Raw genomic sequence first — 57,671 nt, forward strand, 5'->3', positions numbered from 1 at the left:
ACTTTGTTGCTTCTCTCGAAGCGACCTCTTAATCATAACATTTTCAGTTTGCTAGGTCAATACTTTTTTTAAAAATATTTTCGCTAGGCTTGCCTTTCTATTAAAAAGACAACAAAAAGAATTATATCAGTATCATCGCTATGTGTCAAAGCTTTTTTCATTTCTTTATATAATAAAAGCGCAGCCTGTTACAGCTGCGCTTTTACTTTATACTTCTTCCGTTTCTTCCGGCTCTTCTTCATTCTTTTCCACAAGTGCCACAGTGGCTACATGCTCTTGATCAGACATGCGGATCAGACGGACGCCTTGTGTTACGCGTCCCGTAGTGGAGATATCATTAATATCCATTCTGATTAACACGCCGCTTGCCGTAATAATCATTAAGTCCTCTTCGCCTTTTGTTGCTTTCACGGTTACTAACGGACCGTTGCTGTCAGTGATTTTACATGTTTTAAGGCCTTTTCCGCCCCGGCTTTGAACTCTGTATTCTGAAGCCGGTGTGCGTTTGCCGTAGCCGTTTTCTGTCACTATGAGGACGTGGGAGTCTTCTTCAAGAATCTCCATGCCTACCACAACATCATCGTCTGTCAGCGTGATGCCTTTAACACCCGCAGCTGTTCGCCCCATTTGTCTTACATCTTCTTCAGGGAAACGGATCAGCAAACCGTTCTGCGTTCCGATGATGATTTGTTTCTTGCCGTCAGTCAGGCGGACGGCCATCAGTTCATCGTCTTCCCGGAGACCCAGGGCGATCAGCCCGTTATTCCGTATATTCGCAAACTGGGACAGTGCCGTACGTTTCGACACCCCTTGTTTGGTCGTAAAGAAGAGATATTGCTCCTCATCAAACGTGCTGACCGGAATAATGGCATTAATCCATTCGCCTTTTTCAACTTCCAGAAGGTTAATAATCGGAATGCCTTTTGCCGTACGTCCGTATTCAGGGATTTCATATCCTTTAGAACGGTATACCTTCCCTTTATTAGAGAAGAACAGGATCGTATCGTGCGTTGATGTGGAAATTAAGTGTTCCACAAAGTCATCTTCATTCGTTCCCATTCCCTGTACGCCTTTTCCGCCCCGTTTTTGGCTGCGGTATGTGGACGCCGGGAGACGTTTAACATAGCCGTTATGGGTCAGTGTGATGACGATATTTTCTCTCTCGATAAGATCTTCATCTTCAATTGTTTCAAGACCGGACGTCACGATTTCAGTGCGTCTCTCATCATTGAAACGCTCTTTGATTTCATTGAGCTCTTCACGGATGATCTCAAGAACTCTTTCTTCATTGGCTAAAATATCTTTCAGCTCGGCGATAAGCGCAACAAGTGATTGATATTCCTCTTCAATCTTTTCGCGCTCCAGACCGGTTAATCGCTGAAGGCGCATATCCAGAATGGCTTGCGCTTGTTTTTCAGTCAGTGAGAATTGTTCGATCAAACCCGTTCTCGCAATTTCAGCCGTCTGGGAACTGCGGATAAGAGAAATAACGGCATCTAAATGATCGAGAGCGATTCTTAAACCTTCCAGAATGTGAGCTCTCGCTTCCGCTTTGCGGAGTTCGTAAGCCGTTCTGCGCCGGATCACAACCTTTTGGTGATCAAGATAATGCTCCAGACATTGTTTCAGGCTCAGCACCTTCGGCTGTCCGTCAACGAGCGCCAGCAGGTTGATTCCGAAAGACGTCTGCAGGGCCGTTTGTTTGTACAGGTTATTCAAAATGACGTGAGCATTGGCGTCACGGCGGATCTCAATGACGATTCTCATTCCGTTACGGTCGGATTCGTCTCGCAGGTCGGTAATTCCTTCGATTTTTTTGTCCCGGACAAGATCTGCGATTTTTTCAATTAATCTCGCTTTGTTCACCTGATAAGGAAGTTCCGTAACAATAATTCTTTCTTTTCCTGATGATGTCTCTTCGATTTCAGCCTTAGCCCGGATTGTGATTGATCCCCGTCCGGATTCATATGCCTTGCGGATGCCGCTCCGGCCCAAAATCTGACCAGCAGTCGGAAAATCCGGGCCCGGGATGTATTCCATCAGCTCCTGGTTTGTAATCTCAGGATTCTCACTTACGGCAAGCACGCCTTCAATGACTTCTCCAAGCTGATGCGGAGGAATGTTTGTCGCCATTCCGACCGCAATACCGGCAGCCCCGTTTACGAGCAGATTCGGAAATCTCGAAGGCATGACGGCAGGCTCTCTTTCTGAACCGTCATAGTTATCTTGATAGTCAATCGTGTCTTTCGTAATGTCACGCAGAATTTCCATTGCGATTTTTGACATTCTCGCTTCTGTGTAACGCATCGCGGCCGCTGAGTCGCCGTCAACCGAACCGAAGTTGCCGTGTCCGTCAACAAGCATGTAGCGGTAGTTAAAATCCTGCGCCATTCTGACCATTGATTCGTAAACCGCTGAGTCACCGTGCGGGTGGTACTTACCGATAACTTCACCGACGATACGGGCAGATTTTTTATATGGTTTGTCACTGGTCATGCCTAAATCATTCATTGCGTACAAAATCCGTCTGTGAACCGGCTTCAGACCGTCACGCACATCCGGAAGCGCCCGGGATACGATAACGCTCATTGCATAGTCCAGGAAAGATGTCCGCATTTCCTGACTGATATTGACTTCACGTACTTGTGGTGTGTTTTGTTCACTCATTAAAAAAACCTCCCTGAAGTATCACATGAAATAATGTGGGAGTAGATTGTCCATTATGATCTTCAATACGATTTCACTATTCTCCATTATATCAATAAACTTGTGTTTATACACATTAATTTAGTAGAATATACGGGTTTTGCGGGTTTTCAGAGGCTTTAGAAGCCGCTTTGAGAAAAAAGCCTTATTTCTTAACGAAAATAAGGCTTTCTTGGTTAAATATCAAGATTTTTCACGTATCTGGCGTTTGCTTCTATGAAGTTTCTCCGCGGTTCTACTTTGTCACCCATCAGCATTTCAAAAGTCTCGTCAGCGTCCATTGCATCTTCAAGATTGACTTGCAGAAGCGTTCTGGTCGCAGGGTCCATTGTCGTTTCCCAAAGCTGAGTCGCGTTCATTTCTCCAAGACCTTTATAACGCTGGAGGCCGGGCTTAGGCGATTGCGGAAGCTCTTTTAACAGCTCATCAAGCTGCTTATCGTTATAAGCGTATTCCACCCGTTTTCCCTGCTGCACTTTATAAAGCGGCGGCTGGGCAATGTAGACATAGCCGTTTTCGATGATTTCCCGCATGTATCTGTAGAAGAACGTTAATAAAAGCGTTCTGATGTGGGCGCCGTCAACATCGGCATCCGTCATGATGACCACTTTATGATAACGCGCTTTTTCAAGATTAAAATCTTCGCCGATTCCTGTTCCGAGGGCCGTGATCATTGATCTGACCTCATTGTTTGAGAGAATCTTATCAAGTCTGGCTTTCTCAACGTTCAGAATCTTACCGCGCAGCGGCAGAATGGCTTGGAAATGGCGGTCCCGTCCCTGTTTCGCTGATCCGCCCGCAGAGTCACCCTCTACGATATACAGCTCGGAAATGCTCGGATCTTTAGAAGAACAGTCCGCCAGTTTGCCCGGCAGATTGGAAATCTCAAGCGCACTTTTGCGGCGGGTCAATTCCCGCGCTTTTTTCGCTGCCATCCGCGCTCTTGCGGCCATTAAACCTTTTTCAACGATTTTGCGGGCTGAGTCCGGATTTTCAAGAAGGAATGTTTCCAGCGCAGAAGAAAACAGCGTATCAGTGATCGTTCTCGCTTCAGAGTTGCCGAGCTTGGTTTTCGTCTGCCCTTCGAATTGCGGATCAGGGTGCTTAATTGAAATAATGGCAGTCAGCCCTTCTCTCACATCATCCCCGCTTAAATTCGGATCATTTTCTTTGAAAATCCCTTTTCTTCTCGCATAGTCGTTTATGACACGGGTCAGACCGGTTTTAAATCCGGCTTCGTGCGTCCCGCCTTCGTATGTGTTGATATTATTTGTGAAAGAATAAATATTGCTTGTATAGCTGTCGTTGTATTGCAATGCAACTTCAACCGTTATGCCGTCTTTCTCGCCTTCGATATAAATCGGCTCTTCATGAACGACTTCTTTGGAACGGTTTAAGTACTCAACATAGCTTTTGATTCCGCCTTCGTAGTGGTACTCGTTTTTCCGTTCTTGTCCTTCACGTTTGTCTTCAATCGTGATGTTTACGCCTTTTGTCAGGAAGGCCAATTCCCGGACACGGTTTGAAAGCAGATCATAGTCGTATACAGTTGTTTCTTTGAAGATTTCCGGATCCGGAACGAAGTGCGTAATCGTTCCGGTCTTATCAGTATCACCGATCACTTCAAGATCGGCCACAGGCACACCGCGCTCGTACGCCTGATAGTGGATTTTTCCGTCACGATGAACCGTAACGTCAAGAGTGGTCGACAAGGCGTTTACAACGGACGCCCCTACACCGTGAAGACCGCCGGATACTTTATATCCACTTCCGTCAAATTTACCGCCGGCGTGGAGAACGGTCATGATGACTTCAACCGCAGGGCGGCCCATCTTCTCCTGGATACCGACCGGAATTCCGCGCCCGTTGTCCTTAACGGTAATGCTGTTATCTTTTTCAATCTCGATATTAATATCTGTACAATAACCGGCCAGGGCCTCGTCAATACTGTTATCGACGATTTCCCACACCAAGTGGTGAAGGCCTTTGCTGTTAGTTGATCCGATGTACATCCCCGGTCTCTTTCGAACAGCTTCCAAACCTTCTAATACCTGTATCTGATTCTCATCATAACTATTTTGCTGCTGTTCCATAGCCATGCACATTCACCTACACTTTTCTTAAACGATATATTCATTGTAAAGATCCGCTAAGAATCTATTTCTAACATAAATTGCGCACGTTTCTTCAGTGTGCCGGAAGATAAGGGAGAGTAATATATATTCTCAGTCGTGACTACGATAGACTTTGGCGTGCCGTTTACGGACGGCACTACTTTTTCTTTCTGTCTGTCCAGAAATTCTTCAACGATCGGCGATACATTGACCTTGCAGTCAAAAATGCCGACGATATCGCGTGTTGAAACGACAAAGTCGTCACCTAAATGAATATACAATCGCTCACCTCATTTCTTCACTTCACTAACGTACCGTTTTCCACACGGAACATTCCTGCTTGATGTAAGGTATCGTGGTCAATGCCATCCACGCTTGTCGTGGTGACAAATGTCTGCACACGGCCTTGGATCGTATGAAGCAAATGGGACTGTCGGTAATCATCCAGCTCGCTTAGTACATCATCCAAAAGTAAAATGGGGTATTCTCCGATTTCTTCATGAATCAAATCTATTTCGGCCAGCTTCAAAGACAAAGCCGTCGTACGCTGCTGTCCCTGCGAACCGTACGTCTGCACATCGCGTCCGTTCACATAAAAAAGGACATCATCCCGATGCGGTCCGAATAATGTGACGCCTCGTTCTATTTCTTTTTCTTTTAATTTCGAAAAAGACTCCTGGTAGCTGTTACCTATTTTCGACAAATCTTTGGGATCTGATACATCAAGCGCCGTGTGATACTTAAGCGTCAGTTCTTCAAGTCCCCGGGAAATGCCGGAATGGATCGGCTGCGCCCATTTTTCAAGCTGCGCCGTAAACTGCAGACGTTTGGCGACAACTTTTGCGGCTGCTTCAATCAGCTGATCAGTGAGAACGTCAAGCATAGTCCGGTCAGTCTGTTTCCGGCTTTGCAGCTGTTTCAGAAAATGATTCCGCTGTGAAAGGATTTTTTGATAAAGAGATAAATCATACAGATAAACGGCAGAAACCTGCCCGATCTCCATATCGAGAAATCTCCTCCTCACCTGAGGGCTTCCTTTGACGAGATTTAAATCCTCGGGGGCAAACATAATGGTGTTCAGCGCTCCGACATACTGACTGAGTTTTTGCTGCTCTATATGATTGACCTTGCCCTTTTTACCTTTTTTGGAGATGACAAGCTGCATCGGGATGTCCCCGTTGCGCTTCATCACTCTTCCTTCTATTTTAGCATAGTCTTCGTCCCACCGTATAAGTTCTTTGTCATTTGAGGTGCGGTGTGATTTTGCCATCGAAAGGACATAGATGGCTTCCATCAGATTGGTTTTGCCTTGGGCATTTTCCCCGATGATCACATTCACCTTGTTTTCGAATTGAAGCTCAGCGCGCTCATAATTACGGTAGGATGTTAATTCTAAATTTTGGATATACAACCGCTGTCACCCGCTTTAATTGACGACTTGAAATGAACCAAATCCTTCAATCGCGACCACGTCTCCAACGTAAAGCTTTCTGCCGCGGCGATTGTCAGGTTCATTGTTGACAGTCACCTCATGCTCGCTCAGAAACCATTTCGCCATGCCGCCGGACTGAATCACATCGGCTAATTTTAAAAACTGGCCAAGCGTAATCATTTCTGTATCAATCGAAATCGGATTTGCCATAATATCGACCTCTTTCAAATATCACTAATATCTAATTGTACTAAAAAATCCTGAAATAAGGAAAGGGAAAACTTGAGGGAGCGGCTGATGAATAGAAAAGCTGCCGAACTAAGCCGGCAGCACATTCTGTTTGATTAATACGTTCTGACCGGAAGGATGAGCTGAACGATGGTTTCATCATTCGGCGTACGGATAAGAAACGGTCTCATCGCTCCCGTAAAGCTGATACGGATGTCCGCTCCTTCAAGTACTTTCAGTGCGTCCATCATATATTTTGGACTGAATGAAATATTTAATTCCTCGCCGTCAATCTGGTCAGCCAGCACAGCTTCGACCACTTTCCCGATTTCCGGAGAATTTGATGAAATCTCCAGCGAATCCGCCGGTTTGGCAGAAAGCTTTACAACGTTGTTGCGGCCTTCTCTCGCCAATAAAGAAGCACGGTCTATCGCCTGTAAAAATTCCTTCGTGTTCACGACGATTTCCGTTTTGCTTTCCTGCGGAATTAAGCTGGTCGTGTCCGGATAGTTTCCGTCAAGCAATCTTGAGAAGAACAATACGTTTTTCGCTTTGAACAGCACTTGGGTTTCTGTAATCACGATATCAACCAGTTCTTGGTTGTCATCAAGAATTTTGCTCAGCTCGGTTAAGCTTTTCCCGGGAATGACCACGTTATAAGAGCTGTCTTCCGGAATATCAAGCTTCGCCTTTCTTAAAGCGAGTCGGTGGCTATCCGTGGCAGTGCATAATAATTCACCGTTTTCGACTTTCCAGTTTACACCTGTCAAGATAGGGCGTGTTTCTGAGGCGGACACAGCGAACACGGTTTGGCGGATCAGGTTTTTCAAAAGATCCGTCGGAATCTGAATGGCGTGATGCTCTTCGATTTGCGGTAGATGCGGATATTCATCTGCATCAAGGCCGTTTAAATTAAATTCGGCTTTTCCGGAACGGATAATCGTTAAATATTGATTTTGAACTTCGATTTCAACAGTCGCCATCGGCAGTTTTTTAACGATTTCGCTGAAGAAACGCGCTTGCAGCACGATACTTCCCGGCTGATCGATCGTCACGATTTCTTTATCATCTTCTTCTTTCGGAATGAATGACTCGATTGAAATATCAGAGTCACTTCCTGTGAAAGATACTCCTTCATCTGAGGCGACGATCTTAATACCGGTGAGAATGGGAATTGTGGTTCTGGATGAAACGGCTTTTAGAACGTCTTGTACACTTTCGACTAAACGATCTTTTTGAATCGTAAATTTCATGTTTATCCTCCTAACGGATAATATAATTAATATATTTTAAAAATAGCAGTAGTAATAGTAGGGCCTGTGGATTTGTGGATAAGTTGTGAAAAAGACAGGAAACACAGCCTATCCACATGTGGACAGACTGTGTATGGCTATGAAAAAGTTATTCACACTTTCCCCGACTCATCCGAGGGCACTATTATTTAAGCAGTTCTTTTATTTCTTTCACCTGCTGCTGAAGCTGCTCGTCATCAATCAGCAGTTTTGAAATCTTTTCGTGGGCGTGAATGACGGTTGTATGGTCTCTGCCGCCAAATTCTTCCCCGATTTTAGGCAAAGAAGAATCCGTCATTTCTCTTGAAAGATACATCGCAATTTGTCTTGGGAACGCCACGGATTTCGTGCGCTTTTTCGCTTTGAAATCTTCAAGCTTAATGTTGAACTGCTGTCCGACAATCCGCTGAATCTCTTTTATCGTAATGACCTTCGGCTTTGAAGACGGAATAATATCTTTCAATGCTTCTGCAGCCAGGTCTGCGTTAATGTCTTTATTGATTAAGGATGAATAGGCGACAACCCGGATTAATGCCCCTTCCAGTTCGCGGATGTTGCTGTCAATCTGATTTGCGATGTAAAGCATGACCTCGTTCGGAATATCAAGGCCTTCCGCCTTCGCTTTCTTTCTCAGGATGGCAATCCGCGTTTCCAGATCCGGCGGTGTGATATCCGTAATCAATCCCCATTCGAACCGCGAACGCAGGCGGTCTTCAAGGGTCGGGATCTCTTTCGGCGGTCTGTCGCTGGAAATCACGATTTGTTTGCTTTCTTCATGAAGCGTGTTGAATGTATGGAAAAACTCTTCCTGTGTTTGTTCTTTTCCGGCTAAAAATTGAATATCATCTATCAAAAGTACATCAACGTTCCGGTAGCGGTTGCGGAAATCAACGGCTTTATTATCGCGGATTGAGTTGATGAATTCATTTGTGAATTTTTCAGAAGACAGGTACACCACTTTGGCTGAAGGATTATGATCAATGACATAATGGCCGATCGCGTGCATTAAGTGGGTTTTTCCTAAGCCGACTCCCCCGTATATAAATAAAGGGTTGTACGCTTTAGCGGGTGCTTCCGCCACAGCCAGTGATGCTGCATGGGCGAATCGGTTTCCCGATCCGATGACGAATGTGTCGAATGTATATTTCGGGTTGAGCATGCTTTGGGGAAAATCAGACGGTTCCTCTTTTGCCGCTTTTTTCACTTGCGGTTTCGGTAAAAAGTCTTCTTCGTCCTGATTTTGAGGAATGACAAATTTGACGCTCAATTCTTCCCCGGTTAATTCATATATGGTATCTGCAATGAGATGTAAGTACCTGGACTCCAGCCAGTCTCTGGCAAATTCATTAGGAGCGGTGATGGTTAAGGTATCTCCTTGCAGCGAATGGGCTTTCGTCGACTTCATCCAAGTTTCGAAACTCGGTTTGCTTAGCTTTTTCTCAATTTGAGCTAGAGCTTGATTCCAAAGATCCAATATATTCTCCATTATCCGGCACAGCCCTCCTTTTCTTTAAAAATCAGCGCCCTTTCCCTGTTATAGAACACAAAAAAAGAGCATATGGCTCTGACCATTCGTACACACGAAATGTTGAAAACATATAGTATAGTAGAAAAATAGCTTTTCGACAAATTCCACAAGTTGTGGACAACAATCTACACAAGCTGTGTGAAAACAATCCACAACTTATCCACAAATTGTGGATAAGGAGAATGGACTGGATAAGTAATTAAGAGTTAAAACACAAATATAATATCAAATTAAGCGAGGACTTGCAATGGTTCTCGTAATCTTATCCACAAACCTGACAACTTGTTGAAAAATCTTTGTCCACAGGGGTTAGCAATGTGAAAATGTTGTCAATAACGATTGTGGATATTAAAAAAAGACCGAAAAATTATCCACATGTCGTTTTTTCGAGGGAGCGCGGCTTTTTTTTGTGCGTTAAAAAAAGGAATATGAAAAATAAGGTTTCTAAACTGGTTAAGGTATGTTATCCTATTATGGTTGTAAGAAATAAAAGCACTGCTGAAGTTGACAATGAATAGGCAGCACAAATATAATAAGTAAGACTGTCTTTAACAGCTATTCCTCGAGGGAGGTGTCATAAATGAAAAGAACATTCCAACCGAATAACCGTAAACGCAGTAAAGTTCATGGCTTCAGAAGCCGTATGAGTTCAAAAAACGGTCGTCTAGTATTAGCACGCCGTCGCCGCAAAGGCAGAAAAGTATTATCAGCTTAGGCCACTGAATAATGTCAGTGGTCTTTTTTCACATTAAGAGAGTGAGATGTCATGCGTCGCCCGGTACTGGAGAAATTTCTTCAGTATTCCGGCGGCCCGTTTTTTTTAGATAGAAATAAAAGTTTCTGCGAGTGAATATCGGAGTGAATTAAAGTGAAGAAGCGAAATCGGTTAAAGAAAAATGAAGATTTTCAAAAAGTGTTTAAACGCGGAACGTCTATGGCAAACCGCCAGTTCGTGCTGTATACGCTTGATCAGCCGAAACAGGAAGAGCTCCGGGTAGGGCTTTCTGTCAGTAAAAAAATCGGCAATGCCGTCGTGCGCAATCGGGTGAAGCGGTTAATAAGGCAGGCTGTTCAGGAGGAAAAAGAGCTGCTCAAGCCGAAAGATTTTATTATTATCGCAAGAAAACCCGCCGGCGACCTCAGTTTTGAAGAAACGAAAAAGAGTCTGCAGCACTTATTCAGAAAAACCTCATTATATAAGAAATCTTCGTCAAAATAGCTCATATTTTGTTTTCTTCACGTTTTTAAAAGCGCTTCCTTTTATTTGGCGAAAAATGAACGCCATTTGAAACTGAAAGATGCTAAAATACATACAAGGTTTATAAAGATTGGTATAGGAGGAAACGTTCTTGAAAAGGAGAATATGGTTACTACTGAGTATGGTCGGTATGCTCGTGCTGCTGGCCGGGTGCTCGAGTGTGAAAGAGCCGATTACGGCGAATAGTCCGCATTTCTGGGACAAATATGTTGTGTATCCATTGTCAGAAGTCATTACGTACGTAGCGAAACTGACGGGCGATAACTATGGTTTATCGATCATCATCGTTACGATTTTAATTCGTCTGCTGATTCTGCCGCTGATGATCAAGCAGCTTCGAAGCTCAAAAGCGATGCAGGCGCTGCAGCCTGAAATGCAGAAGCTCAGAGAAAAATACAGCTCTAAAGATCAAAAAACGCAGCAGAAGCTTCAGCAGGAAACAATGGCCCTGTTTTCAAAGCACGGGGTAAACCCGCTGGCGGGATGTTTCCCGATCCTGATTCAAATGCCGATTTTGATCGGATTCTACCACGCCATTATGCGTACGCAAGCCATTTCACAGCACAGCTTTTTATGGTTTGACCTAGGAGAGAAGGATCCTTACTATATTCTTCCTATCGTTGCCGGTGTGGCCACTTTTGTCCAGCAGAAGCTGATGATGGCCGGAAATCCGACTCAGAATCCTCAAATGGCAATGATGGTATGGATTATGCCGATCATGATCATCGTATTTGCGATCAACTTCCCGAGCGCGCTTTCTCTGTATTGGGTAGTCGGAAACCTGTTTATGATTGCTCAGACATTCCTTATTAAAGGACCTGACATTAAACACGATCCGGAAACGCAGAAAGCGGGAGGAAAGAAAAAGTGAAGAAGGTGACTGCTGCGGGACGGAATGTCGAAGAAGCAGTTCAATCAGGCCTTCAGGAACTTCAACTGACGAAAGATCAAGTAGAAATAACGGTGGTGCAAGAAGAATATAAAGGGTTTTTGGGTATTTTCGGAAAAAAGAATGCGATCGTAGAACTGGAAGAGAAAAGAAATCCTGTTCAGGAAGCGAAAGCGTATTTGGAAGAAATCATCCATTCCATTGCCGGGCCTTCTGAGATTGTTACGGAAGAAAACAAGAAAACAGTCTGTTTTCACATTAAAGGTGAAAAAGCGGCGCTGCTTATTGGCAAAAGAGGACAAACACTCAATGCCCTGGAAACATTGACGCAGCTTGTTTTGAACCGCGGCTCCGGCCAGTATCGCCAAGCTGTTGTCGACGCTGAGAATTATCGGCGGAAAAGAAGAGAAATTTTGGATCAGCTGGCAAACAGGCTGGCCAAGCAAGTGTCGAAAACGAAAAAAGATGTGCATTTAGAACCGATGCCGTCAGGTGAAAGAAAAATCATCCATGACGCGCTGTCAAAGCATCCAAATATCAAAACGTTTTCTACCGGTGAAGGCCGGTACCGCCATCTCGTTATTTCCCATAAAGATAGCAGAAAACCGAAGTCCGGGTAAAATCGGAACTTCGGTTTTTTTATTGGTAAAAGTGGCTCTATTCCTAAGCAGAATCGCATTTTTAGCGTTTAAGTTTTTTCTTTTTCGGTCTATGCTGTTGATAAAAAAGGTTTTAGGAAATAAAATTAATTGTTATTCACATGTGGATAAGTTAAAGTAATAAGGGATGAATTTCTGCCTTTGTGGATAACGTATCTTCCACTTCAAACCAAACTATGTTATCTTTTAATTTTGGCGTAAATAAAATTTTTTATATAGATGGAAACAGAGATAAAGAGAGGTGAACAGCATGGATACAATTGCAGCGATTTCAACTCCGATGGGTGAAGGCGCGATCGCGATCGTTCGGCTGAGCGGCCCGGAAGCCGTAAAGATCGCCGACAAAATGTACAAGGGTCCGAAAGGCAAAACGCTCAGTTCGGCAGAATCGCATACCATTCATTACGGGCATATCGCGGACAGCACGACGGGACGGATTATTGAGGAAGTCATGGTGTCTGTTTTAAGAGCGCCCAGAACATTCACAAGGGAAGATGTCATTGAAATCAACTGTCACGGGGGTATTGTGACGGTTAATCAGGTGCTCCAGCTTGCTTTAAGGGAAGGCGCGAGACTGGCAGAACCCGGTGAGTTTACGAAGCGCGCATTTTTAAACGGACGGATTGACCTTTCACAGGCGGAAGCGGTGATGGATCTGATCAGGGCCAAAACGGACCGTGCCATGAATGTCGCCATGAACCAGATGGAAGGACGGCTTTCCGCGCTTGTCCGCCGTCTGCGTGATGAGCTGTTAGAAACACTTGCCCATGTTGAGGTTAATATAGATTATCCGGAATATGATGACGTCGAAGAAATGACGCATCAGCTTTTAGTGGAGAAGGCAAGCGGCGTGAAGAAAGAAATCGAGGCGCTGCTCCGTACGTCTGAGCAGGGGAAAATTTTGCGTGAGGGACTGTCTACCGTGATCATCGGCCGTCCGAACGTCGGAAAATCCTCTCTGCTTAACAGCCTTGTCCATGAAACGAAGGCGATCGTAACCGATATTCCGGGAACGACGCGTGATGTGATTGAGGAATATGTCAACGTGCGAGGCGTGCCGCTTCGGCTTGTCGATACCGCCGGAATCCGTGAGACAGAAGACATCGTCGAAAGAATCGGTGTGGAACGGTCACGGCAGGTTCTGAAGGAAGCGGATCTCATTTTGCTTGTGCTTAACCACAGCGAAGAGCTTTCTGAAGAAGATGTAAAATTGTTTGAAGCGGTTGAGGGAATGGACGTCATTGTCATTATGAATAAGACGGACCTTGAGGCTAAGATTGACGCTGAGCGCGTCAAGGAACTGGCGAAAGGCCGGCCTGTCGTCACGACCTCATTGCTGAAAGAAGAAGGCATTCAAGATTTAGAGGAAGCGATTCAGTCGCTATTTTATACAGGAGCGATCGAAAGCGGAGATCTCACCTATGTCAGCAACACCCGTCATATCTCGATTCTGCATCAGGCAAAGCAAGCGATTGATGATGCGCTGAACGGAATTGAACAGGATGTTCCGATTGATATGGTCCAAATTGATTTGACAAGGTGCTGGGAGCTGCTGGGCGAAATCATCGGTGATGCCGTCCACGAAAGCTTAATTGATCAGCTCTTTTCACAATTTTGTTTAGGTAAATAAAAGGGAGGAAAAAACCATGGGGTATGAAGCAGGCCAATACGACGTGATTGTCATCGGCGCCGGGCATGCCGGTGTTGAGGCTGCCCTCGCATCCGCGCGCCAGGGAGCCAAAACGCTTGTTTTGACGATTAATCTTGATATGGTTGCGTTTATGCCATGTAATCCGTCTGTCGGCGGCCCCGCGAAAGGGATTGTCGTCCGCGAAATTGACGCGCTCGGCGGAGAAATGGCTAGAAATATAGATAAAACTCATATTCAAATGAGAATGCTGAATACAGGAAAAGGTCCGGCCGTACGGGCGCTGCGTGCGCAGGCGGATAAATTCCAATATCAGCACGAAATGAAGCATACGCTGGAAAAAACACCGAATTTGACACTTCTTCAAGGGATTGCCGAGCGTTTAATCATTGAAGACGGGGAGTGCCGCGGTGTCATTACGCAAACCGGTGCTGAATATAAAGCAAAAACGGTCGTGCTGACAACCGGAACGTATTTAAGAGGGCGGATCATTCTCGGTGATTTGTCTTACTCAAGCGGTCCGAATAACCAGCAGCCGTCTATTAAACTTTCTGAGCACTTAGAGGAGCTCGGTTTTGATCTCGTCCGTTTTAAAACGGGCACGCCTCCTCGTGTCTCAAGCGATTCCATTGATTACAGCAAAACAGAAATCCAGCCGGGGGACCCGGTTCCGCGCGCTTTCTCATATGAAACGGTTGAATACATTACCGATCAGCTGCCTTGCTGGCTGACTTACACGAGTCCTGAGACTCATGAGATCATCGACAGCAACCTGCATCGTTCGCCAATGTATTCCGGTATGATTAAAGGAACGGGACCGAGATACTGTCCTTCGATTGAAGATAAAGTCGTTCGGTTTAATGATAAACCGCGTCATCAGATTTTCCTTGAGCCGGAAGGCAGAAATACGCAGGAAGTATACGTTCAAGGTTTATCCACGAGTCTTCCTGAGGACGTGCAGCAGCGGATGCTGGCGACCATTCCGGGACTGGAAAAGGTGCAGATGATGAGAGCCGGATACGCGATTGAGTATGACGCGATTGTACCGACGCAGCTCTGGCCTACACTGGAGACGAAAAAAATCCCTAACCTGTACACAGCCGGTCAAATTAACGGTACATCAGGTTATGAGGAAGCAGCCGGGCAAGGAATTATGGCAGGGATCAACGCAGGCCGCAAAGCGCTTGGAAAAGAAGAAGTGATCCTCAGCCGTTCCGATGCTTATATCGGTGTATTGATTGATGATTTGGTAACGAAAGGAACCAATGAACCGTACCGTCTGCTGACTTCACGGGCGGAATACAGACTGCTGCTCCGTCACGACAACGCCGATCTTCGTCTGACGGAAATCGGCCACGATATCGGCTTAATTTCTGATGAGCGCTATGAAGCGTTTGAGAAGAAAAAAGCGGCGATCGAGGCAGAGAAAAAACGTCTCTGGTCTGTTATTATCAAGCCGTCTCCTGAGAATCAGGAATATATCCGTTCACTCGGCGGAAGCGAGCTGAAAGACGGAGTGCGCGGCACAGATTTAATGAAACGTCCGGAAATGAACTATGAAACAGTGACAAAACTTGCACCTGCAGATTCTCCGGTTCCGCAAGATGTGGCGGAACAAGTGGAAATTCAGGTGAAATATGAAGGATATATCGAAAAATCCTTGCAGCAAGTGGAAAAGCTGAAGAAAATGGAAAACAAAAAAATCCCTGATCGGATTGATTATGACGCCATTAAAGGAATTGCTACTGAAGCCCGTCAAAAGCTGAAAGAAGTGCGTCCTTTATCAGTTGCTCAAGCATCCCGTATTTCCGGCGTCAATCCGGCAGACATTTCAATCCTGCTGGTATACCTGGAGCAGGGCCGTATTGCCAAGGTAGCTGAATAGAAAGGATGACGGCATGAATATAGAGGAATTTACATCCAGTTTAGCGGAGAAAGGGATTTCCCTTTCTGACCGCCAGCTGGAGCAATTCGAGTTGTATTACCGGATGCTCGTGGAATGGAACGAAAAAATGAATCTGACATCCATCACTGAGAAAAAGGAAGTTTATCTCAAGCATTTTTATGATTCGATAACGGCGGCATTTTATATTGATTTTGAAAAGGTCACCACTCTTTGTGATGTCGGCGCCGGCGCCGGTTTTCCAAGCCTGCCCATCAAAATCTGCTTCCCTCATCTGCATGTCACCATCGTCGATTCACTGAATAAGCGGATTACGTTTTTGGAAACTCTCTCTGATGCTTTACAATTAGAGCATACGACATTTGTCCATGACAGAGCGGAGACATTCGGACAACGGAAAGACGTACGGGAAAGCTTCGATCTCGTGACGGCCCGTGCGGTGGCGCGTCTGTCGGTCCTGAGTGAGCTTTGTCTGCCGCTGGCCAAGAAAAACGGCGTATTTGCCGCACTAAAAGCAGCAGCAGCTGATGAAGAGCTGAAAGCGGGGCAAAAGGCGATTAAAGTATTGGGAGGAGAGCTTGAACAAGTTCATTCCTTTACACTTCCTGTTGAAGAAAGTGAACGGAACATTATGATCATTCGCAAGACGAAAAGCACTCCGAAAAAATATCCGAGAAAACCGGGTACTCCAAATAAATCGCCAATTGAAGGGTAATTTAGACAGCCTGATGTGACAATTCCATCATATTTTCTGCAAAATTGATGAAGATACAGCAGGAAAAACCATGAGAAAATAGAATTATAAAAATGGCAGTTTTTAAAGGTGGTGTAGGTATATGAAGCATTCATTCTCTCGTTTCTTCGGGTTTGGTGAGAAGGAAGAGGAACCGGAGATAGCTGAGCATGATACAAACAAAGAAGAGATACTCGAAATACCGGTACATGCTATCGTTCCCAACCGTTTTCAGCCACGCACCATTTTCTCAGATGAAAAAATCAAAGAGTTAGCAATGACTATCCATACACACGGCATCATTCAGCCGATTGTTGTCAGACATACAGAAGATGAAGGACAATATGAGCTCATTGCGGGTGAAAGGCGCTGGAGAGCGGTACAGACGCTTGAATGGGAGAAGATTCCCGCAATTATTAAAGATTTTTCTGATACGGAAACAGCATCTGTCGCTTTGATTGAAAACCTGCAAAGGGAAGAATTGTCCTCCATTGAGGAAGCTCATGCGTACGCAAGGCTGTTAGAACTTCATGATTTAACACAGGAAGCCTTGGCACAGCGCTTAGGAAAAGGCCAGTCAACGATTGCGAACAAGCTCCGATTGTTAAAGCTCCCGGAACCCGTCCAGGATGCGATTATGGAGAAAAAAATTACGGAACGTCATGCAAGAGCACTGATTCCGCTCAAACAGCCGGAGCTTCAGGTCACATTGCTTGCGGAAATCATTGAGAAAAGCTTAAACGTCAAGCAGACGGAAGACAGAGTGGTGAAAATGCTTGAACAGAATAAGCAGAAACCAAAGCCGAGACGCAAAGCGTTCAGCAGGGATACAAGAATTGCGATGAATACGATTCGTCAGTCACTGTCCATGGTAGAAGACAGCGGCGTCAGACTGAATACTGAAGAAGAAGAATTCGAAGAGTACATCCAGCTTACCATTCGGATACCTAAATAAAAACTCTCCTGATCAGCAGGGGAGTTTTTATTTTAATCAAAAAACTATTTTGAGATAATGATAGATTTATTGTGCACTATACATTATATATGTAAAATTTTATCTTTTTGTGTCGTGAATTGTCTTTTTACAGTCAAAAAAGTCACTTTATCGGAGAACTTATATTAGAAAGTGTCTTTTTCGTTTACATTTTTTTCACTTGCTGATAAACAAATTATGAAAAAAATAAAACGCTTTACTCTTTTTTTGATAAGATAGAAACAAGACAGTACATGTTCATGTGAAGGTAGGTGACATCGTGGGAAAAATCATAGCAATTACGAACCAAAAAGGCGGAGTCGGGAAGACGACGACTTCTGTTAATCTGGGGGCTTGCTTGGCTTACATAGGTAAAAGGGTTCTTCTTGTTGATATTGATCCGCAGGGCAATGCAACGAGCGGATTAGGGATTGAAAAAGCCGATGTGGATCATTGTGTGTACGACATTTTAGTAGATGATGCAGATGTTACAGATATTATTAAACCGACTTCAGTAGAGAACTTAGATGTCATTCCGGCCACGATCCAGCTTGCGGGAGCGGAAATCGAATTGGTTCCGACGATCTCACGGGAGGTCAGGCTGAAAAGAGCATTAGAATCAGTGAAACAAAATTACGATTACATGATTATTGATTGTCCTCCGTCTCTCGGGTTATTAACGATTAATGCGCTTACCGCTTCAGATTCAGTCGTTATCCCGGTTCAGTGCGAATACTACGCTCTTGAAGGATTGAGTCAATTATTAAATACAGTTCGGCTTGTGCAAAAACATTTAAATACCGACTTAATGATAGAAGGAGTGCTTCTGACGATGCTTGATGCCAGAACGAATCTCGGCATTCAAGTGATAGAGGAGGTAAAGAAATACTTTAGAGATAAAGTGTATCAAACCATTATCCCTCGCAATGTCCGTTTAAGTGAGGCGCCGAGTCACGGCAAGCCGATCATATTATACGATCCGCGTTCGAGAGGTGCGGAAGTATATTTAGATTTAGCAAAGGAAGTGGCAGCGAATGGCTAAAGGCGGGCTCGGAAAAGGGATTAACGCGTTGTTTAATCAGGTTGATTTGTCTGAAGAGACAGTGGAAGAGATTAAAATCAGTGATTTGCGCCCCAATCCTTATCAGCCAAGAAAACAATTTGACGATGAGTCATTAGCTGAACTGAAGGAATCCATCATTCAGCATGGCATTCTTCAGCCCATTATCGTGAGAAAATCATTGAAGGGCTATGATATTGTAGCCGGCGAACGCCGTTACCGCGCCGCAAAACTTGCCGGTAAAGAGACAGTGCCGGCTATCGTGCGGGATTTATCTGAATCGCTGATGCGGGAAGTCGCTCTTTTGGAAAACCTTCAGCGTGAAGACTTATCACCGCTTGAAGAAGCTCTGGCATATGACTCACTGCTGAAGCATTTGGATTTAACCCAGGAACAGCTCGCTAAACGGCTCGGGAAAAGCAGGCCTCATATTGCCAACCATTTAAGACTGCTGACGCTGCCGGAAAGCATCCAGAACCTCATTGCAGAAGGTACGTTATCCATGGGACACGGCAGAACCTTGCTTGGTTTGAAAAATAAAAACAAGCTTGAACCGCTTGTGAAGAAAGTGGTTGAAGAACAGCTGAACGTCCGTCAGCTTGAGCAGCTGATTCAGCAGTTAAACAACAATGTTCCACGTGAAACAAAGAAAAAAGAACCTGTTCAAGATGTTGTGTTAAAAGAGCGGGAATCGTATTTGCAAAATTACTTCGGAACAACAGTAAATATTAAGAGACAAAAGAAAAAAGGGAAGATTGAGATTGAGTTTTTCTCAAATGAAGATCTTGAACGTATCCTAGAACTATTGTCTGAAAGAGAAGCGTAAAAACCATCTTTTTAAAAAAAGATGGTTTTTTTATATACGTCTTGTCAGCTTATGAAACGGACTGAGCCGTTCCTGCCGGCCTTCTGATTTATCTGTCAGCTGTAACCCCTCTGCTAAAACGTTTGCCATGCTCATAACAAGATGAAGCCTCGTATTCTGCAGGACAAAATACTCCATAAACCCACTGACATTGACGATTCCGTTGATATGGACGTCACCGATTTCGGGAAGATCTTTTTGAACACCTGCTCCGGGCTTCAGCGGCCCATCGCCGATTTGAAATGAGCCTACGCTTTTGACGCGGCCTAAACAAGCATCAACCGCTATAATAAACGGATTTTTATGTAGATGTTGAATATCTTTCAGCTTGTCTTTCATATTGACGGCGTGAACAGGATCTGACAGCGTGCCGTAAACGTGCAATCTGCCTAAATTCATTTTTTCTAACTTTGTTCCTACGAGCGGACCTAATGAATCTCCGGTCGACCGATCTGTACCGATACACACGGTGACTAACGGTCTGCCGGCTGCTTTACGTAAAGATGAAGTAAGGATCGCTTGTATTTGATTCGCAGCAGAAGAATCCGTATGAGATACATATTGTTTTGCCCGTTCTTGAGAAAAAAGCCCGCCTTTTCGATTCATAAGGTTCACTTCCTTGTCATGTCATACGAGTATTACATTGTTGTTTTTGGTGTTGTATGGTTGTTTACAGTATATCCAGCGCTGCCTTTTTTTATGCTTATGTCATGATCAGCATGCCGGTTGTTTGAAAAGAGCGGGATAGAAAAAAGAACTCAGAGCAGTTATTCTTTAAGTTCATGAAAGAAATAAGACCATTTGATCTACATTACATATTGCTGATGATCTAATTTCAGCGCTCTTTTTTCTGCAGAAAAGAGGATAAATCCTAACTGAGCGTAGAGTTTCTTTGCGGGTTCATTTGTTGAGTAACAGAGAGAGGGAGCTGTTCTGCGTCTTTCATCTTTTTTGCTGCCTGGCTGATGGCTTCCGTCAGTAACGCTTTTCCCGCGCCTGACCTTCGATGTTTGGGGGAAATATACATAGAACCGATAACCGCAATGTGTCTTAGTTTAAACAGCGAATGCTTGGAGATCTTGAGGATTCCTATCAGTCTGTCTTTTTCAAAGGCGCCAAGCACGATGGCATTACCGGATTCAAGCCTCGCGTCCGGGTGATCTTTTGAAGCTTTGAGCCTGATATCGGTGTAAGGCTTGGTATCATTTGCGGTTAAACGCCTGATGTACACGATTTGAGCTCCTTATATAAATAAAATTTTCTGAATAGTCAATCGTCGTTATCATACCATATTTGTCCCATTTGTATGAATGATTGCCGCTGTCACTCAATATAGTAGCAATATGCGGAGATTATCAGAAATTTTATGAGGTGATGAGGGTGTGGAGAGCCGGGATGAAGTGGATGCTGCTCATATTAAGCAGCCAGATTGGGGCTGGGTATGCAAGCGGGCAGGAAATATGGCAGTTTTTCGGTGTCGAAAGCGGACTGGCTATTGTATTGTTTACAGTCATGTTTACGATTTCGGCTTATATTGTGTTGAAGATCAGCTATCGGGTTCAATCAACGCACTTTTTACCTGTGCTTGAGCATCTGATGGGGCCGGCTCTTGCTAAAGTCTATGATGTGCTTATTATGTTTTATTTGTTTTCAATGACGATGGTTATGATTGCCGGCGGCGGTGTGACGCTGCAAATGTACAAGCTGCCGTTTTGGCTCGGTATTTTTCTTCTTTGCATTGTGACCGTCGGTTTATTCTTTTGGGATATAAAAGGAATATTATCTCTGAATAGTATTTTGATACCGATTCTTGTAGCGGGACTGTTATATGCATTGGTCTTTTTTCAGACAACCCATCATTACACGTGGACGATAGATTTGACCCGCCAGTATAATTGGCCGGCAAGCATTACCTTCACGTCCTTAAACATCCTTTCTGTTGTCGCTGTTCTTTCTTCAATCGGGAAAGATATGAAAGGACTGGGAGAAGCGAAAATCGCAAGCGTTGCAAGCGGGCTGATTTTCGGTGTGATTTCATTTGTTTACAATGAAACGCTTGTGCAGCTTTCAGGCAGTCTTACACAATATGAGATGCCTCTTTTCGCCGTCCTTGAAGGCGCTCCTTATCCGTTATTTCTTTGTATGGCCGCCGTGCTTTTTTTAGCCATCTATACGACAACCGTGACCGGTCTGTTCGGGCTTTCCAGCCGCATGCTTGCATTTGTGAAATTGCCGAGATGGACGCTCGTATCTCTTCTTTTAGCTGTGATGGTGCCTTTTACGACAATCGGTTTTTCAGATTTGATCGCCATTTTATATCCCATTTACGGGCTTTTAAGTCTTTATTTGCTGGTATGTCTTCTTCTTTACCCTATTTTAGGGAGATGGAAAAAAGTATAATGCTCATTTTGAGTGCGGCCGTTGCTCTTATCCTGTCTTTTTTTGTACAATAAATAAAGCAGTCTATGGAGAGAGGTGAAGGGTCTTGGCGGATAAAGACTTTGGCCTGAATGATATTGTTGAAATGAAGAAACCGCATCCTTGCGGTGAAAACAGGTGGAAAATCATTCGGATGGGAATGGATATTCGGATCAAATGCACGGGTTGTTCCCACAGTGTCATGATTCCGAGAAGAGATTTTGAGAGAAAGCTGAAAAAAGTACTCGTCAAGCATGAGGAGCCTACATCATAAGGGCTGGCGCTCATGCTTTTTCATATAGAGGAGAGGAAGAGGCCCGATGAGCAAAGTGCATCAGTCAGCGTGCCCGCTGAATTGCTGGGACAGCTGCGGCTTTTTGGTGACAGTTGAGGATGGAAAGGTGACGAAAGTAGACGGAGACCCGAATCATCCCATTACGGAAGGAAAAATTTGCGGCCGGGGCAGAATGCTGGAGACGAAAACGAATGCGCCGGAACGGCTTCGTTTTCCTTTAAAAAAGAAAGACGGCGAATTTGTCCGCATTTCCTGGGAGCAGGCGTTAGATGAAATCGCGGAAAAAATGGCGGTGATTAAGGAGACGTTGGGCACTGCCGCAGTGCTGCACAGTCATGATTACGCCAATAACGGTCTTTTGAAGGCGCTCGACCAGCGTTTTTTCAATGGATACGGCGGTGCAACGGAGATTGCGGGCAGCATTTGCTGGGGTTCCGGCATTGAAGCGCAGCGCTGGGATTTCGGGCGTTCTTACGGGCATGGACCGCTTGATATTTATCACAGCAAGCATGTGATCGTATGGGGCAGAAACGTGTCCCGGACGAATATGCACCTCTATCATCATCTGCAGCAGGTGAAGAAAAAAGGAGCGACACTGACGGTCATTGATCCTATTTTTAACCCGACTGCAAAGCTTGCCGATCGGTATATATCCGTCAAACCCGGCATGGATGGCTGGCTTGCGGCGGGTGTTTTAAAAATATTATGCCAAACCGGCAGAACCGATTCCGATTTCATTCAAAGGCATTCGGTCGGTTTTGAAGAAATAGAAAAGCTTCTGAAGACGATTTCTTTTGAGGAGATCATTGAGAAAACAGAAACGTCTTTAGAAGTGCTTGAATATCTTGCTGATTTATATGCTGACGGTCCCGCCTCCACTTTTATGGGTCTTGGGATGCAGAGATATAAAAACGGGGGCGGGACGATACGGTGGATTGACGCTTTAGCTGCGGCGAGCGGAAATGTCGGTATCAAAGGCGGCGGCGCAAACTTCGGAAATGTGCAAGTCGGTGAAAGCTTTGCAAAGGCCGAGCTCACCCGTCCTGATCTGAAGAAAAGTTCGAGAACGTTTTCGATGATGACTCAAGCTGAAGAGGCGCTGAATGCAGCCGATCCGCCGATTGAGATGATCATCGTGACGTGCGGCAATCCGCTGACACAGGTGCCGAATACAAAAAAAGTGAAGGAAGCGTTTGAAAAAACACCGGTCACAGTGGCCATTGATTCGGTCATGACCGATACGGCGAAGCTCTGTGACTATGTGCTGCCGACGGCCGTTGTTTTCGAAGAGGAAGATATTTATTATTCCAGCATGTATCATCACTATGTTCAATATGGTAAGAAGCTTGCGGAACCGCAGGGAGAGGCAAAATCAGACCGCTGGATCTGGACGGAACTCGCAAAGCGTCTCGGATTCGGGGAGCTGTTTGATTACAGTACGGGAGATTTCTTAAAAATGGGGCTCTCTTCTTTGGAGAAAGAAGGAATCACCCTTGAGCAATTAAAGGAAAAAGGACATATGCCGCTTCCGGTCAAACAGGTTCCGTGGAGTGATTTTCAATTTTTAACCCCGAGCGGAAAATTTGAATTCGTCTCGTCACTGGCAGAAGAGAAAGGATACAGCGGCCTCCCTCAATTGGAGGTGCCGGAAGAGTCTGTTTATCATGACGCCGGGCTTGCCGGGAAATACCCGTATACGCTGCTGTCCATTCACCCGCAGCGCTCCAATCATTCACAGCACGTGCCGTTTATTGAAAAGCTTCAGCAGATTCAGGTGGATCTGTCGCCGGATATCGCCGAGGAGCTTTCACTTCAAGACGGAGATACGGCAGAGGTATACAATGACCGCGGCCGTCTGCGCGGCAGGGTGAAAATCATGAAGCAGGCTCACCCGAAGACGGTGAATATAGATGAAGGCATGTGGGCGGCATTCGGAGGCTCCGTCAACATGCTCACAAAGGATTCAAATTCCGATAATGGAATGGGAAGTACGCTTTTTGACTGTCTGGTAGCGGTTAAAAAAGGATAATCTAAGGAGAGAGAGGGCGGGAAATGCTTTTTTCTCAGCTTGTCTTTTCCTATGAACCTCCTTATAATTGCTCTAGGTTTACAATACGTTTATACGATGATGGTTTGATATAGAGGAGATGAAAGAATGGCTTTAACTGCTGGAATTGTCGGTTTGCCGAATGTCGGAAAATCGACGTTATTTAATGCAATTACCCAGGCTGGTGCCGAATCAGCCAACTACCCGTTCTGTACAATTGATCCGAACGTGGGAATCGTGGAAGTGCCGGATGAACGTCTGCAAAAGCTGACTGAATTGGTGAACCCGAAAAAAACGGTGCCGACTGCGTTTGAATTCACTGATATCGCGGGGATCGTAAAAGGCGCATCTAAAGGTGAAGGACTCGGAAATAAGTTTCTTTCTCATATCCGTCAGGTAGATGCGATCTGCCACGTTATACGCGCATTCGCTGATGACAATATTACGCACGTGTCAGGGAAAGTCGATCCGATTGACGATATTGAAACGATCAACCTTGAATTGATTCTTGCCGACATGGAGACAGTCGAAAAACGCATCACGCGTGTAAGCAAGCTTGCGAAGCAAAAAGACAAAGAAGCGGTTTTTGAATTTGACATTCTGTCTAAATTAAAAGAAGCTTTCGAACAAGAAAAGCCTGCCCGTTCCGTTGAATTTACGGAAGAACAGCAAAAGCTTGTGAAGCAGCTTCATTTGCTTACGTCAAAACCCGTGCTTTATGTAGCAAATGTAAGCGAGGATGAAGTGGCTGATCCTTCAGATAATGAATATGTTGCGAAAATCCGGGAGTACGCCGCGGGTGAAAACGCCGAGGTTATCGTCGTCTGCGCGAAAATTGAGTCTGAAATTGCTGAATTGGAAGGCGAAGAAAAGCAAATGTTCCTTGAGGAGCTCGGCATCGAAGAGTCAGGTCTTGATCAGCTGATTAAAGCGTCATACTCTCTTCTCGGTCTTGCGACATACTTTACGGCGGGCGAACAGGAAGTGCGCGCATGGACATTCAGAAAAGGCATGAAAGCTCCTGAGTGTGCGGGTATCATCCACACTGACTTTGAACGCGGCTTTATCCGCGCTGAAACGGTTGCTTATGAAGACCTTTTGGCAGGCGGCGGAATGTCCGGAGCGAAAGAAGCCGGGAAAGTGCGTCTGGAAGGTAAGGAATATGTAGTCCAAGACGGAGATGTCATTCATTTCCGATTTAATGTATAGGACACAGTTGTAAAGGGACAAGAGCTTTGGTATAATATAAACTTGTGAGTAATAGAATTATTGCTCCTTGCCCATTATAGGGCCGCTTAGACCAAAAGGAGGTGCAAACAGATGAAAAAGTACGAAGTTATGTACATTATCCGTCCGAACATTGACGAAGAGTCAAAGAAGGCAGTTATCGAGCGTTTCAACAACGTATTGACTTCTAACGGAGCGGAGATCACTGGAACAAAAGATTGGGGTAAACGTCGTCTTGCTTACGAAATCAATGATTTCCGTGACGGTTTCTACCAAATCTTAAACGTTCAGTCTGAAGCTGCAGCGGTTGCTGAATTCGACCGTTTAGCTAAGATCAGTGACGATATCATTCGCCACATCGTTGTTAAAGAAGAAGAATAAGCAATTTGAAATATATAATGTTAAAAGGTGGTCTTTCATATGCTTAACCGAGTTGTATTAGTCGGAAGACTGACAAAAGACCCAGAGCTTCGTTATACGCCAAGCGGTGCGGCTGTCGCCACGTTTACTCTTGCTGTGAATCGTACATTCACGAACCAGTCCGGAGAACGTGAAGCCGATTTCATTAATTGTGTCACTTGGAGAAGACAAGCCGAAAACGTTGCAAACTTTCTTAAAAAAGGAAGCCTTGCCGGCGTAGACGGCCGACTCCAGACAAGAAATTATGAAAACCAGCAGGGACAGCGTGTCTTCGTGACAGAAGTCCAAGCTGAAAGTGTTCAATTTCTTGAGCCTAAAAACAGCGGCGGTTCTGGATCAGGCGGATACAACGAAGGAAACAGCGGCGGAGGCCAATACTTTGGCGGAGGCCAAAATGATAATCCGTTCGGCGGAAATCAGAACAACCAGAGACGAAATCAAGGGAACAGCTTTAATGATGATCCATTTGCCAACGACGGCAAGCCGATTGACATCTCGGATGATGATCTTCCGTTCTAATAGATTATCGCTATATTCATAACGAGAAAGGTGGGAAATGACAATGGCAGGAGGACGCAGAGGCGGTCGTGCGAAACGCCGTAAGGTTTGTTACTTCACTTCTAACGGCATTACGCACATCGATTACAAAGATGTAGATCTTCTTAGAAAGTTTGTTTCTGAGCGTGGTAAAATCTTACCTCGCCGTGTAACTGGAACAAACGCGAAATACCAACGTAAATTGACTATCGCGATCAAACGCGCACGTCAAATGGCTTTACTTCCATACGTAACTGGCGAGTAAGCCGAAAGAAAAGAGCAAGAGCCTGCGGGCTCCTGCTCTTTTTTTATATCAGTCCCCCTCCATCCTGCCGAAATGTTTCACATGAAACATGGAAGTGCTCCTGACACCTATATCTTTGTTATCTTGCTCCTCTATTCAAAAACGCGTACTTATGCAATGAATTTGTTTATACTGAAAAACAGGGGGTGGCTGAGATGGAGACAGACAGAAATATCCTGACTGATGAAAAGTGGAGCGCAATCATACACAATGATGCTTCTTATGACGGGGCATTTTATTATGCAGTAAAAACGACGGGGATTTTCTGCCGGCCTTCTTGTAAATCGAGAGTTCCGAATAAAGAAAACGTGTTGGTGTTTGATACGGCTGATGCAGCGCTCGATAAACATTTTCGTCCCTGTAAAAGGTGCCGGCCGAACGGTCTTCGTCTTCCTGATGAAGAATGGATTGCTCAAATCATTGAATACATTGAACGCCATTATCACGAATCCCTGACTCTGAGTGTACTGGCCGAAATGTGTCACGGCAGCCCCTATCATTTACAGCGGACATTTAAAAAAATCAGGGGAATGTCCCCGATTGCGTATATACAGAAAATAAGATTGTCGAAGGCGGAACACCTTTTAAAGCATACTGATATGACAGTCATGGAGATCGCTCTGACTGTCGGAATTCCAAACACAGCGCATTTCGCGATTCTTTTTAAAAAGAGAACCGGGAGTTCGCCCACAGAATACAGAAAAACGGCCAAAATGGGACAGGGAGGTTCAATATGAGTAAAGAGCCTATGATCTATTGGACACTCTTCACACGGAATGATTGGAGCCTGTATACAGCCGCCACATCTAAGGGGCTTTGCTTTATAGGTTCAAATCATGGAAGCTTTGAAGAGCTTGAGCAGTGGGCAAAAAAAGCAATACCGCAATACCGATTGGCACGTAATGATGAAAAGCTGGCATCTTACACGGCAGAGCTGTCCGAGTACATTGAAAATGGCAGATCAGCTTTTTCAGTGCCGGTGGATCTTTACGGCACAGAATTTCAGCTTGCTGTATGGAAAGCGCTTATGGACATACCGTACGGCGAGACATACTCCTATTCGGATATAGCAGAAATGATTCAGAAACCGGCAGCCGTAAGAGCCGTGGGCGCCGCAATTGGAAGAAATCCGGTATTGATTACGGTTCCGTGCCATCGCGTCATCGGAAAAAATGGGAAACTGACCGGATTCAGAGGCGGTTTAGAAATGAAAAAGCAGCTGCTGGCATTAGAGGGCGGAAACATTGAAACACTGGAATACCGGCTGAGCCGGACAGGAGGGAACACATGAAACTGATTTCTTGGAATGTAAACGGCTTGCGTGCCGTGATGAAAAAGATAGATATCAATACTTACGTTCAGGAAACGGCAGCGGATATTCTATGTCTGCAAGAAACAAAAGTACAGGACGGACAAGTATCATTACAGCCTGAAGGATATCACGCCTATTGGAACTATGCGGTGAAAAAAGGCTACTCAGGCACGGCTGTTTTTTCGAAAGAAAAGCCGCTGCACGTGTTCTATGGATATAAATAGCGGAATGAATCGGTAAATCCGGCGTTCAGCAGGGCGCTGAACGCTTCCCGCTCCTGATCCGAGAAACCGGCGTTCTTCCGGTTGGCTTTCGGATTTTTTAAGTCTATCTCCCTGTGTGCGACATTCAGATCGCCTGATCGGGAAGGCGCCTATTCCTGGTGGTCTTACAGGACGAACGCACGTGAGAAAAACATCGGCTGGCGGCTTGATTACGTCATTGTTTCAGACAGACTGAAGCCGCGGATCAGCGAAGCGGCCATTTGTGCCGATATCATGGGTTCTGACCATTGCCCTGTTGAAATGACAGTGGATTTATGATGAGATAGCAGTAAGAGAAATCCACTCTTGCTGCTTTTTTATCACTGAAAATGGAGGAGCACATGGCAAATATAAAAGAGATTGCGAAACTGGCGAATGTGTCGGTGGCCACCGTATCACGCGTGTTAAACCGACACCCGTACGTATCTGAGGAGAAAAGGCGTCTTGTGAATCAAGTGATGAAGGAGCTGGATTATACCCCTAATCGAACCGCCATTGATCTGATTCGCGGAAAGACCAATACAATCGGCGTGATTTTGCCGTACAGCGACCATCCCTGCTTTGACAAAATTGTAAACGGTATCACGAAGGAAGCGTTTGCCCATGATTACGTGACAACCCTTCTCCCCACCAACTATGACCCCGCTATAGAGTTGACATATTTCGAACTGCTGAAAATGAAAAAGATTGACGGACTGATTGTCACGTCCCGTGCGAATGAATGGGAAACCGCCGTGCCTTACCTGGAATACGGTCCCATTGTCGCTTGTGAATATACACAGCATCAAGAGATTCCCTGCGCTTATAATGACAGGCAGGCAGCATACAGAGAAAGCTTTTTGTATTTGAAGAACCGCGGGCATCAAGACGTTGCTTTTACATGTGTGCGGGAAGCGGAAAAAAGCCCGAGTACGGCCGACAAGGTAACCGCATATAAGGCGGTTTTCGGCTCTCTTGATGAAACCCGCATTCTGGTCGGATGCCATGATATGGACGACGGAAAGCGGGCGGGTGAGCACTTCCGGGGTTTCGACAAGGTGCCGACGGCCATCTATGCGCACAGTGATGATGTGGCTGCCGGCTTGTACCAGTTTGCGAAAGAACAGAAATGGGACGCGGAGATCATCGGCGAGGGAAATCTGAGCGTCAGCCGGGCATTGAATATTCCATCCCTGGAACTTCATTTGGAACGGGTCGGAAAGGAAGCATTTTTGCTGTTTTTTCACGAAGAAACGGCTAAAAAACAAATTATGCATCAATTTCAGCGGAAAAAGTCTTGAGCTGAAATGGGTTTCATGCTTTATAACTAGATTGAGAAAAAAAGGGAGGCGGACATATGCGAATTGAACATGCAGCGATATGGGTGAAAGATTTAGAACGGATGAAAGAGTTTTATGAGACATACTTCGGCGCCAAGGCCAATGACCTTTATCATAATGAGAAAAAAGATTTCAAATCGTATTTTCTGACATTTGACTCCGGATGCAGGCTGGAACTTATGAAAAAAGGCGGCATTGATGAAGCTCCGTCACAGAATATGACCGGATGGGCGCATCTCGCATTTTCTACAGGCAGCAAGGAGCGGGTGAATGAATTGACGGAGACGTTTAAAAATGATGGATTTCAGGTTGTAAGCGGCCCGCGCGTGACGGGTGACGGATATTATGAGAGTGTGATAGAGGATTGGGAAGGCAATTTGATAGAAATCACAGTGTAACAGTGCGGGGGAACCCGCACTGTTTTATTGATTAAATTTGCTGTGCATTTGTTTTCGGGCCGAAGAGGATTAACAAAACGGAACATAGAAGCCAGCAGCCGCCGATGAACAAAAAGACGCTGATGTAGCCGAGCTTAACGGCAATAAATCCGACGAGCAGGGAGCCGAATATATTGGAAAAACGGCCGAGCCCGTACGCCAGCCCGCTCCCGGCCGAGCGATATTCCGTAGGATACGGCTCCGATGTATATGCGTATAAGTTTGAGGTGAAAACCCGTTCCGTGACGTTGACGACAAATCCAAACACAATAATCATGACGGGAATAAACGTCATGCCGTATAACAGTCCGGCAATGGCAGTCAGAAAAGCGCTTGCGGCCAGAATCCATTTCCTTTGGAACGTCTCGGATATCATGGAACCGAGCAATGCGCCAAGCGGCGCGCCGACAGAGTGAAGCACATTGTACCACAGCGTTTTTTCCATGGTGATGCCGTTGCTTTTCAGCAGGCTGGGCACCCATGAAGCAAAGCCGTAAAAGCCAAAGGTTTCAAGAATCCATACCGCTGACAGGATGATGGTGATCTTTAAATTCCTGCCCTGAAACAGCCCTAAGTAGCCTGCGTGCTTCACTGTATGTACTTCAGCCGCCTCTTTTGGCGCGGGAAGCGGGCCTTTTTCTTTCTCTATACGTGCTTCAAGACGGTTCATAATGGCGTTTGCCTGATCATATGCGCCCCGATTTTCGTGCCAGCGCGGCGATTCCTCAAGCCGGCGGATAAAAAAGAAATAAATGAGACCGGCCGCCCCCCATACGAATACGAGCCGCCACCCCCATGAGCCTAAAGGAATGACAAAAGCGGAAACAACGTTTGTGACGGGAACGCCGATCAGTCCGATCATGGCGCAAAGGGAGATGTATTTTCCCCGTACGGAGGATGGAAAAAATTCCGCCAAATAGCTGTTCGTCACAATCATGGCGGCCGCGACGCCGAGCCCGGTCAAGAATCGGAAAATCATTAAGGACGGAATGTCCCATGCCAGCGCATTCAGAAAAGATGAGACCGAAAAGACAAGGACAAAACAATTCAGCGCTTTTTTCCTGCCGATCCGATCGGACAGCCTTCCGCCGATGGACGCGCCTAAAAACATGCCCAGGAAGGATGCGGCCGTAATGTCGGCAATGGTGGACAGCTTCACGCCCCAATGCTCAATCAGCGCCGGAGCCACGTTGCTGAGCGTAAACAGATCAGCGAGATCGAAAAAATAGATGATTCCGAGAGCGGTTAATACTTGATAGTGCACACGCGAAATGGGGAGACGGTCTAATCGGTTCGCTACATTTGAGAATGTCTGATGTTTCATAAAAAACCCCCTGACTTTGCAATTGTAATCAGAAAATACTGTAAATTTATCTGACGAATACATTATAAAGGTCTTTTTTTGGCAAAAACAGAGTGTAAATAACCAGAGCCAAAGGAAACGGCATAGCGCTTTCTTCTTAAAATATATAACATTTCCTATATCTGTTTCTGTTTATATTGTAAAATGTTGAAGGAAAGGAAGTTGATGCATAAATATGAATACGTTTGTACGGCCCGGAGAGGGAAGAAATAGTGTATCGAGATATCTTCTTTCTCTGTTGGTCATTGTGTGTTTGTTCTTTTTTGGAAGCATACTGACCGTGTTTTATATGTTTCTCACGTCCGCTTTCAACCCTTCACTGACGATAAATTGGGATGAGGCGGCATTAAGTGACCCGCTGGCGGATATTTATTTACAGCATATCGTCTATTTCATAGCGATTCCGGGCATTTGGATAGCGGTTCGTTTCATTATGAAGCGGCGGTTTTTATCCATCATCACACCGAATCAGTCGCTGAACTGGAAGAGAATTTTCTTTGGATTCGGCACATATGTTGTGTTGATGTTTGTCGCGGGGCTGATTGATTTTACAATTCATCCGGATCGTTTCATGCTTCAGGAATTCCATGCTTCACGTTTTCTGCTGCTGTTAGCGGCGGCCGTCTTGTTGGTGCCGATTCAAACCTCTGCGGAGGAATTTCTCTTTCGCGGTTTTCTGCTTCAGTTCGCCGGAAAATTGACGGCAAACGCGGTGGTTCTGACAGTCATTATCGGCGGATTATTCGGCGCACTTCATTTCGGAAATCCGGAGATGGAAAATGGAGCTCTCTGGGCGGGAATCGGATATGTCACCATTGGCATGATCTGGACCTTTATCACGATTAAAACGGGCAGTCTGGAGATGTCCCTTGGCGGTCACGCTGCCAATAATATGTTTTTATTTATCTTTCTCACAGAGGATCATTCGGTGTATGGCGGCATTCCGTCGATATTTACAACAGCAGCCGGCGGCTATGAAATATATGATTGCATATCGACTCTGGTGATCAATATCATCTTTGCATGGCTCGCGTTCCGTTTTGTGAAAAAAGAAAAGCAGCAGGCCGCCTAGGCTCTGCTGCTGATTTGTAAGGTGTTCATTGCTTCATCAATATCTGTCGTCGGCCTCCGGCAGGCGAAATTCTCGCAAATGTAGACCGTTGTCTTCCCATCGATTATTTGATAATCCGCGGCAAAGTCAGAAATGCCGGCAAGCTCTTCCGGATGTTCTGCGGCGAGAATCGTATAGGCGGGAGTGAAATGCTCCTGAAGCGCCTCAATGAAACGTTTTCTGTCCGGGTCATCTTTCCTTCCGAAAACAACGATTTCTTTTTGGGGCATTGTATGTGCCAGTACGCTTTGCATGAAGAAAGCGTTGCTGCTCGGATAGGCCTCTATTTCCCGTTTGAACACGGAAAACATCGCTTCGGCTTTTTCAATCAGTGATATGTCACCCGTCAAGCGGCCGAGACGAAGCAGCTGTACGGCAGCCGCGCTGTTTCCGGAAGGCACTGCCCCGTCATAAACCTCTTTTTCCCTGACAAGAAGGGTTTCGGCATCATTCCCCGTAAAGAAGAAGCCTCCGTGCCGTTCATCCCAGAACAGCTCCAGCATGCTTGTACATAACGTTTTCGCTTTCTGCAGATAAGACGGATGAAAACCCGCTTCATACAGTTCAAGGTAAGCCCAGATGAGAAAAGCGTAATCATCGATAAACCCTTTGTTTTTCACTTCGCCCTCGCGATAGCGGACCATGACGCGCCCGTCCGGCATGAGGTGCCGTTCGAGAAAGCGGATCGCTGTTTCCGCCATGCTGAGAAAGTCAGGCTCGTGAAATACCTTTGCGGCCTTTGCCAGCCCAGCAATCATGAGCGCGTTCCATGAGGTCAGCACTTTGTCATCTGTATGCGGATAGCTTCTGTTTTCACGGGCCTCCAGCAATTTTGTTCTTGCCTCTTCAAGGCGTTCGGCCAGCTCATGTTCTGTGAGGCCGGTCTCTTCTAGGATGGCCTCACGCCGCGTGAAAATGAGGTGCGGGATGTTTTCGCCTTCAAAATTGCCTTGGTCTGTGATGTTATACACCTTGCAGTAAAGCGGGCCGAGTTCATCACCGAGAAGGTTCATGATTTCTTTTTTGGACCATATGTAATATTTCCCCTCACGGCCTTCGGTATCAGCGTCTAAAGCTGAGAAAAAGCTGCCGTCTTCATGCATCATTTCCCGCTGAATAAACGTTACGATCTGCATCGCAATCTGTTTGTAGCGCTCATTACCCGTGACTTGGTAGGCTTCTGTATATGCGGTCAGGAGAAGGGCGTTGTCATACAGCATTTTCTCAAAATGCGGCACGAGCCATTCATTATCAGTCGAGTAGCGGGCGAATCCGAACCCGATGTGGTCAAAAATCCCGCCGTTCGCCATGCCGTCGAGTGTCTTGGTTACACCGGCCAAAGCCTGTTCCTTGCCCGTATAGCTGTAGTAGCGAAGCAGAAACATGAGCATATGCGGCATCGGAAATTTCGGAGCCTGGCCGAACCCGCCGTACACCGTATCAAACCCGCCGGCCAGCTGGCGATACGTGTCATGAACCGCCTGTTCGCCAAGCATGCCCTCAGCCGGGTGAACCTTAACTTCAAGATGAGCGGCGGCGTTTTCGGCGATATCCTCGACATGCTGCCGGTCATTCGCAAACGTTTCGGACAGATGTTCAAGCACATCGATAAAGCCCGGACGGTTATATTTGCTCGTCTTCGGAAAATACGTCCCCGCATAAAACGGCTTTTGATCTGGTGTGACGAACACGTTCAGCGGCCACCCGCCCTGCCCCGTCATCAGCTGGCAGATTCTCATATACACGGAATCCACATCAGGCCGCTCTTCACGATCAACCTTGATGGCTATGAATTTATCGTTTAGAATACGGGCGATCTCTTCGTCCTCAAAGGACTCGTGAGCCATTACGTGGCACCAGTGACACGTCGAATAACCGATGCTGACCAGAACCGGCTTGTTTTCGCGTTTCGCTTTTTCAAAGGCTTCTTCTCCCCAAGGGTGCCAGTTTACGGGATTATGGGCGTGTTGGAGCAGATAGGGGGACTTCTCCGTGATTAGACTGTTGGGTTTACTATTGTTTGGCATGGGCTCACCTGCTTTCTCTTATTATTTGTACGTTTAACATACCACAATCCTCTAAAAAAATTCATACACTCAACTTTGTGAACCAAACCCAAGTCATTAAAAAGGAGAACGGCTTATGACTCTATTTTCAGGGTTAAACTTCATCCGCCTTATTGCTTTTTAGATAATAAGCTAATTTGGTATAATCACTAGTGAAACCTTTTTTTGCCACATCATTCTTTTGGGTTAAATTTAATTTTTTCCTATAAAAATATAGGAGTGGAGTATGTGAAAAAAAGAAAGATAATGAAAATAATCATTCTGATTGTAATTTTATTGGGGGTATTTGTTGTTTTATATTCAATATACGATCAACAAGATCTTTATAAAGGGACAAGTAATGACAATGAGTGGAAGGTTTCCATCGAAAAGTCAGATAAAACATCAATTGGGCCAAACTATTTTTTAAACTTATACTGGCAAGGTAGCAAAAATAAAGAGAAAAAAATCACTATCAAACAAATTGAATTGATGGTCGACGGAAAAGTTTATCAAGAGAATGGTCCTTACTCTCTATCTGAATATAATGGTGAAAGCTTAAAAGAGGGTGGAGAAAGACCTGACCACATTTCAACCTTTGATTATATGCCCGAGGAGGATATTAAGGGTCATAAATTAGAGGTCAGAGTAACATGGAATGAATCCAAAGAAAAGATAACAGTCATTAAATTAGAAGAGAAAAAGTTTTTAAACTTGGGTTTCTAAAAAATAATTAAAAAGGCAGCCGAAACTGGTTGCCTTTATTGGTTATTCTAAGAGTTATGCCGCCAGTGACACGTCGAAATAGCAATGCTGATAAGAGCCGGCTTGTTTTCGTGTTTTACTTTTTCATTAACGATCGACTGTTCCCTACGTCTGCCTAATGATTGCTTTGTCAAACTGTATTGGTTTTTTATCAAGCAGGCATAAGAGGTAAATCAGTTTAAAATTATTTTTACATACATCCCTTCCTCAGCTTTTTTCTTAGCGTTTTCGTTCAGCGTTTTAATTTCATTTGATAATGCAGAAGAAGGGATAAGTTTGTCATCATAGAATACAGACGGATCAATAAGCCTCATTTTATTCTTACGATGCAAATGATAATCAGCCTTATCTTCTTTAACAATAACTTTTCGATGTAAGCGACTAATAAGATTTTTAACATCTATATCCCCGGAAGAACGCAAGATGTTCATTACTTCTTCATCTGTTCCAAGCAGTGTGTTTATGTTAATGATTTGTTTATCCAAAGCGGTTTTTAAAGTCTTAGCCAAATAATCATAACCGTAAATATTAAGAGGATTCATAAAGAAATCAATAACCTCTTTATAATAGGTTCTTACAAACCATTCAGCAGTTTTTATATCTTTTAAATATATTTTTCCTTCTTTAATAATTAGATGATTTAAGAAATGATCAACTTCCTCCATTAGGATGTTTCCGTATCGATACATATCTCTTAAGGTATAATCTATCCGGTCAGCGCATAACTCAGGAGATGGCTGTTCGAGCAAATTCCAATTAGAGTTGTCTAATAGAATGTCTTTGTAATTAAATCCATACTTACCAAGAATATGCGGGATCTCTGAATCAGTTATGATTTGATGATAAATGTTTTCGTGATAATCCTCATTTTTATTTTCAAACACAAAATCAATAACGTGTGAAAATGCGGTATGAGATACATCGTGAAGTAAACCTGCGATTTGTTCTTCTAAAGAACCGCCAAGCTTTTTTATGAGGAGCATTACGCCTATGGAATGTTCATACCTCGTGACATTCCACTTTTGATTCACAAAATAACTTGCTCCTCCTTGGTAAACCCCTTTTAGTCTTTGTACTGGATGACTGAAAATAAGCTCTTCAAGAATTCCATCTATTTCATCATCGCCATAAATACTATCTGTTATCTTCATTTCCTTACACCCCTTTGATGCGCTAATTGCAGAAACTGAAAGTCAAGCAGGCAAAGAAGTTGTAAACTATCGCATCATGGATTTTCTTCTTTTTAATATTGATATACTTAACATATCACAATTCTGAAAAATTCATTTCATTTGAGCCTCATTTTATTTGCTTTCAGATAAGTGAAACACACCCCGGCGACTGTAACCATCCCGCCTGTCAGTGCAATAAACGCAGGTACTTCACCTAACCACACCCAAGAAATGGCTAAGGCTACGGCTGGTGTTAAATAAAGTGAAATGGCTGCTTCTGAAACACCGACGAGTGAAGTTACATATGCAAGTGCAAAGTAAGGCACAACCGTTGGTAATAAACCTAAGTAAACGATAGACAATGTTGAGTTCATTGAAGCGTTCAAAAACTCTTCCCCTAAGCCAGGCAGAAATACAAGCATAGGCATTGTCCCGCCCCAAATAGTGAATGTAACGAATGGAATAAATCCATATTTTTTTATATAGCGGGCTTGAAAAACGAAATAAATACTCTCCGAAAAAGCTGCCAGCAGGATTAACAAAATGCCGTTCACTGAATGTGTATAGTTTCCTGCCCCAAATGTAATGATCAACACACCTAATAAACTTATGATAGAGCCAATCCATTTATAAAGCCCAAACTGTTCACCAAAAAACAGACGAGATAACATTGCAGAAAAAATAGGTGTCATGGTCACGAGTAAGCTTGCTACCCCTGCGCTGACTGTTTTTTCTCCGATATTCAGCAAAATGTGATATAGTGCAAAACCTAAAAATCCTAAAGATAAAATAGCAGGGATATCCTTCATGTCAGGTAAACGCATATGAGTCAAAACAGCAAAAACGACCAGTGCCATTGACCCAATCAACAAGCGAAACAAAGCGAGGTGTTCCGGCGTGTAACTCTCCAAACCCGCGCGAATTCCCGGGAAAGCTGAGGCCCACAACCCAATCATCAGACTGTAAGATATACCGATTCGAACTGTTTTCTTTCGCATCTTTCTCACTCCTCTTTACAAAAACCAACCAGTTATTTAATGTGTTTCTATATTAATAAAGATTTGATGATATGACTTCAACCAGTTAAATAGATTTTGACCCAACCACTTTAAGGAGGATACTTTTTATGAGCGCTCCAGAAGAAAAAAAGATGAAAAAGCTTCCTAAGTACATACAAATCATTCAATTTATAAAAGAGAAAATAGGAAATGGAGAATGGCCGATTGGAAGTAAGATTCCAAGCCAGCGCACGCTTGCCAAACACTTTGAGGTGAACAGGAGCACAGTCATTACAGCTTTAGAGGAATTGACGGCGGATGGATTAATCGAAGGCAGAATGGGCAAAGGGACAGTTGTTACGAACAATACATGGACACTTTTGGCTAAGAATTCCGCCCCCGATTGGGATCAGTATGTAACCTCCGGAATCCAGCAGCCAAGCCAAAAAATCGTTCAAGAGATCAATAAATCAGAATCAAATTCCGATCTTATACAGCTCAGTAAAGGAGAACTTTCACATGAGATTTTTCCTTTAGCTGCTATGAAAAAGATGATGGGAAAGGTATCTCAAAACATAGAGGCATTCGGGTATGAGGAACCAAAAGGATATTTGCCTTTGAGAGAGGCATTAAGCGGCTATTTAAGAACAGTCGGTATTCAAGCTTCATCTTCTTCCATTCTTATTGTTTCTGGAGCGCTGCAAGCCTTGCAGCTGATATCAATGGGGCTTTTGCAAAGGGGATCGACCGTTTATCTTGACCAGCCTTCCTATCTTTATTCATTACACGTATTTCAATCAGCCGGTATGAAGCTGACTGGAGTTCCTATGGATAATGATGGACTTTTGCCGGAACATATCCACATGGCAAGGGGGGAACGGGGAAGGGCTATTTTATATACAAATCCTTGTTTTCATAATCCGACAGGTATTTTAATGTCAAAAAAGAGGCGAGAAGAAATCCTTGCGGCAAGTGAGAATGCACAGCTTCCCATTATTGAAGATGATATTTATCGTGAGTTATGGATCGATGAAATTCCTCCAGATCCTATTAAAACAATAGATAAAAATGGGCATGTGCTTTACATAGGCAGTTTATCGAAAACATTAAGTCCGGGTTTGAGGATTGGATGGATCGTCGGGCCGGAACCAGTGATTGAACGTTTATCCGACATAAAAATGCAAACAGATTACGGCTCCAGTTCGTTATCCCAGAGAGTAGCGGCAGAGTGGTTTACATCCGGTGAATACCAGCAGCATCTAGAACAGGTGAGAAGTCAATTAAAGGTGAGAAGACAATTGGTCATGAGTCTCTTAGAAACCAATTTGAAGAATGTCGCTACATGGAATATGCCGAAGGGAGGATTCTTTGTCTGGGTAAAAATATTGCCTTCACTATCTATGAAATTACTTTATACAAAAGCTTTGACAAAAGGGATACTTCTCAATCTCGGCAGTATCTATGCTCAAGAAAAAGGAAACTATATTCGCTTATCATATGCTTATGCATCTCTTGAAGACCTTCAAAAGGGAATTTATGAATTGGGTTTGATGATTAAGGAATTGGCAAGCAGATAAATATATAATGATTACCTTAATAGAAAGAGACATGCTATCAATGACAAGAATCGGCTTGTTTTCGCGTTTCGCTTTTTCAAAGGCTTCTTCTCCCCAAGGGTGCCAGTTTACGGGGTTGTGGGCGTGTTGGAGTAAATGGAGACATCTCAGCGATTAATCTATTGGGTTTGTTGTTAATTGGCATGGGCTCACCTGCTTTCATGATCCTGGGAAGTTTTCGAGATAAAAAGAGAAAACTCCGGTGATCAAATTCGATTAAGTTAAATGGCGGATTGTTCGCTGACTACGGTTGGGGTACTGGTTTAAAAATAATGAGGAGAACTTGATATTCAAAGAACCGTAAGAGAAAGATTATCTTTAAAACCGTCACTAGCAGAAGTCTTCAAAATTATTTAAGTTAATATGCCAGTCTTTATTGAGATTTGTTTTAAATATGTATTTGAAGGTCAATTTTCTTTATAGTGACTAAGAAATACACTACTTTATAACTGCAATTTATTAATGAAATATTTCCTAAAATAACTTTGATTTTTAATTGTAGATTGATATAATATATTTGTTATTCTTGGCCAAGGATGAGAATATTTACAAATCTTCAAAAAGTGGTGTTATCAATTAAAAAACCTCATATTTTATTATTTATATTAATCTTTACATTAGGTTTTTTTGCGTGCTTTTTATTCATTTTTAAGCATATAGAGAGAAATGGAACAGAAAAAATTAATCATAACCGTGTACAAGAAGTACCGTGGGGGGTGAAAAAAATCAATGCTGCTTCAATATGGACTTCAAGAGAGAAACAGAAAGTGAAAGTTGCTATATTAGACAGTGGTATTGATAAAGAGCATAAAGATTTAAAAGGGAAAGTTAAAGGAGAATTTAATCCAATAAACATGACTTTAACCTCAGATGATGATGTGGGGCATGGAACTGCTATTGCAGGCATTATAGCAGCTAAAGATAATAGTTTTGGATTAGTTGGAATTGCTCCAGACACTGAAATATATTCAGTTAAAGTACTAAATTCAAAAGGAAAAGGTTCATTAGATAACCTTGTTAAAGCTATAGAGTGGTGTATTGATAATAATATTCAGGTAATAAATTTGAGTTTTGGATTATCCAAAGATAAACCGTTGTTAAGAGGTGCAATTGATAAAGCAGTAAACAGTGGGATCATAATCGTTGCGGCCGCAGGTAACAATTATGGCGGAGATGTTGATTATCCAGCAGCTTATGAAAAAGTTCTCTCTATTAATGCTGTAGATAGAAATAATAAAATAGCTAACTTTTCACCTAAAGGAAAGATTGACTTTTCTGCACCTGGTGTAGATATACCGATACTATCCCTCAATAATGGCTATAAAACTGAAAGTGGTACATCTTTAGCAGCTGCACATGTTACCGGTGTAATATCATTAATTTTACAAAATAGAGATAAATTCGGAATTAATTCAAAAGAGGATATTTATAATCAGGTTAACCATGTATTGTCCAAATTGTCCATCGATCTTGGAAAGAAAGGAAGAGATGAAATTTATGGAAAAGGTTTTTTATCTTTTAAGTAAAGGGGTTAATTTGAATGAAATGTTTTAAAAAGAGTATTGCAGTTATTTTAAGCCTAGTATTAACTTTCACTTTTATTTTACATAATGAATCAAAAGCTGAGGCTTTAAACAATAAGGATTACCAAATTGTAACAAACGATGAAGAGAAATTAGTAATCACAGCAGAAAAAGGCGGAGTTAAAGGTTTAATGACTTTAGATAAAGAAAATATGAAACTTTCATTAATAACCGATGAAATTTCGCAGAAGACTGGTGAAAAAGGTAAAGAATATAAAGTTAATATTGAAAATGCTACAAATGAGAAGATAGAAGCAACTTTTACTGATACGGAAACAAATAAAAAATATGAGATTAATTCAGATGAGGTAACAGCTTCTTTTGTTTGGTTTATACCTATAGGAATAGTTATTGGAGAGGCACTTTTAGCGCATTTAATTTCAATTGGATTAGCTGTGACTATTTCAGGAGTGACTTATGTTGCCTATTCTGAGTTTAAGAAGCGTAAAAGAACCTATTCTCATTATATGGCAGTAAGAAAGTCTAAAGGATTATTTATCGGTAATGGTTTGAAAAGACCTGCTGCAATTGCACGCCTTAAAAGGGGTGATGACACTTGGTCTACGTCGAAGAACAATGCCAAATCTATTGCTAAAGCCGCAAGTCCGATTAAAAAAATAGTTGGTCCGGAGATAGATAAAAAGGGTAAAGGTAAACATTATCATTATCACTCGATCTCTAGGTATAAACATGGAAAAGGTGTCCGTATGAAAGCTCATGCTTTCTATGGTGCAGCAAGATAATATAGATTAATTTATAAACATCTAACTTTAAAGTAATTAAAAGATAGGAGAAGGAGGTAACTATGTTAATTATTGATCACAACCCAAAGGATCAGCTGTATTCAGAGTTAATTGATTTGGCTTTCGAAATTTGCGACGAATTTCATTTAGTTTTAAGAAAAGATATGGGATCTTTAAAATCATTCGATCCTCTGTTAAAAAAACTTGAAAGTTCGTTGAAAGTAATGAAAGAGCAATCAGAATGGGCCAGTACTATTCTAGGAGACAATCAAAAAGCAAAAGTTTATTACTATTATACAGATGAAAACGCAAAAAACATTCTGAAAGAATCCGCAAATTCTTTATATGCTTGGGAGCAGCCACATTTACCAGAAGACTTGTCTTTTTTCAAAGATGGAAAGGAGTGGTTGGTAACATGCTCTCATGAAGAAGAAAGTTATATCGATACTGAAGATGATAAAGAAATACAAAGAATATTGAGTATACCAGGATTAAAAGTGCATTTTGAAAAATGGGATTAAAATCATTCAACTTTTTATAAAAGAGTTGAATGGTTTTTAGTGAATAATAATATATATAAGTAAGGAAACCGTATAGAATGGTTTCCTTACTTATTAAACTAACATTATTAAATTGGGATTTTTCTTGTTTATTTCTTGACTAATACATATTGTTTATCTTCCAAATAGAATATATGACTAAGGTGATTTATATCTTTAAACTTTATATGTTTTCCAAATTGTAAAGTATTTAAATTGATAACTACATCCATACTGTCATCTTTATCTTCATCTTCATATCCATCTAAGCAGGAATATATTTCAACTGATTCACCTTTTGACAAGTGTTTTTCAATGAAAAGAAAAAGTGATTTAATAGATTTACGTTGGCCAGGTGTATTGTTGGCGTGTAAGTACCCTTGTAATTCATATATATAAGGATGTGTGAATTTGTTTCTGACTGCTTCATATCCAGGATCTAAATGAACAATATCAATTCCGTATGCATCTTCTTCTGTGTCATAAACCTTTACAAGTGAATTTTCGCTGTTCTTTCGATTTTTTTTAAATTGAGAGCGTTTGTTGACATCAATTCCTTTTATTTCTAGTTCAGAAATGGGCTTAAGTTTAGGATTCCTGCCATACTCACCAATAGGAAGTTCTTTGTCAGCCCCAATAAAATGGTGTAAAGTCAATCTATTTCCTCCTTTATTTTATACAACTAAAATACTCAATCTGACTTTGGATAATGAGATCTTTTTTGTTGTGTCTAACTATGATACTCCGTGTTTGCTTGCCTCATCAAGGCTTGATAATGTTTGGAGGCTGAAGATGGATGATGTGACTGATTTTTAGGCACAAGTTTTTCTTTAGGGAAAGAGGAACCGAATTGAATTAATTTAATTGTTATATTGCCGACGCATACTCCATCAATGTCCATTTAGAATGTATGTTTACAGCTGCAGCTTTTTCTTCGACTATTTCTAACGTTCTTTCAAGTTGATTTATATATGTATCCGGAAAATTAAGTATACCGTTTGACCAATTCCAGCGTTATGAAGATTTCGTTGCCAGAATACCAACAATTGAAGAAAAATTGAAGCAGAATAGCATTAAATCTACTCTGCCGGATGCAGCGCCAACAAATCTGCATTGGGTTCTTCCTCAATATGTAACAGAAGCAGTGGAGGAATTTTTAAATCATTTGTCTTTATTATCTGAAGATCTTATTAATGGTGATACCTTACTGCACGCTCCGGTATGGGAACTATGCTGGGATCGTGTTCAAGCAGAAGAGGGTCTTCGTACCAATGTACCTGGATTCTATGTTGCCGGAGATGCCATTGGATGGGCACGCGGAATTATTCAAGCAGCGACTACTGGAATCGTTATTGCAAGAGATATTCTTAATGGTAAAAAACCTAGCGATAAGGAGCTGACATCTACTGTCTAAAAGGAGGACTAACAGTGGAAAAAACAGAGCACCCAAGAGTGGGAGTCGGAGCATTTATTCTGAATGAGGAACAGGAATTACTATTAGTTTTACGAAAGAAGGACCCTGAAGCTAATCATTGGAGTATACCCGGCGGTAAAGTTGAGTGGATGGAAAAGGCAGAAGATACAGTTATCCGTGAAATAAAAGAGGAAGTAGGGGTAACTATTCAGGTTGATTCTTTACTTTGTGTCACAAACCATATTTTACATGATGAGGAGACTCATTGGGTATGTCCGACGTATCAATGCAGTATTCAAACTGGGACTGTAAGAAACTGCGAGTTAAATGCAATAATTGATGTTGGCTGGTTTTCTCTTCAAAATTTGCCTGATCCCTTAACGTTAACTACTAAAAATGCTTTAGAGAGTTATCTTAATAAATTTGAAAGTCAGAGAAAATAAAAATGCATACAATTCTATTCGATTTAGATGGAACCTTGGTAAATAGTGAATGGTTGGCAAAAGAGGCTTATAATCATGGAATTGAAACAGTATTAAAGAGAAAATTAACGAATGAAGAGAGAGAGTCTCTTGTCGGTAAGCCTATTGCGGTTTTTTTGAGAAGATTTCCAAACGAGGCAGAGCAAATACGTTCCTCGATATTGCAGTATTTCGAAAATAAAATCCATCAAATCAGACCGTATCCGGGTGTTATCTCTTTGCTGGAAAGTTTAAGTGAAAGAGGATATGGTTTGGGGATTGTGACCTCACAATTGAAGAATATTGCTTATGGCGAGTTAATCAATAATAAATTAGATGGGTTTTTTAAAGTCGTTCTCACGGCTGAAGATTGTGATGAGTACAAACCGAGTCCTAAGCCATTACTAACAGCGATAAATCACTTACATGCAGATATAAGCGATTGTTTATATATTGGAGATCAAATGACAGATATTGAGGCAGCTCATGCTGCTGATATGAAAAGTGCGGGCGCTTTATGGGGAGAGGGGAATCTTACACACTTATCTGCAGCTTCACCGACATACTTTGTAAAAGAACCCCATCAACTTCTTCGGATTCTGCAAGACAAAAACTATTCCGCTGCTTTTTAACATTCTCACATTAAAGGATTCAGGATAAAAAAGCCGCCGACAAAGCGGCTTTTCTTAAGTTAAGATGCCAAATATAAAAAAAAGGCTAACCTCTGCTCTCCTTGTTTTATTCAAACTTCAATCTGTATGGTTATGTCTTTCCTAGAGGCACATAGGCTTGGTTTTTGAAGAGTAAATCTTTTTTGTTTTCGGTTGATCATATGTAAAAGCGATTATTTTAATCGCTTTTTGATACTTCAAAACATGCTAAGCTTTGACCTCTTTATCAGTAAGCACTCTTAAAGCATCTCTCACTTTTAAGGCGAAGTTGACAGGTTTATCAATCGATTCGAAATGAATATACATCAGTCTCGGTTTATCAAACAGCCAGTGATTGTGAAGTGACGTTACAGTCAGATCATGTTTCCGAAGGACGCTGATAAATGGATTGATTTCTTTTTGCAGAATTACAGTTTCTCCGCTGCAAAGAGCACGGCCGTCTTTTGTCATTGATTCAAATGAAAACATTTGCGGAATGAGCAAAAATGATCTTCCGGGCCGTCCCAGTACTACTGGTTTTATATTCGTTCGGGATCTCATTACTGTACAAATTCCATTTTCAAACGTATGCATGGTTCCGCCTAGAATATCGTTGAATTCGTCACAAAGACCATGCCGTTCAATCATTTCCCCGTCAGTTTTTGGTACCGCACGCACAGTTTTAGTAGTTAGAACTCTCAGGGCCTCTCTCACTTTTCTTGCAAAATTGAGAGGTTTATCAATTGATTCAAAATGCATAAACATCAGACGCGGTTTATCGAACAGCCAATGGTTATGAACGGCAGTTACGATGATACCGAATTTGCGCAGCTCACTCATTAACGGGTTCACTTCTTCTTGCAGTAAAACAGTCTCACCTAAACATAAAGCTCTGCCTTCCCGATCCATGCTTTCAAATGAAAAGGCCTGAGGAATAAAAGGAAATGCCTCGGCTCTTCTTCCGAGTACCACCGGATGAATGTTGCTTCGAAATCTTGTCGCCGTACATACGCCATTTACGACACTGGGCGTTGAATTGAGAATTCTAGCAAATTCTTTGCAGAGCCGTGATGGCTCCATACTCGTTTCTTCCACTTCATATCTCCTCCTGGAATCTATTTATAACGTACTTAGTATTAAAGATATGTGAAGATAGAAAGAATGTAACGCGTCAGCAGTCCATATTAGAGAGAATCAGCCTTTCTTGCATAATTCAGGATTTCATTCCCTTTTTATAATCTCTTTAACTGTTAATTTTTAATAGATTAAAAGCTTTTGATCGGACTATTTAAGAAATGAAAACACTATAAATTGGTAGTTTTATCCTGGGTTTGATTTTTTTAAGGCGTTCAGGCTAAGAAAAAAAGCCTTTATACAAGGCTTTCGGTAAATAATTCATACAGCCGTTTGGCTGCTCATTCAGTGACAGCTCACAGCTCTTTTGTCATCAAGACATGCGGGATGCCGCCTTCCATAAATTCCGGTGAATCTGTCTGATAGCCTAGTTTGTGATAAAAGCCTTCCGCATGTGTTTGTCCATGCAGTTTACATTGGGTGATGCCTTTTTCTTTTACCATGTTTTCTAATTCGCTTATGATGACTTTGCCCAACCCGTATTTGCGGTAAGGCTTCAGGATGCAGATTCGTTCGAGCTTGCCTGTATGGTTTACGATGCGGACGCGTCCTGTGCCGGCAGGCTGATTTTCATGATAAACCAAGACATGCCCGCACTGATCCTCAAGCGTATCGAACTGGTCAAATTCATCGGATTCAGGTACTTGCTGTTCCTCAATGAATACTGCTTTTCTAATCTCAAGCGCTGCTTGTAAATCAATTTCCGTTGTTATCCTTTTTATCTGCATGATCAACCAATCCTTTTCACATGTTAGTCTGGACTGCACGGCTTGCTTGTGTTCTTATAGAAGTAACGATAAAACAATTATATTGCAAATGCAACAAAAACATGAAGGGTTTGAAAAAGATATGACTGATATTTTGCGGGAAATCGGCATGATCGCACGGGCATTGGATTCCATCAGCAATATTGAATTTAAGGAATTAGACTTAACAAAAGGGCAGTATCTCTATCTTGTGCGTATATGTGAAAACCCGGGAGTGATACAGGAAAAAGTGGCGGAAATGATTAAAGTTGACCGAACAACAGCGGCGAGGGCAATCAAAAAATTGGAAATACAAGGGTTTATTGAAAAGCGTCCTGATGATCAAAATAAAAAAATAAAAAAACTGTTCCCGACTGAAAAAGGGAGAAAGGTTTATCCGTTATTGCAAAGAGAAGGAGAGCATTCTGCGGAGGTAGCCCTGTCCGGCTTTACATCTGAGGAAAAAGAAACCATTTTCGGACTTCTTCAGCGGGTGAGAAAAAATATAGAACATGATTGGGAATATGTGAAGAAGGGGAATAAAAGAGATTATTGATGGTTATTAATTCCTTTTGGTGAATGATTAAAGTCATAAATGGATACGTTATCTGTGAAATCTCCTTCCTCGGTTCCTGCTTCAACATAGCCGATAGGCTTATTTTTAACGAAAAGTATCAATTATGGTATATTTAAATAAGAAAAAATAATTGAAGCGGGGAATGATATGAGTACAATCGAAAAACAAAGACGTAAGAAATTCAGAGTGAAATCAATCGTACGGGCCATCATGGTCATCATCGGCGGAATTATTGCCGCGTATGGACTGGAAACCGTATTGATTCCGAATAGTGTATCTGACGGCGGTGTAACCGGACTCAGCATTGTCGGTTCACAGCTGTTTCATTTGCCTCTTGGGATCTTAATTGCGGTGATCAATATACCGTTTGTCTGGTTAGGATATAAGCAAATCGGGAAAGGTTTTGCGTTTCTATCAATTATCGGTATTGTCTCACTTGCCGTGGGCACGAGTTTTTTCCACCACACACCGGCTATCATCGAGGGAGACACCCTGTTAATCACCGTTGTCGGCGGGATTATTCTCGGCTTTGGAATGGGATTGGCATTGCGCAACGGCGGCGCATTAGATGGAATTGATATGCTGGCTGTGCTTCTGTCACGGAAATTGCCGTTTGGCACGAGCGACCTCATTTTATTTTTAAACATGTTTGTGTTTATTTTTGTTTCTTTTGTATTTGGGCTGCAAGGCGCATTGCTTTCGGTCATTGCTTACTACATTGCATCTAAGGTGATTCATGTGGTTGAGGAAGGCTTAAGCGGTTCTAAAACATTTCAGATTATCACCAATGAGCCTGCATTAATGGTAGAGACCATTCGTGAAGAATTGGGCCGGAGCGCTACTTATAAAGAAGCATACGGCGGTTTTTCTCATGAAAAATTCCAAGAAATCACATGTGTCATCAACCGTTTGGAAGAAACCAAACTGAAGGAAATTATTAATGACATTGATAAACAAGCCTTTGTGACGGTATATGATGTCGCAGAAGTAAAAGGCAGTAATTTCAGAAAAGTCCATAATCATTAAGTAGAGAGCTGCCGTTAATCGGCAGCTTTTTTTAAAAAAGGAGAAAAAACTTGCAAAAAAAGAATGGCGGCTGTATATTGTTGATATATCAAACATTGACTAGTCAATTAATCGCGCAAAAGAAAGTGGGGATGGGTTTTGACAGCATGTTGTTCAGAGGAAGGCGAGATTTTATATCAGCTCCAATCACTGCATAAAGTGATCGGCACGAAGTTTGAAGCGTGCACCGGAATCAGCCAATCCCGCCTTGAGCTTCTCGCCGTGCTTTTTTACGTCGACGAGATCAGCCAAAGCGATCTTCAGAAAAAGGTGAATATTGATGGCGCAGCCGTGACAAGACACTTGAAACAGCTTGAAGCCAAAGAAATGGTCACAAGAAGGCGGAAGCCCGAGGACAACCGAATTATACTTGTCCGGCTTACTGATCAGGGGCGGGAGAGAATTGAGGCTTCCAAAAAGGAGAAGGAGCGTTTCATAAAGGAAATGCTTGCCGGTGTCAGCGAGGAAGAACGCAGTATGTTAAAAAACGTATTGTCGCAGATGCAGAATAATATAGAAAATATGAAAGCATAGGAGTGTATTACACATGAAAACAGAACTGAAAACAAACGATTTTATGGACATTATGAAAGGCCGCCGTTCCATTCGGAATTACGATCCGGCTGTTAAAATCAGCAAAGAAGAAATGACTCAAATCCTGGAAGAAGCAACGACAGCACCGTCTTCAGTTAACGCGCAGCCGTGGCGTTTTCTCGTCATTGACAGCCCTGAAGGAAAAGAAAAACTCGCGCCGCTTGCCAGCTTTAACCAAACACAAGTCAGCACATCATCTGCGGTGATCGCGGTTTTCGCAGATATGAACAATGATGACTATTTAGAAGAAATTTATTCGAAAGCGGTCGAACTGGGCTACATGCCGCAGGAAGTAAAAGACAGACAAATCGCTGCGTTGACGGCGCACTTTGAAAAACTTCCGGAGCAAGTGAACCGTGAAACGATTCTGATTGACGGAGGACTCGTTTCCATGCAGCTGATGCTTACGGCACGCGCGCACGGCTATGACACAAATCCGATCGGCGGCTACGATAAAGAAAAGATCGCCGAGGTTTTCGGAATGGATAAAGAGCGTTATGTACCGGTCATGCTGTTATCAATCGGAAAAGCGGCAGACGAAGGATATGCTTCCTACCGTCTTCCTATCGAAACAATCGCACAATGGAAATAAGTTTGAGGTGAAGCTGAGAGGAGAGGGACAGTGGACATAATTGCGGCTGTTTTCGTCGGAATTGTAGCTTTAGAACATATATTTATCATGATACTTGAAATGTTTTTTATCAATTCGAAGGCAGCTAAGCGGTCCTTCAAATTGCCGAAGCATTTAGAAGGTGACCGGAATGTAGCGGTCATGTTTGCAAATCAAGGTCTGTATAATGGATTTCTGGCTGCCGGCCTCATTTGGGGGCTGATCCTCGGAGCTGATCCGATGGGCCATATGATTCAAATGTTTTTCGTCATCTGTGTGGTCATCGCGGCCATTTTCGGAGGCTTTACTTCAAACAAATCAATTATCGTAAAACAAGGACTTCCGGCTGTTTTAGCGCTTATTTTTCTTTTAGCGGCGTAGCAGACGGAGTGAGGGCTTCCGGAATGGGAGCCCTCTTTTTTATTTCCGTTTTGAAAAACATTCCTGATAAATGGATGATTCCGGCCGCTTGTTCTTAAGATGATAGATTAATTTGAAAGCCGATGCCTGCGCGCATCGGCTTTTTTTCGGGTGATAGAAATACATTTTAGTATATAAAACAAAAAGGGAAACTGCTTATAGAATCGAAATAAATAATATTCGCACTAAGGAAAGGTGTAAATCTATGAGCAAAATCGAAGTGAATACTCCGCCAAAACTAAACCATCCGTTTCTCGCCGGAATGTTGTTTATGATTGTTGGTACGCTGTGTTTTGCCTCAAAGTCGATCTTTATTAAGTGGGCTTACACATTCGGAGCCACCCCGGAGTCAACGCTATTTTTCAGACAAATGATTGCAACCCCTCTTTTTTGCATCATTTTTCTTATGTATCGTGCAAAATTATCTGAAAAACCGGCAAAGGCTGATATAGTCAGAGCAGGGATCACGGGTCTGCTCGTTTTTTTTCTATCACCGCTGTTGGACTTTATCGGGCTGCATTATGTTTCAGCTATTGTAGAAAGGATGCTCGTTATGAGTTATCCGATTTTTGTCATGATTATCTCGTTTTTCGGAAAAATGGAGAAAATCACCGCTGCAGACATCATTTCTGTCGTTGTGGTCAGCATAGGAATCTTTTTTTCCATTGGCGGCTGGAACCTGCACGAATTGAGTGCTAATATATTTGGCGCTTTTCTCGTTCTTCTGTCGTCCGCGGTTTACGGACTTTATTTGGTCTTATCCGGTCAGCTTGTTCGCAAAGTAGGGAGTATCCGTATGAATGCATATGGGATGTCCTTAGCAAGCATTGCCATGGTGCTTTTTTTAATCGCAAGAAAGGGTTTTGGCTATCAGACAGAGCTATGGTCGTTTCAGCCACCCGTATATTTCCTTTTTTTTATCATTGCTGTATTTACAACAGTCGTTCCTTTTTTATTTATGCTGGAAGGTATCAAACGGATTGGGGCAGTAAGAGGGTCTTTGATTTCAATGATGGGCCCGATCATCACAATCATCTTTGGCGCTTTTTTCTTGGGCGAGCGCTTAACATGGATACAGTGGATAGGCTGTTTCATTGTCCTAAGCATGATTACTTTTTCGGAAGGCAGGAAGATCAAATTAAAGCTGAGAGCCTGACATACGAAAGCCTCCCACTAAGGAGAGAAAGTAAACGAAAAAATAAGCCGATGCCTGCGCGCATCGGCTTTGGGGAGTGAGGTTGCTGAGGATGAATATGAAGAGAGCGTATTATGCTATTTTATACAGCCAGACCGCTATCAACTTGGGGTTCTCACTTTATACGATGGCTGTCATCTTGTTTTTGTTTACAAAAACCGGTTCGACGGCGATGGCCTCTCTTATGACGTTCGTCAGCATTGTATGTCGTGTATTGGGCAGCGCCGTTTTGCCGCTGGTCACCGGCCGGTTCACGCTTCGTTCTTTGTTAATCGGTTCTCAATTGATACAGATCACACTGTTAGTCTGTTTGTTTTTTGTCATCCAAGCCGGTTCATCTGCATTCTTTTTTCTGCTGTTTTGTCTGATCGGAGGCATTTCTTTTTGCAACGGATGGTTTGCTCCGATAAAAAGCGCGCTGATTGGGGAAATCATTCCTCCTGATCGAAGGGCGAAAGCGAACGGTTTATTATCTGCGGCGGATCAGACCGTTCAGTTTGCGGGGTGGTCTCTGGGCGGCGTCATCATAGCGTTCTTGGGAGAGAGCGATACAATGATCGTCACTGTCATGTTATTGGTTTCTTCGCTTTTGGGCATCATTCTGTTTCTTCAAGTACGCATGTGTGCGCCGGCAGCAGTCAGGGAACGTTCCCTTTTTGCAGATGCGGCAAGCGGCTGGGTGTATTTATTTCAGCAAAAACAGCTCAGGGTTCTCATTGTGATGGATGTGATCGAATCGTGGGCAGGCATGATATGGATCGGGTCTGTGTCCTTAACTTATGTGCATGACGTCCTTCATAAAGGAGAGGCTTGGTGGGGGTATGTCAACGGAGTCTATTATGCGGGGACGATGATCGGCGGACTGATCATCTATAAGTTATCCGGTAAGTTTCAGCATCTTCTCATTCCGCTTATGCTGACGGGAGCTTTGGCATATGGAATGTTCACGTTTATTTATGGGTTGATCACAAGCGCCATTGCGGCCCTTTTTCTGGTGCTGTGTATGGGGCCGGCTTGTGTATTACGAGATCTCACGCAGGAAACATTACTTCAAAACATCACGACCGAAAAGACACGGGTCAATATATTAGCGGCGAGATCAGCTTTAGTTCAGTTCATTTTTATGTTTTCCATTATCGGAACGGGGGTTATCTCGGATGTATTCGGCGTGCGGTTTATTTATATTGGCGCAGGCCTCCTCTTATTAATTTCGGCTTTTATCGGATTTTCTCAGCTGCGAATGAAGAAGATGGTACAAAGCCGCATGTAGTGTAGTATAATTAGGAACGTACGTTCTGTATCGAGAGAGGAGAGGGTAATGTGGGACATCTGGCACTGCAATTGTATGATTATCATCTTTGGGCAAATCAGCAAATATTCACCCGGCTTAAAGAGCTTCCGGAGGATGTGTACCGTAAGGAGATTCAAAGTGTCTTTCCGTCGATAGCCGGTGTATTGACTCATGTGTATCTGTCGGATAAGGGGTGGTTTGATGTGTTCTCCGGAGAGCGTCTGGAGGATACGCTGAAATCAGCTGAACAGCAAAAAGAGGACATCTTGTCTAAAGAGATAGAAGAGCTGGAAGATATGTTCTCGGAATTATCAGACCGGTATCAATTATTTTTGCAAAAGGAAGAAAATATCAGTCTCCCCCTTGAAATAGAGCATCCGTCAGGTGACATCATGAAAACCGCAGCGGCCGATATGATCCTCCATGTTGTGAACCACGGAACGTATCATCGCGGGAATATAACAGCCATGCTCAGACAGATGGGGTATGCTTCTGTGCCGACGGATTACGGTATTTATTTATATATAAACAAAAAGTAAACAAGACAGCCAACGCGGCTGTCTTGTGATATCCGTAAAAAAGCCAAATCATATGAGTGATTTGGCTTTTTCGTTTGCTATGCCATGTTCTGCAGCCGTTCTAAACTGTTTTTCCAATTCGCTTCAAGCGCTGTAAAAGCAGCGGCGGCATCTTGCTGTTCTAATGCGTGAATGATATCAGAGTGTTCATTATATGATCTGTTTAAAGCGCCGTTTTCACTGAAATAGCGGATTTCCATTCTCTGAATTTTGACTTTCAGGCTTACTAGCAATTTGTGAAGTTCGGCGTTGTCCGCAAGCAGAATGATACGATGGTGAAATGCATTGTCCGCTTCCAGGATGGCCAGTTTATCGCCGTCTTTCATCGTTTGAAGAAGATTTTCATTCAGCTGTTTCAATTCCTGAATCACGGCATCGTCCACATGCGGGAGAGCTTGCTGCAATGCGAGTTTTTCAAGCGTCCAGACGATGGAATACAAGTTTTCCGCTTCTTTTAACTCAATCGGAGCGACAAGCGTCCATCTGTTCGCTTTTGTTATCACCAAGCCGTCATCTTCCAGCCGCAATAAGGCTTCCCGTATCGGGGTGCGGCTGATTCCCAATGTTTCCGACAAATCCTTGTCCTTTAACTTTGTTTCCGGTTTGAGCTTGCCCGTTATGATCCAGTTTCTGAGTGTGCGATACACTTCGTCCCGCATGATGGTTCTTTTCAGCACAGGTTCTTTGTTTTGATTATCCAATGGAACACCTCATGAATCGTAGTATACATATTTGCATTTTACCACAGTCCGGGCGCTGGTTAGAAATGAAGAGGGACGTCTAAGAATGAATCGAACCGAGATGCTTCATCTCAATATGCTGAAAGTCAGCGGAGCCGCCTTCAGAAAAGAGCGTGATTCCCTGATCTTCGTGTTTTGGGAACACTTCATTTGTCAGAACGGTTTTTCCGTCGTCTGCAAATACTTCAATACTTGTTTTGTCTACGAGAATTTTCAGATGGACACGCCCTTTGTTTCCGTCAAATGGGGCTTTGCTTTCGGCGTATGCACCGGTTTTATCAGGCTGGCCTGTAAACGATCTGTTCACATAGGCGTAGCCGCCTTCTGCTGAAATACCGACATCAATATGCCGGCTTTGGTCTGCTGATTCTCTGAGTCTGACGCCTGCATTTTTGATATCTGACCAAGCGATATCCATATCAAGCTGATATGTATCGCCTTTGATCGGCAGTGTCTCTGAACCGTTCACCTGTTTGTGTTCTATGCTGTCAGTTGAAGAGGTTAATTGGTTCAATGCTTCAACCGGCTCTGACACAAGGCTGTATGTGCCGCCGTCTTGCTGCTGAAGGCGGATTTCACGGACGATAGAATCCGTGCCGTTAAAGCCGTTTTTTAGTGTCGGTGTTTCATTCGGATAATCCCAATTGTTCATCCATGCCAGCGCATAGCGTTTTGTCAGCGGATCTTCGCTTTTACCGTCCTCAAATGTGACGCCGCCGTACCAGTCAAAGCCGTAATCGAGCCATTGCGGTTCTTCTTGATCGGCGGTAAATTCCTTCCCGTCAAAGTTTCCGGTCCAATACGCGTACGTATTCGGTTTGCCTGCGGGTTTGCCGTTTGCGCTTACGCCTAGAACCCACTTGGCTGTTCCGTCATCTCCACGCATCATATAAAGGTCGGGGCATTCGACGAGACCGATCTGCTGAGTGATAAAACCGCCCGTGTATGTCCAATTTTTCAAATCGGGTGATTCATAAAAACCGATTTTTTCGCCTTCGGCCATGGCCATCACCCATTTGTCATCCTGTTCATCCCAGATCACTTTCGGGTCCCTGAAATCCTTAGTTCCCGGGTTTTTCATCACGGGCTGATCACTATAGGAAGTAAACGTTTTTCCTTTATCCGTGCTGTACCATAAATATTGTTCCTGGGCTTTTGTTTTGGCTGTCGGCTGCGTTGTGACGGCGACCAGCGCGTTTTTGCCGAAGCCCGCGGTGTTGTGTTTATCAATGACGACAGAACCGGACCAGATATCGCCGTTTTCGTTGGTGTATTTCGGAATAGCCGTGCCTTCGTCCGTCCAGTGCACCAAGTCCTCTGATACGGCGTGCCGCCATTCTGTGCCGTTGCCGTTCGGGTAATCCCGATTATAAAGATAGTAGTAATGATATTTCCCCTCGAAAAAAATGGGCTTTTGAGGGTCGTTTTTCCATTTGTCCGGGGTCGTAAAATGATACGCCGCCCGGTAATCCTTCTTATGCTCCGTGTTTGTGTCAGAGGAATTGTGGGTTTTGTTCGGCAGTAAGCCGACAAACAGGAACGCACCCAAAAAGATCAATATTACAATGGGCCATTTTCGTACCATGATTGAATTCACCATCTTGTTGAGAAATAAAAGAAAATGCCAATGAAGTATCGGCATTTTCTTTTTGTTGTTATTAGTTGTTAACCGTAAGCTGTCCTTGTTCAAGGATACTGTTTTTGACAACGGATGTTTTCTTGTTTTTGATGTTCAATAAGAAGCTTGGCGCAAATGTTGCCTTTTTATCCTCAAAGAAGCCTCTGTTTGTCATGTAGCTTGTGATCACGACATTGTTGCCTTTGGCTTGCGGCACTGCGAAGTGAGAGTAAGTGAACGTCACATCGTTAGGATCAAGACCCATTTGCAGTACAAGACCAGTTTTGTTCAGCGGCTTGTAAGGACCTGTTAAAGAGTTTGATACATAACCAAGCATGTAAATATCGTTTGAGTTAATACCGTCGATCGTCATTTTTGAACCGCGTGAATCAGTGAACAGGTACCATTTGCCGTTCATTTTGAAAACATTCGCGCGCTCGATTTCATCAGTTACCGTGTTTGAAGTGATCAGCGGCTTCATGACTTTTTTCAATGTGTAGTCATCGTTTAACTCTACGATACCGAGGGCGCCGTTCGCTAATTCAGCATCGCGTTTTTTAGCACTTTGCTGAAGCTTCTGACTTTCTTTACGGAAGAAGTTTGTGCTGCCGCCGTAGTACGCTTTGTTAAATAAAGATTCTTCGCCTTGGTATCCGTTATCTGTTCCCGTGTTGGCTTCGAATACAAGGTATTTATGGCCTTTGTCTTCAACGTAGTGAGGGTCTCTCAGCGTGTGGTTGTCGCCGGATGTATAGTTCCCTTCATCGATAAACTGCTGAACGTTTTGATATGTTTTTCCGTCACCGTCAAAAATCGTTTTATGATCTTCCACTCCGTTGATCTTGAGCGTGTCATCAGATTTTGACACATTTACCTGCGCCGTTGTCAGGCTTTGTTTACCGTAATGTGTACCGGAAAAGTCAGTGTAGAATAAACGGATTTTTCCGTCAGATGTAAAGGTTGCAGAACCGGACCATTCTTGTGTCTGTTCTTTCAGGATTTCATCGTTGGCGTCGAACTTATCGCTGTCTTTAAAGACACGGCCCGCGTTTTTCCAGCTGTCGATCGAGTTGTCGCCGACTTTTTGATAAAACATGTAGATGGATGTGTCATCAGCGTCTTTCGGGCTTCCCGCTAAAGCAAACACGACGTGATAGCCGTTGTATTCAGCTACTGTTCCGTCAGCGTTTTGGAGCGGCCAGCTGTCCCACACATCCAGTCCTTTTGCGGACTCGATATTTTTAATGGTTGATTGGTCGAATTGAGGCACTTGGTATTTTTCACTTTGCTGCTGTTTAGGGATCTGCAGCATATCATGGCGTGTGATATGAGAGACGCCGTACGTTTCTTTGTAAGGTTTTTGGGTATTTTCTTTCGCGAAGGCTTGAGTCGCTCCCCCTGCCAGAAGTGCAGTCGTAAAAGTTAGAACTGTGGCTTGTTTTGCAAATTTTTTGATGTTCATGTTCATGTCTCCTTTTGTATGTACCTTTTTTTGCGATCTGCCGATTCGATCCTCCTGCATCCATGGATGGCAGGTTTGTTACAGAAAAAAGACCTAAAATATGTAAGGGGTGACGCCAAAGAATACACTTTGCCCTTAACACATTTTAGGTCTTGCCTGCTTTATCAGTAACAATCCTGCATGATTTACTTGTCGACATCATTCTATTAGAGTCTGATTCTATTGACAACTGGTCTATTTTCCTCTTTTGGATGATAGTAAAATGAAAAAAGACCTTTTAATTTATGGGTAATTGAGACTAAGGTGTGCTCTGAGCCTGGGAAAAAACCTCTCTAAAAAAGAGAGGTTATTTTTTCTTGATAGATAATAAAGCGATGGTGGCTAAAATCAGCAAAGTACCCAGCCATTCTGATATTCCGAAGGGAACATGCAGCCAGATAACAGCTAAAAAAGCTGCCGACAGCGGCTCCGCACAGGCGAGCAGGCTGGTTTCAGAGGCACTCAGATATTTCAGGCTTTCCAAGTAGCAATAAAAAGCGATGAGCGTCCCGAAAATGATGATAAACACAATCGCGGCATATGCCGGCAAGGACCACTCGCCTTCAAATTTCCAGGGCGGGCGGATCAAGCTGAGGGCGGCTCCGCCGATCAGCATGCCCCATCCGACAATAATGGCCGATCCCCATTTCTTCAGCAGACGATGCGGCTGAAGGGTGTAAAACGCCAGTGCAAACGCCGAACTGATGCCCCAAAAGACAGCCAGACCGGATATGGACAGGCTTCCGACATTCCCGTGCGTGACCAAAATGAATGTGCCGGCAACCGCCAATAAGACGGCGAGAAGCTCTTTTGCTGAAGGAATTCTCTTTGCGCGAATCGCTAAAAAGCATGTAATGATCGCTGGCCCTAAATACTGAAGAACGGTAGCAGCGGCCGCGTTGCCGTACTCAATTGCCGCGAAGTAGGTGTATTGAACGCCTAACATTCCGAAAACCCCGAATAAAAGAAGGGGAATTCTGTCCCGTTTGTCTTTCCAAACAGCCCATATCCGTCCTTTTTCTTTGCGGTACGCGATGCCGAGCAGAAGCGCCCCTGACACCAGAAGGCGCACCGAAGTCAGCCATTCTGTATTAAAATGGCGGTGCTGGAACAGATACTGGGCAACAGTTCCCGAGACCCCCCATAAGATAGCTCCTGTCAGCACAAGCCAAATGCCTGTTGTTCGTGAATAAGAAAGAGCAGCGTGTTTTTCCAGGATAGACCCCCCCGATTCTGATGTTGTGATATTGACTTACAATAATTAGGAAAACAAAC

General features: G+C 43.4%; 58 protein-coding genes and 2 pseudogenes. 39 read left to right on the forward strand and 21 right to left on the reverse strand.

What is annotated here, in order from left to right; all coding sequences use genetic code 11:
• Window positions 1–207 precede the first annotated feature (207 nt).
• The 7 genes from gyrA to dnaA form a co-directional block, all read right to left on the reverse strand.
• Complete coding sequence (gyrA, locus tag ACNFN4_RS04865; protein WP_115941229.1) at window positions 208–2,667, reverse strand: DNA gyrase subunit A; 2,460 nt, start codon at window positions 2,665–2,667, stop codon at window positions 208–210.
• A 215-nt stretch (window positions 2,668–2,882) separates the two neighbouring features.
• Complete coding sequence (gene gyrB, locus ACNFN4_RS04870) at window positions 2,883–4,799, reverse strand: DNA topoisomerase (ATP-hydrolyzing) subunit B (protein ID WP_014720600.1); 1,917 nt, start codon at window positions 4,797–4,799, stop codon at window positions 2,883–2,885.
• 56 nt (window positions 4,800–4,855) lie between these two features.
• Window positions 4,856–5,101 carry an extracellular matrix regulator RemB gene (gene remB / locus ACNFN4_RS04875; protein ID WP_004392908.1) on the reverse strand — a complete coding sequence of 82 codons (246 nt, stop codon included), beginning with the start codon at window positions 5,099–5,101 and terminating at the stop codon, window positions 4,856–4,858.
• Window positions 5,102–5,118: 17 nt separating this feature from the next.
• Window positions 5,119–6,231 carry a DNA replication/repair protein RecF gene (recF, locus tag ACNFN4_RS04880; RefSeq protein ID WP_007409910.1) on the reverse strand — a complete coding sequence of 371 codons (1,113 nt, stop codon included), beginning with the start codon at window positions 6,229–6,231 and terminating at the stop codon, window positions 5,119–5,121.
• Window positions 6,232–6,246: 15 nt separating this feature from the next.
• Entirely contained in the window at window positions 6,247–6,462 is a 216-nt protein-coding gene (gene rlbA / locus ACNFN4_RS04885) for a ribosome maturation protein RlbA (RefSeq protein ID WP_004392910.1), read from the reverse strand.
• Window positions 6,463–6,596: 134 nt separating this feature from the next.
• Window positions 6,597–7,733, reverse strand: coding sequence for a DNA polymerase III subunit beta (gene dnaN, locus ACNFN4_RS04890; protein WP_014416704.1), 1,137 nt, complete (start codon window positions 7,731–7,733; stop codon window positions 6,597–6,599).
• 184 nt (window positions 7,734–7,917) lie between these two features.
• The gene (gene dnaA / locus ACNFN4_RS04895; protein WP_004392913.1) at window positions 7,918–9,258 is read right to left on the reverse strand and encodes a chromosomal replication initiator protein DnaA; all 1,341 of its coding nucleotides are present in this window, start codon (window positions 9,256–9,258) and stop codon (window positions 7,918–7,920) included.
• 622 nt (window positions 9,259–9,880) lie between these two features.
• Here dnaA and rpmH point away from each other — a divergent pair.
• The 10 genes from rpmH (at window position 9,881) to ACNFN4_RS04945 (ending at window position 19,249) form a co-directional block, all read left to right on the forward strand.
• Window positions 9,881–10,015, forward strand: coding sequence for a 50S ribosomal protein L34 (gene rpmH / locus ACNFN4_RS04900; RefSeq protein WP_003178075.1), 135 nt, complete (start codon window positions 9,881–9,883; stop codon window positions 10,013–10,015).
• A gap of 153 nt (window positions 10,016–10,168) precedes the next feature.
• A complete protein-coding gene (gene rnpA, locus ACNFN4_RS04905) occupies window positions 10,169–10,519 on the forward strand; it encodes a ribonuclease P protein component (protein WP_004392944.1) in 351 nt (116 codons plus the stop codon).
• Window positions 10,520–10,679: 160 nt separating this feature from the next.
• A complete protein-coding gene (spoIIIJ, locus tag ACNFN4_RS04910; RefSeq protein ID WP_007409906.1) occupies window positions 10,680–11,429 on the forward strand; it encodes a YidC family membrane integrase SpoIIIJ in 750 nt (249 codons plus the stop codon).
• Entirely contained in the window at window positions 11,426–12,067 is a 642-nt protein-coding gene (gene jag / locus ACNFN4_RS04915; RefSeq protein WP_017418434.1) for an RNA-binding cell elongation regulator Jag/EloR, read from the forward strand. The genes spoIIIJ and jag overlap by 4 nt, the downstream gene beginning before the upstream one ends.
• A 289-nt stretch (window positions 12,068–12,356) precedes the next feature.
• Window positions 12,357–13,736 (forward strand): tRNA uridine-5-carboxymethylaminomethyl(34) synthesis GTPase MnmE, encoded by a 1,380-nt coding sequence (gene mnmE / locus ACNFN4_RS04920; RefSeq protein ID WP_007409903.1) that lies wholly within the window; start codon window positions 12,357–12,359, stop codon window positions 13,734–13,736.
• A gap of 16 nt (window positions 13,737–13,752) precedes the next feature.
• Window positions 13,753–15,639 (forward strand): tRNA uridine-5-carboxymethylaminomethyl(34) synthesis enzyme MnmG, encoded by a 1,887-nt coding sequence (gene mnmG / locus ACNFN4_RS04925; RefSeq protein ID WP_007615086.1) that lies wholly within the window; start codon window positions 13,753–13,755, stop codon window positions 15,637–15,639.
• Window positions 15,640–15,652: 13 nt separating this feature from the next.
• A complete protein-coding gene (rsmG, locus tag ACNFN4_RS04930) occupies window positions 15,653–16,372 on the forward strand; it encodes a 16S rRNA (guanine(527)-N(7))-methyltransferase RsmG (protein ID WP_007409901.1) in 720 nt (239 codons plus the stop codon).
• A gap of 121 nt (window positions 16,373–16,493) precedes the next feature.
• Window positions 16,494–17,345, forward strand: coding sequence for a nucleoid occlusion protein (gene noc, locus ACNFN4_RS04935; RefSeq protein ID WP_007615083.1), 852 nt, complete (start codon window positions 16,494–16,496; stop codon window positions 17,343–17,345).
• Between the two features lie 298 nt (window positions 17,346–17,643).
• Window positions 17,644–18,405: a sporulation initiation inhibitor protein Soj gene (gene soj / locus ACNFN4_RS04940; RefSeq protein ID WP_007409899.1), complete on the forward strand. Its 762-nt coding sequence runs from the start codon at window positions 17,644–17,646 to the stop codon at window positions 18,403–18,405.
• Window positions 18,398–19,249 (forward strand): ParB/RepB/Spo0J family partition protein, encoded by an 852-nt coding sequence (locus ACNFN4_RS04945; RefSeq protein ID WP_022554064.1) that lies wholly within the window; start codon window positions 18,398–18,400, stop codon window positions 19,247–19,249. Before soj ends, ACNFN4_RS04945 begins: the two co-directional genes overlap by 8 nt.
• Window positions 19,250–19,279: 30 nt before the next feature.
• Here ACNFN4_RS04945 and yyaC read toward each other — a convergent pair whose 3' ends face one another.
• Together yyaC and ACNFN4_RS04955 are read right to left on the reverse strand one after the other, a co-directional pair.
• Window positions 19,280–19,894 (reverse strand): spore protease YyaC, encoded by a 615-nt coding sequence (gene yyaC, locus ACNFN4_RS04950; protein ID WP_004392969.1) that lies wholly within the window; start codon window positions 19,892–19,894, stop codon window positions 19,280–19,282.
• Window positions 19,895–20,159: 265 nt separating this feature from the next.
• Window positions 20,160–20,519, reverse strand: coding sequence for a GNAT family N-acetyltransferase (locus ACNFN4_RS04955; RefSeq protein ID WP_225513872.1), 360 nt, complete (start codon window positions 20,517–20,519; stop codon window positions 20,160–20,162).
• Window positions 20,520–20,662: 143 nt separating this feature from the next.
• Here ACNFN4_RS04955 and ACNFN4_RS04960 point away from each other — a divergent pair, with 143 nt between their 5' ends.
• The 12 genes and pseudogenes from ACNFN4_RS04960 (at window position 20,663) to ACNFN4_RS05015 (ending at window position 29,828) form a co-directional block, all read left to right on the forward strand.
• The gene (locus ACNFN4_RS04960; protein ID WP_089072478.1) at window positions 20,663–21,688 is read left to right on the forward strand and encodes a YkvI family membrane protein; all 1,026 of its coding nucleotides are present in this window, start codon (window positions 20,663–20,665) and stop codon (window positions 21,686–21,688) included.
• A gap of 85 nt (window positions 21,689–21,773) precedes the next feature.
• Window positions 21,774–21,980, forward strand: a complete 207-nt coding sequence (locus tag ACNFN4_RS04965) for a DUF951 domain-containing protein (protein WP_004392973.1) — start codon at window positions 21,774–21,776, stop codon at window positions 21,978–21,980.
• Window positions 21,981–22,026: 46 nt separating this feature from the next.
• Window positions 22,027–24,030 carry a molybdopterin-dependent oxidoreductase gene (locus ACNFN4_RS04970; protein ID WP_448200026.1) on the forward strand — a complete coding sequence of 668 codons (2,004 nt, stop codon included), beginning with the start codon at window positions 22,027–22,029 and terminating at the stop codon, window positions 24,028–24,030.
• A gap of 126 nt (window positions 24,031–24,156) precedes the next feature.
• A complete protein-coding gene (gene ychF / locus ACNFN4_RS04975) occupies window positions 24,157–25,257 on the forward strand; it encodes a redox-regulated ATPase YchF (RefSeq protein WP_088056349.1) in 1,101 nt (366 codons plus the stop codon).
• Window positions 25,258–25,368: 111 nt separating this feature from the next.
• The gene (gene rpsF, locus ACNFN4_RS04980) at window positions 25,369–25,656 is read left to right on the forward strand and encodes a 30S ribosomal protein S6 (RefSeq protein WP_004392977.1); all 288 of its coding nucleotides are present in this window, start codon (window positions 25,369–25,371) and stop codon (window positions 25,654–25,656) included.
• Between the two features lie 39 nt (window positions 25,657–25,695).
• Entirely contained in the window at window positions 25,696–26,214 is a 519-nt protein-coding gene (gene ssbA / locus ACNFN4_RS04985; RefSeq protein ID WP_004392979.1) for a single-stranded DNA-binding protein SsbA, read from the forward strand.
• Window positions 26,215–26,257: 43 nt separating this feature from the next.
• Window positions 26,258–26,497, forward strand: coding sequence for a 30S ribosomal protein S18 (gene rpsR / locus ACNFN4_RS04990; RefSeq protein ID WP_004392983.1), 240 nt, complete (start codon window positions 26,258–26,260; stop codon window positions 26,495–26,497).
• A 194-nt stretch (window positions 26,498–26,691) separates the two neighbouring features.
• The gene (locus ACNFN4_RS04995) at window positions 26,692–27,273 is read left to right on the forward strand and encodes a bifunctional transcriptional activator/DNA repair enzyme AdaA (protein ID WP_101287662.1); all 582 of its coding nucleotides are present in this window, start codon (window positions 26,692–26,694) and stop codon (window positions 27,271–27,273) included.
• Window positions 27,270–27,827: a methylated-DNA--[protein]-cysteine S-methyltransferase gene (locus ACNFN4_RS05000; RefSeq protein ID WP_101287663.1), complete on the forward strand. Its 558-nt coding sequence runs from the start codon at window positions 27,270–27,272 to the stop codon at window positions 27,825–27,827. The genes ACNFN4_RS04995 and ACNFN4_RS05000 overlap by 4 nt, the downstream gene beginning before the upstream one ends.
• A pseudogene (locus ACNFN4_RS05005) lies at window positions 27,824–28,390 on the forward strand (endonuclease/exonuclease/phosphatase family protein). Before ACNFN4_RS05000 ends, ACNFN4_RS05005 begins: the two are co-directional and overlap by 4 nt.
• 62 nt (window positions 28,391–28,452) lie before the next feature.
• The gene (locus tag ACNFN4_RS05010) at window positions 28,453–29,391 is read left to right on the forward strand and encodes a LacI family DNA-binding transcriptional regulator (protein WP_448200027.1); all 939 of its coding nucleotides are present in this window, start codon (window positions 28,453–28,455) and stop codon (window positions 29,389–29,391) included.
• A 56-nt stretch (window positions 29,392–29,447) separates the two neighbouring features.
• On the forward strand, window positions 29,448–29,828 hold the full coding sequence (locus ACNFN4_RS05015; RefSeq protein ID WP_014419381.1) for a VOC family protein: 381 nt from the start codon (window positions 29,448–29,450) through the stop codon (window positions 29,826–29,828).
• Between the two features lie 31 nt (window positions 29,829–29,859).
• Here ACNFN4_RS05015 and ACNFN4_RS05020 read toward each other — a convergent pair whose 3' ends face one another.
• Complete coding sequence (locus ACNFN4_RS05020; protein ID WP_159353682.1) at window positions 29,860–31,191, reverse strand: MFS transporter; 1,332 nt, start codon at window positions 31,189–31,191, stop codon at window positions 29,860–29,862.
• A 214-nt stretch (window positions 31,192–31,405) separates the two neighbouring features.
• On the opposite strand from ACNFN4_RS05020, the gene ACNFN4_RS05025 reads away from it, so the two are divergent.
• The gene (locus tag ACNFN4_RS05025) at window positions 31,406–32,302 is read left to right on the forward strand and encodes a CPBP family intramembrane glutamic endopeptidase (protein ID WP_448200028.1); all 897 of its coding nucleotides are present in this window, start codon (window positions 31,406–31,408) and stop codon (window positions 32,300–32,302) included.
• On the opposite strand, the gene ACNFN4_RS05030 is transcribed toward ACNFN4_RS05025, so the two are convergent.
• Window positions 32,299–34,368 carry a thioredoxin domain-containing protein gene (locus ACNFN4_RS05030; protein WP_022554055.1) on the reverse strand — a complete coding sequence of 690 codons (2,070 nt, stop codon included), beginning with the start codon at window positions 34,366–34,368 and terminating at the stop codon, window positions 32,299–32,301. The two genes, ACNFN4_RS05025 and ACNFN4_RS05030, sit on opposite strands and share 4 nt — an antisense overlap.
• A gap of 267 nt (window positions 34,369–34,635) precedes the next feature.
• On the opposite strand from ACNFN4_RS05030, the gene ACNFN4_RS05035 reads away from it, so the two are divergent.
• Window positions 34,636–35,112, forward strand: a complete 477-nt coding sequence (locus ACNFN4_RS05035; protein WP_448200029.1) for a DUF4944 domain-containing protein — start codon at window positions 34,636–34,638, stop codon at window positions 35,110–35,112.
• Between the two features lie 212 nt (window positions 35,113–35,324).
• On the opposite strand, the gene ACNFN4_RS05040 is transcribed toward ACNFN4_RS05035, so the two are convergent.
• Both ACNFN4_RS05040 and ACNFN4_RS05045 read right to left on the reverse strand, forming a co-directional pair.
• On the reverse strand, window positions 35,325–36,302 hold the full coding sequence (locus tag ACNFN4_RS05040) for an HD domain-containing protein (RefSeq protein ID WP_021494599.1): 978 nt from the start codon (window positions 36,300–36,302) through the stop codon (window positions 35,325–35,327).
• Window positions 36,303–36,439: 137 nt separating this feature from the next.
• The gene (locus tag ACNFN4_RS05045; protein WP_448200030.1) at window positions 36,440–37,321 is read right to left on the reverse strand and encodes a DMT family transporter; all 882 of its coding nucleotides are present in this window, start codon (window positions 37,319–37,321) and stop codon (window positions 36,440–36,442) included.
• Between the two features lie 128 nt (window positions 37,322–37,449).
• Here ACNFN4_RS05045 and pdxR point away from each other — a divergent pair, with 128 nt between their 5' ends.
• Window positions 37,450–38,898 (forward strand): MocR-like pyridoxine biosynthesis transcription factor PdxR, encoded by a 1,449-nt coding sequence (gene pdxR, locus ACNFN4_RS05050; RefSeq protein WP_448200031.1) that lies wholly within the window; start codon window positions 37,450–37,452, stop codon window positions 38,896–38,898.
• A 42-nt stretch (window positions 38,899–38,940) separates the two neighbouring features.
• Here the strand turns inward: pdxR and ACNFN4_RS05055 are convergent.
• Window positions 38,941–39,082 (reverse strand): annotated as a pseudogene (locus ACNFN4_RS05055) (DUF255 domain-containing protein); the annotation flags it as partial.
• A gap of 571 nt (window positions 39,083–39,653) precedes the next feature.
• Between ACNFN4_RS05055 and ACNFN4_RS05060 the strand changes: the two are divergent.
• From ACNFN4_RS05060 to ACNFN4_RS05070, 3 genes are all read left to right on the forward strand, one after another.
• Entirely contained in the window at window positions 39,654–40,463 is an 810-nt protein-coding gene (locus ACNFN4_RS05060; RefSeq protein ID WP_224988719.1) for a S8 family peptidase, read from the forward strand.
• 14 nt (window positions 40,464–40,477) lie between these two features.
• Window positions 40,478–41,263 (forward strand): SAR2788 family putative toxin, encoded by a 786-nt coding sequence (locus ACNFN4_RS05065; protein WP_014419374.1) that lies wholly within the window; start codon window positions 40,478–40,480, stop codon window positions 41,261–41,263.
• 62 nt (window positions 41,264–41,325) lie between these two features.
• Window positions 41,326–41,784, forward strand: a complete 459-nt coding sequence (locus ACNFN4_RS05070; RefSeq protein ID WP_014419373.1) for a hypothetical protein — start codon at window positions 41,326–41,328, stop codon at window positions 41,782–41,784.
• 128 nt (window positions 41,785–41,912) lie between these two features.
• Here the strand turns inward: ACNFN4_RS05070 and ACNFN4_RS05075 are convergent, their stop codons facing one another.
• Complete coding sequence (locus ACNFN4_RS05075) at window positions 41,913–42,458, reverse strand: hypothetical protein (protein WP_182072181.1); 546 nt, start codon at window positions 42,456–42,458, stop codon at window positions 41,913–41,915.
• A gap of 401 nt (window positions 42,459–42,859) precedes the next feature.
• Between ACNFN4_RS05075 and ACNFN4_RS05080 the strand changes: the two genes are divergently transcribed.
• The 3 genes from ACNFN4_RS05080 to ACNFN4_RS05090 are packed head-to-tail and all read left to right on the forward strand — an operon-like array spanning window position 42,860 to window position 44,309.
• The gene (locus tag ACNFN4_RS05080; RefSeq protein ID WP_448200032.1) at window positions 42,860–43,216 is read left to right on the forward strand and encodes a hypothetical protein; all 357 of its coding nucleotides are present in this window, start codon (window positions 42,860–42,862) and stop codon (window positions 43,214–43,216) included.
• Between the two features lie 14 nt (window positions 43,217–43,230).
• Window positions 43,231–43,659 (forward strand): NUDIX domain-containing protein, encoded by a 429-nt coding sequence (locus ACNFN4_RS05085; protein WP_014419370.1) that lies wholly within the window; start codon window positions 43,231–43,233, stop codon window positions 43,657–43,659.
• A gap of 2 nt (window positions 43,660–43,661) precedes the next feature.
• On the forward strand, window positions 43,662–44,309 hold the full coding sequence (locus ACNFN4_RS05090; RefSeq protein ID WP_448200033.1) for an HAD family hydrolase: 648 nt from the start codon (window positions 43,662–43,664) through the stop codon (window positions 44,307–44,309).
• A 246-nt stretch (window positions 44,310–44,555) separates the two neighbouring features.
• On the opposite strand, the gene ACNFN4_RS05095 is transcribed toward ACNFN4_RS05090, so the two are convergent.
• Together ACNFN4_RS05095 and ACNFN4_RS05100 are read right to left on the reverse strand one after the other, a co-directional pair.
• Window positions 44,556–45,422 carry a DUF1259 domain-containing protein gene (locus ACNFN4_RS05095; RefSeq protein ID WP_021494606.1) on the reverse strand — a complete coding sequence of 289 codons (867 nt, stop codon included), beginning with the start codon at window positions 45,420–45,422 and terminating at the stop codon, window positions 44,556–44,558.
• 335 nt (window positions 45,423–45,757) lie between these two features.
• Entirely contained in the window at window positions 45,758–46,189 is a 432-nt protein-coding gene (locus ACNFN4_RS05100) for a GNAT family N-acetyltransferase (RefSeq protein WP_448200034.1), read from the reverse strand.
• A 121-nt stretch (window positions 46,190–46,310) separates the two neighbouring features.
• Here ACNFN4_RS05100 and ACNFN4_RS05105 point away from each other — a divergent pair, with 121 nt between their 5' ends.
• The 8 genes from ACNFN4_RS05105 to ACNFN4_RS05140 all read left to right on the forward strand — a co-directional run bounded on the left by ACNFN4_RS05105 (window position 46,311) and on the right by ACNFN4_RS05140 (window position 52,498).
• Entirely contained in the window at window positions 46,311–46,763 is a 453-nt protein-coding gene (locus ACNFN4_RS05105) for a MarR family winged helix-turn-helix transcriptional regulator (RefSeq protein WP_029973037.1), read from the forward strand.
• Between the two features lie 168 nt (window positions 46,764–46,931).
• Complete coding sequence (locus tag ACNFN4_RS05110) at window positions 46,932–47,810, forward strand: YitT family protein (RefSeq protein WP_448200035.1); 879 nt, start codon at window positions 46,932–46,934, stop codon at window positions 47,808–47,810.
• Window positions 47,811–47,948: 138 nt separating this feature from the next.
• Window positions 47,949–48,383 (forward strand): MarR family winged helix-turn-helix transcriptional regulator, encoded by a 435-nt coding sequence (locus tag ACNFN4_RS05115; protein ID WP_004393037.1) that lies wholly within the window; start codon window positions 47,949–47,951, stop codon window positions 48,381–48,383.
• A gap of 13 nt (window positions 48,384–48,396) precedes the next feature.
• Complete coding sequence (locus ACNFN4_RS05120) at window positions 48,397–49,035, forward strand: nitroreductase family protein (RefSeq protein ID WP_014419365.1); 639 nt, start codon at window positions 48,397–48,399, stop codon at window positions 49,033–49,035.
• A 30-nt stretch (window positions 49,036–49,065) separates the two neighbouring features.
• Window positions 49,066–49,434 carry a DUF1304 domain-containing protein gene (locus tag ACNFN4_RS05125; RefSeq protein ID WP_021494608.1) on the forward strand — a complete coding sequence of 123 codons (369 nt, stop codon included), beginning with the start codon at window positions 49,066–49,068 and terminating at the stop codon, window positions 49,432–49,434.
• Window positions 49,435–49,678: 244 nt separating this feature from the next.
• A complete protein-coding gene (locus ACNFN4_RS05130) occupies window positions 49,679–50,629 on the forward strand; it encodes a DMT family transporter (protein ID WP_448200036.1) in 951 nt (316 codons plus the stop codon).
• 91 nt (window positions 50,630–50,720) lie between these two features.
• On the forward strand, window positions 50,721–51,938 hold the full coding sequence (locus ACNFN4_RS05135) for an MFS transporter (RefSeq protein ID WP_448200037.1): 1,218 nt from the start codon (window positions 50,721–50,723) through the stop codon (window positions 51,936–51,938).
• A 50-nt stretch (window positions 51,939–51,988) separates the two neighbouring features.
• On the forward strand, window positions 51,989–52,498 hold the full coding sequence (locus ACNFN4_RS05140) for a DinB family protein (RefSeq protein WP_021494616.1): 510 nt from the start codon (window positions 51,989–51,991) through the stop codon (window positions 52,496–52,498).
• A gap of 77 nt (window positions 52,499–52,575) precedes the next feature.
• Here ACNFN4_RS05140 and ACNFN4_RS05145 read toward each other — a convergent pair whose 3' ends face one another.
• The 4 genes from ACNFN4_RS05145 to ACNFN4_RS05160 all read right to left on the reverse strand — a co-directional run bounded on the left by ACNFN4_RS05145 (window position 52,576) and on the right by ACNFN4_RS05160 (window position 57,615).
• On the reverse strand, window positions 52,576–53,238 hold the full coding sequence (locus ACNFN4_RS05145; protein ID WP_007409865.1) for a GntR family transcriptional regulator: 663 nt from the start codon (window positions 53,236–53,238) through the stop codon (window positions 52,576–52,578).
• 79 nt (window positions 53,239–53,317) lie between these two features.
• Window positions 53,318–54,862: a glycoside hydrolase family 32 protein gene (locus ACNFN4_RS05150; RefSeq protein ID WP_014419359.1), complete on the reverse strand. Its 1,545-nt coding sequence runs from the start codon at window positions 54,860–54,862 to the stop codon at window positions 53,318–53,320.
• Between the two features lie 73 nt (window positions 54,863–54,935).
• The gene (locus ACNFN4_RS05155; protein ID WP_014419358.1) at window positions 54,936–56,357 is read right to left on the reverse strand and encodes a glycoside hydrolase family 68 protein; all 1,422 of its coding nucleotides are present in this window, start codon (window positions 56,355–56,357) and stop codon (window positions 54,936–54,938) included.
• A gap of 346 nt (window positions 56,358–56,703) precedes the next feature.
• A complete protein-coding gene (locus ACNFN4_RS05160) occupies window positions 56,704–57,615 on the reverse strand; it encodes a DMT family transporter (RefSeq protein WP_280157171.1) in 912 nt (303 codons plus the stop codon).
• Window positions 57,616–57,671: the final 56 nt, after the last annotated feature.

This window comes from Bacillus sp. N1(2025), from assembly GCF_053470005.1.

Bases quoted from the DNA above. Each gene is read 5' to 3' on its own strand.
- spoIIIJ (WP_007409906.1), top strand. From the start codon at position 10,680: ATGGTCGGTATGCTCGTGCTGCTGGCCGGGTGCTCGAGTGTGAAAGAG.
- ACNFN4_RS05010 (WP_448200027.1), top strand. From the start codon at position 28,453: ATGGCAAATATAAAAGAGATTGCGAAACTGGCGAATGTGTCGGTGGCC.
- dnaN (WP_014416704.1), bottom strand. From the start codon at position 7,733: ATGAAATTTACGATTCAAAAAGATCGTTTAGTCGAAAGTGTACAAGAC.
- ACNFN4_RS05025 (WP_448200028.1), top strand. From the start codon at position 31,406: ATGAATACGTTTGTACGGCCCGGAGAGGGAAGAAATAGTGTATCGAGA.
- ACNFN4_RS05090 (WP_448200033.1), top strand. From the start codon at position 43,662: ATGCATACAATTCTATTCGATTTAGATGGAACCTTGGTAAATAGTGAA.
- ACNFN4_RS05030 (WP_022554055.1), bottom strand. From the start codon at position 34,368: ATGCCAAACAATAGTAAACCCAACAGTCTAATCACGGAGAAGTCCCCC.
- ACNFN4_RS05120 (WP_014419365.1), top strand. From the start codon at position 48,397: ATGAAAACAGAACTGAAAACAAACGATTTTATGGACATTATGAAAGGC.
- rpmH (WP_003178075.1), top strand. From the start codon at position 9,881: ATGAAAAGAACATTCCAACCGAATAACCGTAAACGCAGTAAAGTTCAT.
- ACNFN4_RS04995 (WP_101287662.1), top strand. From the start codon at position 26,692: ATGGAGACAGACAGAAATATCCTGACTGATGAAAAGTGGAGCGCAATC.
- ssbA (WP_004392979.1), top strand. From the start codon at position 25,696: ATGCTTAACCGAGTTGTATTAGTCGGAAGACTGACAAAAGACCCAGAG.
- mnmE (WP_007409903.1), top strand. From the start codon at position 12,357: ATGGATACAATTGCAGCGATTTCAACTCCGATGGGTGAAGGCGCGATC.
- ACNFN4_RS05155 (WP_014419358.1), bottom strand. From the start codon at position 56,357: ATGAACATCAAAAAATTTGCAAAACAAGCCACAGTTCTAACTTTTACG.
- ACNFN4_RS05045 (WP_448200030.1), bottom strand. From the start codon at position 37,321: ATGCGAAAGAAAACAGTTCGAATCGGTATATCTTACAGTCTGATGATT.
- rsmG (WP_007409901.1), top strand. From the start codon at position 15,653: ATGAATATAGAGGAATTTACATCCAGTTTAGCGGAGAAAGGGATTTCC.
- ACNFN4_RS05135 (WP_448200037.1), top strand. From the start codon at position 50,721: ATGAATATGAAGAGAGCGTATTATGCTATTTTATACAGCCAGACCGCT.
- ACNFN4_RS05110 (WP_448200035.1), top strand. From the start codon at position 46,932: ATGAGTACAATCGAAAAACAAAGACGTAAGAAATTCAGAGTGAAATCA.
- ACNFN4_RS04945 (WP_022554064.1), top strand. From the start codon at position 18,398: ATGGCTAAAGGCGGGCTCGGAAAAGGGATTAACGCGTTGTTTAATCAG.
- gyrB (WP_014720600.1), bottom strand. From the start codon at position 4,799: ATGGAACAGCAGCAAAATAGTTATGATGAGAATCAGATACAGGTATTA.
- pdxR (WP_448200031.1), top strand. From the start codon at position 37,450: ATGAGCGCTCCAGAAGAAAAAAAGATGAAAAAGCTTCCTAAGTACATA.
- mnmG (WP_007615086.1), top strand. From the start codon at position 13,753: ATGGGGTATGAAGCAGGCCAATACGACGTGATTGTCATCGGCGCCGGG.
- yyaC (WP_004392969.1), bottom strand. From the start codon at position 19,894: ATGAATCGAAAAGGCGGGCTTTTTTCTCAAGAACGGGCAAAACAATAT.
- rpsF (WP_004392977.1), top strand. From the start codon at position 25,369: ATGAAAAAGTACGAAGTTATGTACATTATCCGTCCGAACATTGACGAA.
- rpsR (WP_004392983.1), top strand. From the start codon at position 26,258: ATGGCAGGAGGACGCAGAGGCGGTCGTGCGAAACGCCGTAAGGTTTGT.
- ACNFN4_RS05150 (WP_014419359.1), bottom strand. From the start codon at position 54,862: ATGGTACGAAAATGGCCCATTGTAATATTGATCTTTTTGGGTGCGTTC.
- noc (WP_007615083.1), top strand. From the start codon at position 16,494: ATGAAGCATTCATTCTCTCGTTTCTTCGGGTTTGGTGAGAAGGAAGAG.
- ACNFN4_RS04970 (WP_448200026.1), top strand. From the start codon at position 22,027: ATGAGCAAAGTGCATCAGTCAGCGTGCCCGCTGAATTGCTGGGACAGC.
- ACNFN4_RS04960 (WP_089072478.1), top strand. From the start codon at position 20,663: ATGAGGGTGTGGAGAGCCGGGATGAAGTGGATGCTGCTCATATTAAGC.
- ACNFN4_RS05105 (WP_029973037.1), top strand. From the start codon at position 46,311: ATGACTGATATTTTGCGGGAAATCGGCATGATCGCACGGGCATTGGAT.
- ACNFN4_RS05100 (WP_448200034.1), bottom strand. From the start codon at position 46,189: ATGCAGATAAAAAGGATAACAACGGAAATTGATTTACAAGCAGCGCTT.
- ACNFN4_RS05070 (WP_014419373.1), top strand. From the start codon at position 41,326: ATGTTAATTATTGATCACAACCCAAAGGATCAGCTGTATTCAGAGTTA.
- ACNFN4_RS05020 (WP_159353682.1), bottom strand. From the start codon at position 31,191: ATGAAACATCAGACATTCTCAAATGTAGCGAACCGATTAGACCGTCTC.
- ACNFN4_RS05015 (WP_014419381.1), top strand. From the start codon at position 29,448: ATGCGAATTGAACATGCAGCGATATGGGTGAAAGATTTAGAACGGATG.
- ACNFN4_RS05000 (WP_101287663.1), top strand. From the start codon at position 27,270: ATGAGTAAAGAGCCTATGATCTATTGGACACTCTTCACACGGAATGAT.
- ychF (WP_088056349.1), top strand. From the start codon at position 24,157: ATGGCTTTAACTGCTGGAATTGTCGGTTTGCCGAATGTCGGAAAATCG.
- rlbA (WP_004392910.1), bottom strand. From the start codon at position 6,462: ATGGCAAATCCGATTTCGATTGATACAGAAATGATTACGCTTGGCCAG.
- ACNFN4_RS05065 (WP_014419374.1), top strand. From the start codon at position 40,478: ATGAAATGTTTTAAAAAGAGTATTGCAGTTATTTTAAGCCTAGTATTA.
- dnaA (WP_004392913.1), bottom strand. From the start codon at position 9,258: ATGGAGAATATATTGGATCTTTGGAATCAAGCTCTAGCTCAAATTGAG.
- gyrA (WP_115941229.1), bottom strand. From the start codon at position 2,667: ATGAGTGAACAAAACACACCACAAGTACGTGAAGTCAATATCAGTCAG.
- ACNFN4_RS05130 (WP_448200036.1), top strand. From the start codon at position 49,679: ATGAGCAAAATCGAAGTGAATACTCCGCCAAAACTAAACCATCCGTTT.
- ACNFN4_RS05040 (WP_021494599.1), bottom strand. From the start codon at position 36,302: ATGAAGATAACAGATAGTATTTATGGCGATGATGAAATAGATGGAATT.